The organism is Lactococcus sp. S47 (genome assembly GCF_016517475.1).
Lineage (GTDB): Bacteria > Bacillota > Bacilli > Lactobacillales > Streptococcaceae > Lactococcus > Lactococcus lactis.
In genome coordinates this window covers 1-57671 of the sequence record NZ_JACVUB010000008.1, presented here as the reverse complement: position 1 = coordinate 57671, position 57671 = coordinate 1, and the positions used below count along the sequence as shown (strand labels likewise).

Annotated in this window: 54 protein-coding genes, 2 tRNA genes and 2 pseudogenes (1 of these 58 running past the window's edge); 41 read left to right on the top strand and 17 right to left on the bottom strand. The window is 35.4% G+C overall.

Translation table 11 applies throughout. The features are described from left to right. The 15 genes and pseudogenes from IAE52_RS09125 to IAE52_RS09055 all read left to right on the top strand — a co-directional run. On the top strand, nucleotides 1-62 hold the 3' end of the coding sequence (locus tag IAE52_RS09125; RefSeq protein ID WP_109991030.1) for a hypothetical protein. 232 nt of this gene lie to the left of the window's left edge; only the last 62 of its 294 coding nucleotides appear in the window; its start codon lies beyond the left edge, outside the window; its stop codon occupies nucleotides 60-62. Between the two features lie 338 nt (nucleotides 63-400). Then, nucleotides 401-832 (top strand): annotated as a pseudogene (locus IAE52_RS09120) (DEAD/DEAH box helicase family protein); the annotation flags it as partial. A gap of 105 nt (nucleotides 833-937) precedes the next feature. After that, nucleotides 938-1303 (top strand): helicase-related protein, encoded by a 366-nt coding sequence (locus IAE52_RS09115; RefSeq protein ID WP_162551456.1) that lies wholly within the window; start codon nucleotides 938-940, stop codon nucleotides 1301-1303. A 79-nt stretch (nucleotides 1304-1382) separates the two neighbouring features. Next, nucleotides 1383-2078 carry a hypothetical protein gene (locus IAE52_RS09110; RefSeq protein WP_109991026.1) on the top strand — a complete coding sequence of 232 codons (696 nt, stop codon included), beginning with the start codon at nucleotides 1383-1385 and terminating at the stop codon, nucleotides 2076-2078. Nucleotides 2079-2120: 42 nt separating this feature from the next. Further along, nucleotides 2121-2438, top strand: coding sequence for a hypothetical protein (locus IAE52_RS09105; RefSeq protein WP_109991025.1), 318 nt, complete (start codon nucleotides 2121-2123; stop codon nucleotides 2436-2438). A 1109-nt stretch (nucleotides 2439-3547) separates the two neighbouring features. Next, nucleotides 3548-4132 (top strand): hypothetical protein, encoded by a 585-nt coding sequence (locus IAE52_RS09100; protein ID WP_109991024.1) that lies wholly within the window; start codon nucleotides 3548-3550, stop codon nucleotides 4130-4132. A 247-nt stretch (nucleotides 4133-4379) separates the two neighbouring features. Next, a tRNA-OTHER gene (locus IAE52_RS09095) sits at nucleotides 4380-4440 on the top strand. A gap of 208 nt (nucleotides 4441-4648) precedes the next feature. Next, on the top strand, nucleotides 4649-4807 hold the full coding sequence (locus IAE52_RS09090) for a hypothetical protein (protein ID WP_017864616.1): 159 nt from the start codon (nucleotides 4649-4651) through the stop codon (nucleotides 4805-4807). Nucleotides 4808-4964: 157 nt separating this feature from the next. Further along, nucleotides 4965-5648, top strand: a complete 684-nt coding sequence (locus IAE52_RS09085; protein ID WP_080735972.1) for an acyltransferase family protein — start codon at nucleotides 4965-4967, stop codon at nucleotides 5646-5648. Nucleotides 5649-5757: 109 nt separating this feature from the next. After that, the gene (locus IAE52_RS09080) at nucleotides 5758-6051 is read left to right on the top strand and encodes a hypothetical protein (protein ID WP_143458690.1); all 294 of its coding nucleotides are present in this window, start codon (nucleotides 5758-5760) and stop codon (nucleotides 6049-6051) included. Between the two features lie 139 nt (nucleotides 6052-6190). Next, nucleotides 6191-6280 (top strand) — tRNA-Ser (locus IAE52_RS09075). A 203-nt stretch (nucleotides 6281-6483) separates the two neighbouring features. Next, a complete protein-coding gene (gene arsC, locus IAE52_RS09070) occupies nucleotides 6484-6885 on the top strand; it encodes an arsenate reductase (thioredoxin) (RefSeq protein WP_033901103.1) in 402 nt (133 codons plus the stop codon). A gap of 29 nt (nucleotides 6886-6914) precedes the next feature. Next, complete coding sequence (locus IAE52_RS09065) at nucleotides 6915-7076, top strand: hypothetical protein (protein WP_003130483.1); 162 nt, start codon at nucleotides 6915-6917, stop codon at nucleotides 7074-7076. Nucleotides 7077-7195: 119 nt separating this feature from the next. Next, the gene (locus tag IAE52_RS09060; RefSeq protein WP_003130484.1) at nucleotides 7196-7624 is read left to right on the top strand and encodes a universal stress protein; all 429 of its coding nucleotides are present in this window, start codon (nucleotides 7196-7198) and stop codon (nucleotides 7622-7624) included. Between the two features lie 96 nt (nucleotides 7625-7720). Further along, nucleotides 7721-8074, top strand: a complete 354-nt coding sequence (locus tag IAE52_RS09055; protein WP_058212238.1) for a DUF1304 domain-containing protein — start codon at nucleotides 7721-7723, stop codon at nucleotides 8072-8074. A 66-nt stretch (nucleotides 8075-8140) separates the two neighbouring features. On the opposite strand, the gene IAE52_RS09050 is transcribed toward IAE52_RS09055, so the two are convergent. After that, nucleotides 8141-8899, bottom strand: a complete 759-nt coding sequence (locus tag IAE52_RS09050) for a TraX family protein (RefSeq protein WP_003130487.1) — start codon at nucleotides 8897-8899, stop codon at nucleotides 8141-8143. 182 nt (nucleotides 8900-9081) lie between these two features. Continuing rightward, nucleotides 9082-9636 (bottom strand): TMEM175 family protein, encoded by a 555-nt coding sequence (locus IAE52_RS09045; RefSeq protein WP_012897984.1) that lies wholly within the window; start codon nucleotides 9634-9636, stop codon nucleotides 9082-9084. 532 nt (nucleotides 9637-10168) lie between these two features. Here IAE52_RS09045 and IAE52_RS09040 point away from each other — a divergent pair. The 4 genes from IAE52_RS09040 to yoaB all read left to right on the top strand — a co-directional run bounded on the left by IAE52_RS09040 (nucleotide 10169) and on the right by yoaB (nucleotide 15550). Beyond that, nucleotides 10169-11002: a hypothetical protein gene (locus tag IAE52_RS09040; protein ID WP_109991022.1), complete on the top strand. Its 834-nt coding sequence runs from the start codon at nucleotides 10169-10171 to the stop codon at nucleotides 11000-11002. Nucleotides 11003-11142: 140 nt separating this feature from the next. After that, nucleotides 11143-11712 (top strand): hypothetical protein, encoded by a 570-nt coding sequence (locus IAE52_RS09035; RefSeq protein ID WP_014570628.1) that lies wholly within the window; start codon nucleotides 11143-11145, stop codon nucleotides 11710-11712. Nucleotides 11713-11932: 220 nt separating this feature from the next. Further along, a complete protein-coding gene (locus tag IAE52_RS09030) occupies nucleotides 11933-12655 on the top strand; it encodes an epoxyqueuosine reductase QueH (RefSeq protein WP_023189145.1) in 723 nt (240 codons plus the stop codon). Between the two features lie 258 nt (nucleotides 12656-12913). Beyond that, nucleotides 12914-15550 carry a cation-translocating P-type ATPase gene (gene yoaB, locus IAE52_RS09025; RefSeq protein ID WP_012897982.1) on the top strand — a complete coding sequence of 879 codons (2637 nt, stop codon included), beginning with the start codon at nucleotides 12914-12916 and terminating at the stop codon, nucleotides 15548-15550. A gap of 41 nt (nucleotides 15551-15591) precedes the next feature. On the opposite strand, the gene IAE52_RS09020 is transcribed toward yoaB, so the two are convergent. Continuing rightward, nucleotides 15592-16221 (bottom strand): glycoside hydrolase family 73 protein, encoded by a 630-nt coding sequence (locus IAE52_RS09020; protein ID WP_012897981.1) that lies wholly within the window; start codon nucleotides 16219-16221, stop codon nucleotides 15592-15594. Nucleotides 16222-16403: 182 nt separating this feature from the next. Here IAE52_RS09020 and IAE52_RS09015 point away from each other — a divergent pair, with 182 nt between their 5' ends. The 9 genes and pseudogenes from IAE52_RS09015 (at nucleotide 16404) to IAE52_RS08975 (ending at nucleotide 27457) form a co-directional block, all read left to right on the top strand. Continuing rightward, a complete protein-coding gene (locus tag IAE52_RS09015; RefSeq protein WP_023189147.1) occupies nucleotides 16404-16877 on the top strand; it encodes a glutathione peroxidase in 474 nt (157 codons plus the stop codon). A 311-nt stretch (nucleotides 16878-17188) separates the two neighbouring features. Next, the gene (gene carB, locus IAE52_RS09010; protein WP_033901100.1) at nucleotides 17189-20383 is read left to right on the top strand and encodes a carbamoyl-phosphate synthase large subunit; all 3195 of its coding nucleotides are present in this window, start codon (nucleotides 17189-17191) and stop codon (nucleotides 20381-20383) included. A 196-nt stretch (nucleotides 20384-20579) separates the two neighbouring features. Continuing rightward, nucleotides 20580-21161: a hypothetical protein gene (locus IAE52_RS09005; protein ID WP_023164259.1), complete on the top strand. Its 582-nt coding sequence runs from the start codon at nucleotides 20580-20582 to the stop codon at nucleotides 21159-21161. Nucleotides 21162-21203: 42 nt separating this feature from the next. Beyond that, nucleotides 21204-23147: pseudogene (locus IAE52_RS09000) on the top strand (RTX toxin). A gap of 11 nt (nucleotides 23148-23158) precedes the next feature. Next, entirely contained in the window at nucleotides 23159-24163 is a 1005-nt protein-coding gene (locus IAE52_RS08995; RefSeq protein WP_109991020.1) for a DUF916 domain-containing protein, read from the top strand. A 46-nt stretch (nucleotides 24164-24209) separates the two neighbouring features. Then, complete coding sequence (locus IAE52_RS08990) at nucleotides 24210-24554, top strand: hypothetical protein (protein ID WP_109991019.1); 345 nt, start codon at nucleotides 24210-24212, stop codon at nucleotides 24552-24554. Next, nucleotides 24529-25341, top strand: coding sequence for a WxL domain-containing protein (locus IAE52_RS08985; RefSeq protein WP_109991018.1), 813 nt, complete (start codon nucleotides 24529-24531; stop codon nucleotides 25339-25341). The genes IAE52_RS08990 and IAE52_RS08985 overlap by 26 nt, the downstream gene beginning before the upstream one ends. A gap of 77 nt (nucleotides 25342-25418) precedes the next feature. Continuing rightward, nucleotides 25419-26582, top strand: a complete 1164-nt coding sequence (locus IAE52_RS08980; protein ID WP_109991017.1) for a DUF916 and DUF3324 domain-containing protein — start codon at nucleotides 25419-25421, stop codon at nucleotides 26580-26582. A 338-nt stretch (nucleotides 26583-26920) separates the two neighbouring features. Continuing rightward, nucleotides 26921-27457: an rRNA large subunit pseudouridine synthase E gene (locus IAE52_RS08975; RefSeq protein WP_025017118.1), complete on the top strand. Its 537-nt coding sequence runs from the start codon at nucleotides 26921-26923 to the stop codon at nucleotides 27455-27457. A 29-nt stretch (nucleotides 27458-27486) separates the two neighbouring features. On the opposite strand, the gene IAE52_RS08970 is transcribed toward IAE52_RS08975, so the two are convergent. The 3 genes from IAE52_RS08970 to IAE52_RS08960 all read right to left on the bottom strand — a co-directional run bounded on the left by IAE52_RS08970 (nucleotide 27487) and on the right by IAE52_RS08960 (nucleotide 30779). Continuing rightward, nucleotides 27487-28272 (bottom strand): TPM domain-containing protein, encoded by a 786-nt coding sequence (locus IAE52_RS08970; RefSeq protein WP_017864604.1) that lies wholly within the window; start codon nucleotides 28270-28272, stop codon nucleotides 27487-27489. Further along, nucleotides 28269-29408, bottom strand: coding sequence for an ATP/GTP-binding protein (locus tag IAE52_RS08965; protein WP_023164251.1), 1140 nt, complete (start codon nucleotides 29406-29408; stop codon nucleotides 28269-28271). The genes IAE52_RS08970 and IAE52_RS08965 overlap by 4 nt, the downstream gene beginning before the upstream one ends. Before the next feature lie 159 nt (nucleotides 29409-29567). Beyond that, entirely contained in the window at nucleotides 29568-30779 is a 1212-nt protein-coding gene (locus tag IAE52_RS08960) for an SPFH domain-containing protein (protein ID WP_109991016.1), read from the bottom strand. Between the two features lie 376 nt (nucleotides 30780-31155). On the opposite strand from IAE52_RS08960, the gene IAE52_RS08955 reads away from it, so the two are divergent. The 5 genes from IAE52_RS08955 to IAE52_RS08935 all read left to right on the top strand — a co-directional run bounded on the left by IAE52_RS08955 (nucleotide 31156) and on the right by IAE52_RS08935 (nucleotide 36049). After that, nucleotides 31156-32520 (top strand): MDR family MFS transporter, encoded by a 1365-nt coding sequence (locus IAE52_RS08955; RefSeq protein ID WP_029344009.1) that lies wholly within the window; start codon nucleotides 31156-31158, stop codon nucleotides 32518-32520. A 332-nt stretch (nucleotides 32521-32852) separates the two neighbouring features. Further along, on the top strand, nucleotides 32853-33641 hold the full coding sequence (locus IAE52_RS08950; protein ID WP_058204146.1) for a dihydroorotate dehydrogenase electron transfer subunit: 789 nt from the start codon (nucleotides 32853-32855) through the stop codon (nucleotides 33639-33641). A gap of 72 nt (nucleotides 33642-33713) precedes the next feature. Further along, nucleotides 33714-34649, top strand: coding sequence for a dihydroorotate dehydrogenase (locus IAE52_RS08945; protein WP_103054834.1), 936 nt, complete (start codon nucleotides 33714-33716; stop codon nucleotides 34647-34649). Between the two features lie 220 nt (nucleotides 34650-34869). Continuing rightward, complete coding sequence (gene pyrF / locus IAE52_RS08940; RefSeq protein WP_017864591.1) at nucleotides 34870-35583, top strand: orotidine-5'-phosphate decarboxylase; 714 nt, start codon at nucleotides 34870-34872, stop codon at nucleotides 35581-35583. A 1-nt stretch (nucleotide 35584) separates the two neighbouring features. Next, nucleotides 35585-36049: a hypothetical protein gene (locus IAE52_RS08935; protein WP_012897962.1), complete on the top strand. Its 465-nt coding sequence runs from the start codon at nucleotides 35585-35587 to the stop codon at nucleotides 36047-36049. 15 nt (nucleotides 36050-36064) lie between these two features. Here IAE52_RS08935 and rsmG read toward each other — a convergent pair whose 3' ends face one another. The 6 genes from rsmG to IAE52_RS08905 form a co-directional block, all read right to left on the bottom strand. Further along, nucleotides 36065-36781, bottom strand: coding sequence for a 16S rRNA (guanine(527)-N(7))-methyltransferase RsmG (gene rsmG, locus IAE52_RS08930; RefSeq protein WP_003131091.1), 717 nt, complete (start codon nucleotides 36779-36781; stop codon nucleotides 36065-36067). Beyond that, nucleotides 36778-37737 carry a polyprenyl synthetase family protein gene (locus tag IAE52_RS08925; RefSeq protein WP_003131090.1) on the bottom strand — a complete coding sequence of 320 codons (960 nt, stop codon included), beginning with the start codon at nucleotides 37735-37737 and terminating at the stop codon, nucleotides 36778-36780. Before IAE52_RS08925 ends, rsmG begins: the two co-directional genes overlap by 4 nt. Continuing rightward, on the bottom strand, nucleotides 37728-38258 hold the full coding sequence (locus tag IAE52_RS08920) for a Gx transporter family protein (RefSeq protein WP_003131089.1): 531 nt from the start codon (nucleotides 38256-38258) through the stop codon (nucleotides 37728-37730). Before IAE52_RS08920 ends, IAE52_RS08925 begins: the two co-directional genes overlap by 10 nt. Then, nucleotides 38255-38662, bottom strand: coding sequence for a NusG domain II-containing protein (locus IAE52_RS08915; protein WP_012897960.1), 408 nt, complete (start codon nucleotides 38660-38662; stop codon nucleotides 38255-38257). Before IAE52_RS08915 ends, IAE52_RS08920 begins: the two co-directional genes overlap by 4 nt. Before the next feature lie 70 nt (nucleotides 38663-38732). Beyond that, nucleotides 38733-39674, bottom strand: coding sequence for a UTP--glucose-1-phosphate uridylyltransferase GalU (gene galU / locus IAE52_RS08910; protein WP_015426578.1), 942 nt, complete (start codon nucleotides 39672-39674; stop codon nucleotides 38733-38735). A 42-nt stretch (nucleotides 39675-39716) separates the two neighbouring features. Next, nucleotides 39717-40742 (bottom strand): NAD(P)H-dependent glycerol-3-phosphate dehydrogenase, encoded by a 1026-nt coding sequence (locus IAE52_RS08905; protein ID WP_003131086.1) that lies wholly within the window; start codon nucleotides 40740-40742, stop codon nucleotides 39717-39719. Between the two features lie 191 nt (nucleotides 40743-40933). On the opposite strand from IAE52_RS08905, the gene IAE52_RS08900 reads away from it, so the two are divergent. The 6 genes from IAE52_RS08900 (at nucleotide 40934) to IAE52_RS08875 (ending at nucleotide 48303) form a co-directional block, all read left to right on the top strand. Beyond that, the gene (locus IAE52_RS08900) at nucleotides 40934-41560 is read left to right on the top strand and encodes a 5-bromo-4-chloroindolyl phosphate hydrolysis family protein (protein WP_010905895.1); all 627 of its coding nucleotides are present in this window, start codon (nucleotides 40934-40936) and stop codon (nucleotides 41558-41560) included. Between the two features lie 144 nt (nucleotides 41561-41704). Then, nucleotides 41705-42883 (top strand): toxic anion resistance protein, encoded by a 1179-nt coding sequence (locus IAE52_RS08895; RefSeq protein ID WP_003131084.1) that lies wholly within the window; start codon nucleotides 41705-41707, stop codon nucleotides 42881-42883. Between the two features lie 172 nt (nucleotides 42884-43055). Then, a complete protein-coding gene (gene nagA, locus IAE52_RS08890) occupies nucleotides 43056-44204 on the top strand; it encodes an N-acetylglucosamine-6-phosphate deacetylase (protein WP_010905894.1) in 1149 nt (382 codons plus the stop codon). 385 nt (nucleotides 44205-44589) lie between these two features. Then, on the top strand, nucleotides 44590-45612 hold the full coding sequence (gene pfkA, locus IAE52_RS08885) for a 6-phosphofructokinase (protein WP_003131080.1): 1023 nt from the start codon (nucleotides 44590-44592) through the stop codon (nucleotides 45610-45612). Nucleotides 45613-45699: 87 nt separating this feature from the next. Next, nucleotides 45700-47208, top strand: coding sequence for a pyruvate kinase (gene pyk / locus IAE52_RS08880; RefSeq protein ID WP_003131076.1), 1509 nt, complete (start codon nucleotides 45700-45702; stop codon nucleotides 47206-47208). Between the two features lie 117 nt (nucleotides 47209-47325). Next, the gene (locus tag IAE52_RS08875) at nucleotides 47326-48303 is read left to right on the top strand and encodes an L-lactate dehydrogenase (protein WP_003131075.1); all 978 of its coding nucleotides are present in this window, start codon (nucleotides 47326-47328) and stop codon (nucleotides 48301-48303) included. A gap of 117 nt (nucleotides 48304-48420) precedes the next feature. Here IAE52_RS08875 and IAE52_RS08870 read toward each other — a convergent pair whose 3' ends face one another. The 5 genes from IAE52_RS08870 to IAE52_RS08850 all read right to left on the bottom strand — a co-directional run bounded on the left by IAE52_RS08870 (nucleotide 48421) and on the right by IAE52_RS08850 (nucleotide 54634). Beyond that, entirely contained in the window at nucleotides 48421-49374 is a 954-nt protein-coding gene (locus IAE52_RS08870; RefSeq protein WP_017864585.1) for an ABC transporter permease, read from the bottom strand. Then, nucleotides 49371-50465: an ABC transporter permease gene (locus tag IAE52_RS08865; RefSeq protein WP_012897955.1), complete on the bottom strand. Its 1095-nt coding sequence runs from the start codon at nucleotides 50463-50465 to the stop codon at nucleotides 49371-49373. The genes IAE52_RS08870 and IAE52_RS08865 overlap by 4 nt, the downstream gene beginning before the upstream one ends. After that, on the bottom strand, nucleotides 50458-51978 hold the full coding sequence (locus IAE52_RS08860; RefSeq protein ID WP_033901088.1) for an ABC transporter ATP-binding protein: 1521 nt from the start codon (nucleotides 51976-51978) through the stop codon (nucleotides 50458-50460). The genes IAE52_RS08865 and IAE52_RS08860 overlap by 8 nt, the downstream gene beginning before the upstream one ends. A gap of 178 nt (nucleotides 51979-52156) precedes the next feature. Next, nucleotides 52157-52972: a putative RNA methyltransferase gene (locus IAE52_RS08855; RefSeq protein WP_033901087.1), complete on the bottom strand. Its 816-nt coding sequence runs from the start codon at nucleotides 52970-52972 to the stop codon at nucleotides 52157-52159. Nucleotides 52973-53011: 39 nt separating this feature from the next. Then, entirely contained in the window at nucleotides 53012-54634 is a 1623-nt protein-coding gene (locus IAE52_RS08850; RefSeq protein WP_033901086.1) for an NFACT family protein, read from the bottom strand. Nucleotides 54635-54949: 315 nt separating this feature from the next. Between IAE52_RS08850 and IAE52_RS08845 the strand changes: the two genes are divergently transcribed. Further along, nucleotides 54950-55393 carry a hypothetical protein gene (locus IAE52_RS08845; RefSeq protein WP_017864582.1) on the top strand — a complete coding sequence of 148 codons (444 nt, stop codon included), beginning with the start codon at nucleotides 54950-54952 and terminating at the stop codon, nucleotides 55391-55393. 346 nt (nucleotides 55394-55739) lie between these two features. Continuing rightward, nucleotides 55740-57671, top strand: a 1932-nt coding sequence (locus IAE52_RS08840) for an adhesive domain-containing protein (protein WP_233610979.1), incomplete at its 3' end; no start/stop codon positions are given.

Sequence of the window (57671 nt, the reverse complement as noted above, 5' to 3'; positions counted from 1 at the left end):
AGAATAAAATAAAAAAAGAGCTAGAGAAGATGAAGGCAAAAGATATTTCGAATAAAGAGTAGTAGATGTTATTCAAGACCCGCTTCGGCGGGTGTTTTTTGTATTCTTTAACATAATAGTCAGTATTAGTCAATGAAATAAATGATTAAAATAAAATTAGAGATTGTTTTTAAGGTGTATAGTTGATATTATGAAATATAATTGTATAAAAATATATTATTAAATATGGATGGAATGAAAAGATATTGAAAAGTAATTATTTTATTGAAACTAGAACTAATATTATTGAAAATACAAACCTGAGAGACCCACAGATTGATGCATATGTTGAAGTATATGACCATTTTATTAATAAAAATAAAACTAACCATGCAATAATTGTTTTACCTACGGAAGTGGAAAAACAGGCCTTATTTCGATACTTCCCTTTAATATTTCAAATGGTCGAGTACTGATTATTGCACCTCAGTTAACGATACTTGATACTCTAGAAGAAGGCTTGGATAGTGGGAACTCTCGGAATTTCTGGATAGATACAGGAATTATTTCAAATCCTAAGAATCTTCCTGTTGTTGTAAAATATGACGGGAAGAGTACTATAAAAGAGCATTTAGAGCAGGCTAATATTGTAATAGCAAATATTCAAAAATTACAATCTAGAAACGATAGAGCTTTGCTCAATCAATATGAACCAGATTTTTTTGATATGATCATTATTGATGAAGCTCACCATTCCGAGGCAAAAACTTGGTTAGAAAATTTGAATCACTTTTCAAATGCAAAGGTAATAAAATTAACAGCTACAGCCTACAGAACTGATAAAAATCTCTAGTAGGAGAATTAGTTTATAAGTACAAACTCAGCCAAGCTATGAGTAAAGGTTATGTTAAATCACTTGAAAAGTTTAACTATATTACCTGACAAATTGTACTTTACAATGGATGGAGAATTAGACCGTAAATTCACATATGAAGAAATTATGGATCTGGGGCTTAAAGATGAAGATTGGATTGCTAGATCAGTCGTTTTTTCTGATGAGTGTAAGTTAAGTGTAGTTAAAAATAGTATAGAATTACTAAAAAGCAAACGTAAAAATACAAAAGTGCCTCATAAAATTATAGCAGCTGCTACAAACAGTAATGAAGCAAAGAAAATTTGTGAAATGTACAATGAACAAGGGGTTAAAGCTGTTGCAGTACATAATGAGTTGTCACAAGATGAAAAAGAAAGAGCGTTTAATGATATAGAAAATCATAGGGTTGATGTCGTTGTAAATGTGTCAATGATGGGGGGAAGGCTATGATCACAAATATCTTTCTGTAGCTGCAATATTCAGAGTCTTTAAAAGTCCTTTACCATATGAGCAGTTTATTGGTCGTATATTGAGAGTTATTCCAGACGATGAGATATGTAAACCAGAAGATAATATAGGAGCTGTAGTAGCGCATAAGTTACTTTTCTTAGATCAACTTTGGGAGTACTATAGAGCACAACTACAAGAAAGTGACTTTATTAAGGAAATATCAGAGCATGATATCTCTGATTCGACAATTGAAAAATACCCGGAAAATGGGAAAATAATACAACTGGATGTAGGGAAAGTAAGCGAGAGTGGTAAAGGTAGTTTAGAACACTCGGTTTACATGGAAACAGAATACATTAAGAAAGAGCGAGAAGAGAGCCAGAAACGGCAAGAGAAAGCTCGTGAGCTTTCTAATTTATTAAGTATTACTCAAGAAGAAGCTTTAGATATAATAAGTGAAAGGGAATCTGATTCAAACGAATTAAAGAGACCTGATGTTATATTAAAAATGCGAAAAAAGGTTACAGACAAGAACATCAGAGAAGTCATTGTACCTGAAATTTTGACCATAGCAAGTGTAGAAACTAATGGCAAAGAATTACAAGATATGCCTATTTTTGTTGGTAAATATGCTTGGATCCCAGCAAGATTTAAGTCAAATGCCGCTATGTTGGCTGTTTATTTTAATACTTTCTTGAAAAATTCTATTGGACGAAAAAGAGAAGATTGTAATAACGATGATTATGAAAGAGCTGCTGAAATTCTGAATCAGTAAGCCGATTATATAAAAGATTTTTTTTGAGAGGTGATAACTAATATGTCCGCATATATTGATAAAATCTACGAATTAACAGCTTCCGCTATTTTAACACCAGCTAATTTATTGGGAAATATAAAGTTGGAAAACTATAGCGAAATAAAATATTATAAAAAAAATAATGAACTAATTTGTAAGATGACATCTAATGAAGAAGGGGAGTTGGTTGAGTATTTTTATCAATTCGACTTTTCTGATAAGTTAAAAAGAGCAATAATTTTATTCGAGAATGAAGAAATAGAAATTTTTAATAGAGAAAATGAATTAAATGCATCTCTAGAAGAATATAATAAATTAAAATCAAAGAACGTTATTTAATATATCGCCCTCCGGGACGTTTTTCTTTTAAATAAATTTCTAAAATGATATATTTAAACTACCATAATATCGATTATTTATAACAGGAAAAATCGAATGTGGAGCTTTTATAGATTCCCTCTAGGATGCTCTGTTTTCTTTACAAAAAAACCACTAGCAGCGGGCTAGTAGGTTAATTTAAATATTTAAGTAGAGGTAAAACATTGCAAAGAACTCTAACATAAATAAATGAAGGAGGTGGGGCTTGAACCCACTAAATAATAATATTCTCCCAACCATTTCGGGTTTCCTTCTTATGATGTTTATAGAATACCAACAAAAGAGAGCGTTGTCAAAAGAAATGACTTTATTAGTTATTAATCTAAAATTGAAGTATATCATTTTGAAGGAGAACGTTTACAATGTATAATATGGATATAGATTGTTTTGCATAAGCGCTCCAACCGTCATTGGAGCGTTTTATTATATAAAAGCACCAGCGACGTTAGACTGGTGGTTTTAGCTAAATGAATGTAAGATTCAGGAGCTAGTGTAACATTGGAATAGTACCATATTTTGGTATAGATAGTCAATTAAAGATATGTTATCAGAAATAGTTAGCAAATGCTATCTCTTACAATGATGTAAACGTTTATACTATTAATGTATTTAACCTTTCCAAACCAGGATTTAATATAATAACTAGAAACGCCTCAGCTATGATGGCGTTTTTCCTTTTGAGCGAGGCTACCTATATATATGACTTGAAAATAATCAATAAACTTCATATAATTAGTTTGTATATGCATTGGTTTATGATGTATGGAGTAATCTATTCCATAAGTTTTTTTATTCTATATTATACTCTAGTGTGTAGCTAGACGTCTAAGATTCTTAGATGCCTTTATTATTCATTTAAGATAGAAGTACTATAATATATTTATTCCAAATTTAAAATTTTTCATAAATACTCCTAAGCATCGCTTACTCCGGGTGCTTTTTGTTTTATAAAATAAAAATTAGAAAAAAATGTGCATATGATTTCTTTTTCTTAGGCTATTATAATATAATGGCTTTGTAAGCAGTTACAACAACGCTGGCTATTGAGCCAAACAAGAAAGGAAGAACATATGAAAACACAAGTCGAATCAGAAACTAATTTAAAAGCTGGCGGGTATGAAATTAACCCTACAACGAAAATTCCAAGAGATGCCTTAGTTGCATTCAGAGAAGCAACAAGTGAAATATATGGAGCGGGCTATAAAGCATTAATACTTGTGGGGAGTCAGGTTGTTCAAGGGGTTAACTATAAATTTATCGCTCAATCAACTTCTACTACTCGTACTCCGATAAAGACATTGGTTGAAATGGAAATCTATAAACCTTTAACTGGACGCTCAATAATTAAACGTGGATCTATTAAAGATCTTGTATCAGATGCTACAGGATTAGGAGCATGGAGAATTGTTGCTGCAATTGATTCTTATCCTCAAAAGGTTGCCTCTGCGTTAAACGACCTTTTCTCGTCAATTGATGGGGTAGGATATTCACCTTTGATGTATGCGGCTCAACAACAAGTTTCTGGGGTAAATCACATGGTTTACTGCAAACAAACAAAACTTACTAATCCAGTCAGCTACGGGTTAGCAAGCGTAATTCTGTATGAAAATCTAGAAGGAAAAATAATAATTCAATCTGTTACAACTATTGAATAAATCGATAATTAAAAACGCTGGTGTTTACTGGCGTTTTTTATTTGCTGTTTTATCAAATATGATATAATGAGTGTCTTAAACATGGGTGTCAGCAATTAGCTGGCATTCTTTTATTTTTCATGGAATATTGTATAATTAATTTAGTGGACAATAATAAAAGCACTTAAAGTATGTATGTAGATAATCAATAGCAGTTCACGCCTGCCACTTATAATAACCAATAAAGGCGCTTTTGATTATCATAATCGGTTCTTTAGCTTAGTTGGTAGCTAACCGTTCGGTCGCTGGTTCGAGTCCAGCAAGAACCATAAATTAAATGGAGAGGTGGAAAAAGAGGGGTAAAACTCATCAGCTCTATTATACTGCTGTTATAAAAACTCCCCTCGCCTCCATTGAATGGATTTTATAGAATTCTATAGTATTAGAAATCGCTCAATAGAGCGGTTTTTGTTTTTGGTGTTCCGATATGATACGATATAAGCGGATAACAGTTCGATGCATCACTGACAGAAAGCATTGCAAAGATTCTTAGGAATCGGACAAGATGATCTATTTGGTCAAGCTACAATTAAAGACATGCAAAAACAGCTTGGAACAACACAAGATAGAACTATTAGCCCAGTTTCTGATTCTGTCAGAGAATTACAAATTCGATTGAATATGGATATATTCTAAGAAAAAGCCTGCATTATGCAAGCTTTTTTCATTTAAAGTTATATAAATATTAAATTTATAATATGTTATGATAATATTTGATTAAGGAGATTTTTGTGAAAAATATTTTTGGAGTTTTTTTGATGGAAAAGGATTAAAAAAAGATAATAGTTTAAATATTATTAGGATATTTTTAGCAATATTAGTTGTTTATGAATTAGGTGGATATAAAGTTAATCTTGATCTATTTCGTAAAAGTATTGGAGCATGGGCTGTTTATATATTTTTCGGAATTAGTGGATATTTAATTACAGCTAGTTCTTTTTCAAATAGTGTTCCACAGTACTTAATTAAACGTATTGCACGCATTTTTACAGCTTACCTTGCTATTCAATTCGTAACAGCATTTATATTTGGTCCCCTTGTAACACTTTTAAACGGTGATAGTATCGCTAAATTATGGGAAACTCCAGTTACGCCTATAGGTTATTTTTGGGGTAATTATTTGTTGGCAATAAAAAGTTGGAGAATTGGGAGTACGTTATCTACAAACCCTTATCCTAAAGCTTGGAATGGTTCGACTTGGACGATTTGGAATGAATTTCTTTGTTATATTATTATAGTTATTGTTGTATCTTTAATTATTAAATATAAAAAAATTTATATACCAATCATGGCATTTCTTTGGTTGGGTTTAAGTTTTCTTTCCAGCCGCTTACCCGAATTAATTAAAGCGGGTGGAAATAGTTTGATTGATGTTAAGTTATTTATTCCACTATTTTCTGTTTTTATGGCTGGTTCGCTTTTATATTCTTTAAAAAATACTTGCGGTTTAATTTATTCGGTGGAATCATTTCATTAATTGTAGCCTCCTTGATAATTACAAGTTTTCCTAATTTTGGATATCAATATGCTGCGCCTTTTATATTATTTGTAGTGTTTGTTATTGCAAATAAGATTCCATCTCCTAAATGGATAAAGAAGAACGACTTATCTTAAGGAGTATATTTAGTAGCATTTCCAATTCAACAGCTTATTGCTTTTGCTTTGTTAAAATGGGAATCAGTATTCCATTCATAATATTTGGTGTATTAGCTTCAATATTATCAATAATTGTTGCTTCACTCAGCTGGAAATACATTGAATTACCTAGCCTTAATAAAGTTAAAGGTAACAACCTGACTAAACAAGAAAGAATAGATGAGATTCCGGCTATGCCAACGGAAACAGTAGGAGCGACTTATCGTAGAAGTTCTAGAATCTAGTAACTAATATACGATAATAAATTAACCCTGGCTTCGGTCAGGTTTTTTTGATTTATTAAACAAAAAGTAACGTATGTGCTACATATTGGTTTTTTACTTGTCATATATAAAATTAAATGATATACTAATTTAATAGTTCGGAGGATTACCCAAGCCTGGCTGAAGGGAACGGTCTTGAAAACCGTCAGGCGTGTAAAAGCGTGCGTGGGTTCGAATCCCACATCCTCCTTAGACAGCCAATGTATATTGGTTATCTTATCCATCATCTTCCTATATGAAGATTTCTTTAAATGGCCCGCCAATGGTGGGTTTTTCATGTTATTATTGCCCCTCGCCTTCTCATCGTTGAAAGCTGGAATAGTCAACTGTCAACTAAGAGAAAAAATTTAAATTATTATATAATATGTTAATAAAAATAAGTGGAGTATTATTATGAAAAAAGTATATTTTCTTTGTACAGGTAACTCTTGTCGTTCTCAAATTGCCGAAGGTTATGGGCATAAAATTTTGGAAGGGTGGGAGGTTCGGTCCGCAGGGATAGAAACGCATGGTTTAAATCCCCGTGCAGTTAAAGTAATGGCAGAAGAGGGAATAGATATTTCTTCTCAGAAATCTGAGCTAATTGATTTAGATTATTTTAATGAATGTGATTTGATAATTACTTTATGTGGAGATGCTCTTGATAAATGTCCGATGATTCCTAAAGGAGTTAATCACGAACACTGGGACTTACAAGACCCTGCTTGTGCGACAGGGACAGAAACAGAAATTTTGGCTGAGTTTAGAAAAACAAGAGATTTAATAAAAGAAAAAGTTAAAATGATTGAAAAATGATTTATTTTATCTATTATAAAGGAGTAAAAATGAAGTATAAAATCGGACAATTAGTAAATTTACCAGAAACAAGATATAAAGGAATTATCGGTACAGTAATCGCTGAAAACAAAGCAGGAATCTTAGTTAGGTTTAACGGAAGTCAACAATTGTATTTTAAAGAAGAAGAACTTAAAGCATATAAAAAATAAATAAGTTTTAACTGATTTCGGTCAGCTTTTTATTTTCATTTATTATATAATGTTTATCGCTTTCATTTTGTTAGTGATAGTATTATAATAAAATTATAAGAATAGGTGGAGGTATTATTATGGCGAAACAGTATAAAAAAATATTAGTTCCTGTCGATGGTTCTGACCAAGCTTATAATGCGGTTCGAGAAGGAGTGATGTTAGCGCAATGGTCTGAAGCGGAGTTAATTGTATTGACCGTTAAAGATTTAGTGCGATATTATGGCATTGCTAACTATGGTATTGTTGAGACTCCAGGATTGGATAAGTTGGCAAATGATATTTTACTCAAAGTAGGCTCTATTATTCCAGCAGAATCTAAATTCAAAACGCAAATTTTATCGGGTTCTCCAAAACGAGAAATTGTTCAATATGCTAAGGAAAATGATATTGATTTAATTGTCATGGGGGCAACAGGAGCAGGAGCGTTTGATAGATTACTTGCAGGATCTACGACGAATTATGTTGTCAATCATGCACCTTGTGGTGTAACTATCGTTCAAGGATAAGAATCAGTTTATAATAAAAAGACCTATCATTAGTGATAGTTCTTTTTATTTTTTATATCTAATTTATACTGATATAATCTAGTTGAGGAGAAATTTATGATATCACTTATTTTAATAATTATTGTAGGAATAGAGCATTTATTGTTTGGATTTATTGAGATGTTTGGAGGAACAAAGTTACAAGCTGACGCTTTTGGTTTTGATGAATCTGAATTAAAAAATAAGACATTACAGGTTGCGCTCTCCAACCAAGGGATTTATAACCTTGGTTTTGGTTTGATGATTATAGTACTAGCCATAATGGATGCAGCTACTTCCGTTTTTATTATTGCGATGCTTTTTGTCATCTTAGTTGGAATCTATGGTGCTTTGACAGTGACGAAAAAAATATTATTTGTTCAAGCTTTACCGGCACTTGTAACTTTAATAGTTCTTTTGCTATCGCTTTGAACCTAAAATTAACTTCTTTAAGGATAAAAAAACGCTGCGATTAGCGTTTTTTTATTTCAAATTTATTTAGTGGTTTAGTAAGTGACCAATAATAAATAAAATCCAGATATGAATTGGATAAAAACCATAGAAAAAATATTTTTCAAAGGTTGAAGAGCGACCACCCTTTTTGCCATTGTATAGGTAAATAAAAGGAAGAACGGTGATGATTAGGAATTCTGGGTTAAGAGAAATACTTTGCCAAAGCGACATGGAAGTGTCAAAAGAAAAGGCCTGTAGAAGAAATAAGATTGATAAAAGTAGTGTACCAATATAAAGAATCCAATCTTTTCCACTTTTACGTGATGCGTACATTAAATATGGAAGGATTAGAGCAACTAAACTTGCTTCTGTAAATATTGAAAGAGCTGAAACGAAAATGAGCGGAAAAATCAGCAATATTTTCTTCTTTTCTATAATAGTATCAAGGAGCCATACAGCACCAAAACCACAGGCTAAACTCAGAAAGATATTTGGATTAAGGATGGTAAAAAAGCTTATGGAGACATTCATGAGATAATGTATGACTAAATTTCCGAGAGCCATGACTGCTCCAGCAACTAGAAGGCGTGTTAGATATTTTTTTCGACTTCGGGTATAAAAGAACCCTTCAATCATTAGAAAAAAGAAGAGAGGAGAGACGAATCGGGATGCCATATCTAAGATAGAAAAATCGGGTATCCCAGGAAGTCCTAGAAGAACTTCTAGGTAAATATGGTCAAGTAGCATGAATATGATTGCTATTATTTTAAGTTGATAGCCAGATAAACCAAAACGTTGTTTCAAAAAAGTACCTCACAAAAATATATTTTACTTATCTATTTTAATATGGAAAATAGAAGGTATAACTTACGTTTATGTAAGGTCAGTTTTGAGGAAATACTCATTTATATTTCAGAAATAAATTGTTTGGAGTCAAGAAATCTATAAATCGCAAAACGGTAATAAAAAAAGCGTTGTTTAGACGCTTAATCAAAATTGCTATGTCTTCCCCAATTTATTGCCATTAAAATAGTCACTATTGGCAGAGCGTACAACCAAACAAGTGATATCAGAGCTCCAGGTAGTAAAAAGACTAGAAAGATTTTAATTCTTTCCAGATTTCTCTTTCGAAGAGTAGCACTCCCATTGTATTGTTTATAAATTATTTGACTGAAAACAATCAAACTAATCCAAGGAATTAAATAGGTTGAAACATAGGCTAAACTTGCAGTCAAAGAGTTTGGATGTTCTGCGTGTGCAACAGTTGAAAAGGGAAAGAGACAAACAATAAGTAGAATCCAATGATTAGACCAGAGAATTAACTCATCAACTTTATTTGATTTGATAAATGTCATTACATGGTGCAGTGAGTTCCAAATGGAAGCAAGAGCAACAAAAGTAGTGATATAAATAAGGAGCATAAGTAATACATTTGGTGAAAAAAGGTTTCCGTCTTCTGGAACTTTAAATTCTAAAACTGTTAGGGTCATTACTACGGCAAATATTCCGTCAGTAAGCGCCTCTATTCTGCTTTTATTCATACTTATAATTATAGCAAAAAAAGCTAATAAACTCTGTTATAGAAAGAGCTTATTAGCTTTTTATTGATATCTTATATAGGTGTTGTTAGTTGAATCACGAGTGACTAGATAGAAAGACCCATCTGGCAAAACTTGATAAAATCCCACTGTTCCACTTCCACCATTTGCAAGTATTTTATTGGAAATTACACTAATTATGCAAGTATCTCCATCTTTATCAGGAAGGAAACTATAGTTTTCTGCGTCTGCACCAAAGAAAACTTTAAAATAGGTGAGTACAGATGATTCTGTAAAGTTATTTGGATCTAATTTGGATATAAACGAGATGTGCTATTAGTGTCAATTATATGAATGTCATTAATTTTATTTGCTTCATCATTAAAATTAAAGATAATTTTTCTTGATTGAATTCATAAGTTTGGCTAAATGGAGCAGATTCTGTTTTAGATTGTGAAAAGAATACAAAGAAATATATCTAAATAATAGATTTTTAGATTAATTTAAGCTAGAATGATTTTAGGAGGAGTATCAGATGAAAAAGTTAACAAAAAGGCAATTTGCTGCTATTGGAGCGGTGGCAGTTTTAATTATTGGTGGAGTAAGCTTTGCATTAGTAAAACATAATGAAACTGATGGAGTAAAGACAAATGCTTCTAGTTTAAAAAGTAGTTCAAAAAAAGAAATGACTTCAAAAACTAGTGAAATAAATGAAAGCCAGAAAAGTTCAAGCAGCCAAACATCAAGTAGCAGTCAAGAAGAAACAACTCAAAGTCAGTTGAGTGTGGATACAAAAAATTTAACTGAAAATCAATTTGAGCAATGGGTAGCAATCACGCAGAGCAATCAAATGCAAGATACTCATCCTCTTCGAATTACTGTTTCTAAAAGTGATAATAATTTGTATCAAGCAAAAATAGATTATACTGCGACACGAATTGATTCCGTTAACTCTTATAAAGTTAATAGTTCAGGAGAACTTGAAGCGATTGATTTTGAACATTATCCAGCAATGAAAGTTGTATCACAAAGTTTTCCAGAAATTAAACAGAATCAATTAACAACCAATCAAATAAATATGTGGGTAGTAGCTGTTCAAGATGTTTTATTTGAACAAAAGGGGTTGAAACCTGGGATTGATGTGGTTTATGATTTAGAAACGTTTACTGATGGAAGTATCGCAAATGTGAAGGCTTTTAAAATCGATTATACACCTTCCGCTAATGGGGGTGCCGATAATGCTAACAAAACATTAATTAACGAATTTAGAATTAATTCTGATGGTAATTTAGAGATTAAAGATGTAAATAGTGAGACTGGTTACAGAATTATATCTAAAGTTTATATGGATACTTCCATGGTTCAATAAATGACAGTTTTTAAAATGATCTAAACAATTTTTGATCTTATCAGGAATTTGTTTAAGGTCATTTTTTTATGAAAACCATTCAAAAGTTTGAGAATCATTTTGAATTTTATAATATAATATAGAATGCAGAAGGAGTATTTATGTTAAAAATTGGATCTTATATCCTATTATTTTATTTGGCTTTTAGGTTATCAAAACATTCGTTCGAATTTGAAAAAGTTAGCAGACTTGAATTAATTATTTTGCCTTTGTATTCAACGCTGATGTTTTTTATCACGATGACTTGGAGTGAAGAAAATATAATGGTGGCTATTATATTACTCTTTTTATCATTTTTGGTGGGATGGCTGCAAGCTTCAAAAGTTGAATTTAAAGATGAGGGAAAAGAGGATAAATATCAGCGTCCGATTATTTTGATGAAAAAGAATTGGTCTTATATAATTGGTTGGGGTATTTTGTTTTTATTAATAATTGGTGCTCATTTTTATTCAAATTCACACATGGAAGTGGAAGAAGTAGTGACGGAATTCTGGAAAGAAATAGTTAAAGAAATTTCAATATTTGCTAGATTTAATGCTAAAGATGGTTGGGAAACTTGGTTAATAACCGGGGTTTCAAGTTTAACTTTTACGGCTTTTATAAAAAGTAAAAATAAAAAATTGGAAAAAAGTTTAGCGAGAAGAAGAAAAAATAGTTCTTTTAGTGAGTAGATATTTTTGTGATTAACAAAAGTTACCAATAAATGGTATTGAAAGCGAACTCGAAAATGGGTAGAATTATCTTATCCAATATCTCTTAGATTTTTCAAATTTCCAAGAATTTGATTTAACAGATATAATAACCAATAGTGACCTCTTGAAAGAGGTCATTTTTTATTTCAAAATGTGATATAATAATTGACAGAAATAGAGAGAATTTAAGGATATAATGATGGAAAATAGTTTAAATATCATTGAAAAAATGAATCCTAATCAAAAAATAAATTATGATCGTGTTTTTCAAAAAGTTCGTGAAAGTTGGGAAAGAGATTCTGTTCGTCCCAAAATTTTGCTTCATTCTTGTTGTGCCCCTTGTAGTACTTATTCATTAGAATACCTTACGCAATCAGCCGATGTGACGATTTATTTTGCTAATTCAAATATTCATCCGTCAACTGAATATACAAGAAGAAAAATGGTTCAAGAACAATTTGTAAAAGATTTTAATGAACGGACAGGAAATAATGTTCAATTTATTGCTGCCGAATATGAACCAAATGTCTTTTTACAAATGGTTCGTCAAAAACATTTAGAAAATGAACCTGAGGGTGGGAAACGTTGCACCTCTTGTTTTGAAATGCGATTGGATATAGTTGCTGAGAAGGCTTTAGAACTTGGTTTTGATTATTTTGGTAGTGCTTTGACTTTATCACCAAAGAAGAATAGCCAATTAATTAATGAAATTGGTCTTGACATTCAAAAGATTTACGATGTGAATTATCTTCCAAGTGATTTTAAGAAGAATAATGGTTATAAACGTTCAGTAGAGATGTGTAAAGAATACGATGTTTATCGTCAATGTTATTGCGGATGTATTTTTGCGGCTAAAGCACAAGGGATTGATTTAAAAGAACAGAATCGAGAAGCTATTAAATTTATTAGAAATCAATCATAATCATAGATTTGTATTTAAAAAATAAGAAAATAACTTGACAAAAAAGCCCATTTTTAATAAAATGAGGGTAACTTAAATATTCCAAAGGGGAGTAGCGTCGGTAAGACCGAAACAAAGTCGTCAATTCGTGAGATTCTCACCGGCTTTGTTGACATACTTATGTATGTTTAGCAAGACCTTTGCCAGTTTTGATATCTGGCAGAGGTCTTTTTTTGTAAAACCTCTCATGATATCAGTTAGAAATAAAGGAGAATCATTATGCAGCCTTACAATCAATCCGTCAATGAAGTTTTAGAGGAAACTAAAAGTCAATTCGAAGGTTTGAGCCCAAAAGAAGTTGAAAATCGTCAAGCTAAAGATGGTTTCAATGAATTGAAAGAAAAGAAAAAAACTTCAACTTGGGAACTTTTTATTGATACTTTGAAAGACCCAATGGTTATCATCTTACTTTTAGTTGCTTTTGTCCAACTTTTCTTGGGAGAATTTGTTGAATCACTTGTTATTTTCATTGTTTTGATGATTAATTCAGTGGTTGCGGTCGTGCAAACTAAACGAGCAGAAAGTTCTTTAGATGCTTTGAGACAGATGTCGGCACCCTCAGCTAAAGTTTTACGTAATGGAGAGAAAACATCAATTCCTGCGCGTGAGCTTGTTGTTGGCGATATTGTTTCACTTGAGGCCGGTGATTTTATTCCAGCAGATGGACGTTTAATTAATGTTCAAAACTTACGTGTCGAAGAAGGAATGCTTACAGGTGAGTCTGAACCAGTTGAAAAATTTTCGGATGTCATTGAGGGAGAAGTTGCACTTGGTGACCGCAAGAATATGGTCTTCAGTTCAAGTCTTGTTGTTTATGGACGAGCAGATTTTCTTGTAACAGCAATTGCTGAGCAAACCGAGATTGGTAAAATTGCTCAAATGTTGGAAACTGCGGAAGCTAAACAAACGCCACTTCAACAAAAATTGGAAAAATTTGGGAAACAATTAGGTTGGGCAATTTTAGCGCTCTGTGCTTTAATTTTTGCTGTTCAAATTTTGAGACTCTTTACGACAAATCAAACGGCTGATATGCAAAAGGCTGTTCTTGATTCATTCATGTTTGCAGTTGCGGTTGCGGTTGCTGCAATTCCTGAAGCTCTTTCATCTGTTGTTACAATTGTTTTATCTGTTGGAACAAATAAAATGGCAAAACAGCATGCGATTATGCGTAATTTGCCAGCTGTAGAAACATTGGGTTCAACTTCAGTCATTTGTACTGACAAAACCGGAACTTTGACGCAAAACAAAATGACCGTTGTTGATTCTTTCTTGCCAACGCAAGGCAGTAAAGAACTGACAGATTTAACACAGGCAGACCAAAAATTGTTACTTAATGCAATGGTGCTTTGTAATGATTCATCATTTTCACAAGAAGGTCAGCTACTTGGTGACCCTACTGAAGTGGCTTTAATTGCTTACAGTGATAAAATCGGTTATCCATATCAAGATTTAAGAGAAAAATCACCACGTCTGGCTGAATTTCCATTTGATTCAGAACGTAAATTGATGAGTACAATCAATGATTTTGAAGGTCAGAAAACAATTTTTGTTAAAGGTGGCCCAGATGTACTCTTTAATCGCTGTAATCAAGTTTTCTTGGATGGAAAAGTGCAAGAATTTACTCCTGAATTGAAAGAGAAATTTCAAGCTCAAAATGAAGCTTTCAGTCAAAAAGCGCTTCGTGTATTAGCTTATGCTTACAAACCTGTCAGTGATAATAAGACTGAACTCACACTTACTGACGAAAATGATTTGATTCTGATTGGTCTGTCAGCAATGATTGACCCACCTCGTGAGGCTGTTTATGATTCTATTGCTGAAGCAAAAAAAGCCGGCATTAAAACGATTATGATTACGGGTGACCACAAAACGACAGCACAAGCCATTGCCAAAGATATTGGTTTGATGAACGAAGGAGATATGGCGCTCACTGGTCAAGAACTTGACGCACTGACTGAGGATGAACTTCGTGAAAATTTAGAAAAGATTTCGGTTTATGCTCGTGTGTCTCCTGAAAATAAAATTCGGATTGTTCGTGCTTGGCAAAATGAGCATCAAGTAACCGCGATGACTGGTGATGGTGTAAATGATGCTCCAGCCCTGAAACAAGCTAATATTGGGATTGCAATGGGTTCAGGAACAGATGTAGCAAAAGATGCGTCAAGTATGATTTTGACTGATGATAATTTCGTATCAATTGTTTCTGCTGTATCAATTGGTCGTGTGGTTTATGATAATATCAAAAAATCAATTAGTTACCTTTTCTCTGGAAACTTAGGAGCGATTATTGCGATTGTCTTTGCTTTGGTCGTGGGCTGGGTCAATCCATTCACTGCTTTGCAACTTTTATTTATTAACTTGGTCAATGACTCTGTCCCAGCAATTGCCTTAGGGATGGAAAAAGCAGAACCAGATGTTATGGAAAAAGCTCCTCGTCAGTTAAATGAAGGAATCTTTGCCAATGGGTTAATGCGGGTTATTTTGATTCGGGGTTCATTGATTGGGATTGCGGCGATTATTTCGCAATATGTTGGACAAAAAACATCACCTGAAATGGGTGTGGCTATGGCCTTTACAACTTTGATTTTGGCACGTACTTTGCAAACTTTTGCTGCACGTTCAAATTCACAAAATATTTTAAAACTTGGTTTTACAACGAATAAGTACGTTTTGATGGCTGTGACTTTCTGTCTTGCTTTATACAGCTTGACTACTCTTCCATTCCTCAGAGAAATTTTCTCAATTCCAGCTGCTTTTGGTTGGTCTCAATGGATTGTAGCAGCAGGGCTTGCCGTAATTGCTGTAATCTGTATGGAAATTCTCAAGTCAATTAAAGGCGTTTTTGAAAAACATTAAAATTTTAAAAAAAGTCACTGACAAAAATCTGTCAGTGATTTTTAAATACTTGAACTTTTATCATATTGATTTAAATGATAAGTTTCAATCATATTGATAAGTTTGTCAGCATAAGTGGGGTCTGTTGCATAGCCAGAGTTTTGAACGGCTTTAGCAGCAGTTTTATAATCAGTTGCACTAAGAACCGAAGCATATTGTTTAGAATTCCAAGTTGTTCCGTAAAGGAAAAGCTGGGTGTGTGCCGAAACCGAATCAGCAAAATTAGGATAAACACGGAAAACACCTTGGACAGTGACCCACTGACCATTTTCATATTCTTGCGTAGCAAGCGAAACCTTTGGCACATCACCAGATGCTTTGACACCAAAAAGATTATGATATTTGCTTGCAAGTTCGCTTTTGCCAAAATTAGACTCAAGACAGGCCTGAGCAATGGTGATAGAAGCTAGTACTTGACTTTCTTTTTGTGATTTTTGAGCGAGTGGAGCAATTTCTTTGATGAATTTATGTTCATTAATTTCTTGAAGTTGTGCTTCAGACGGCTTTTGTGCTTGGTTATTAAAAATTTTATTATAGACTAAGATTCCTAAAATAACTAGGAAAATAAAGATGAGCTGTTTTAACAAGGATTGACGTCGATTTGGTTTTCTTCGTCGAGTTTTATATTTCATAAAAATAGTTTAACATAAAATTCAAGTTCTTGGCTTAAAAATCAATATTTGTTATACTAAAATTAGTTAAGAAGTAAGCGATAAAATTTCTGTCAGTAAAATTTTACTGACAGCCATAAATTTTTACTGACAGAATCGGTATTGTCAATAAATAATTAAATAAAAGTCATGGAGGCAATCAAATGAATTTTTATGATTTTAGTGCCGTTAAAATGAACGGCGAAACTGTTTCAATGTCTAATTTTAAAGGCAAAGTTGTAATTGTGGTCAACACTGCAAGTAAATGTGGCTTTACACCGCAATTTGAAGGACTTGAAAAGTTGTATGAAAACTATAAAGACCAAGGATTGGAAATTTTAGGTTTTCCCTGTAATCAATTTGCTAATCAAGACGCTGGCGAAAATTCGGAGATCAATGAATTTTGTCAGTTAAATTATGGAGTCACTTTCCCCATGTTTCAAAAAATTAAAGTCAATGGTAAAGAAGCACATCCCCTTTATCAATTTTTGAAAAAAGAAGCAAAAGGGGCACTTAGCGGGACCATTAAATGGAATTTCACAAAATTTTTAATTGACCGAGAAGGAAATGTTATTGAACGTTTTGCGCCAAAAACGGAACCTAAAGAAATGGAAGAAGAAATCCAAAAATTACTTTAATTAATTTCTTAAGGAAAAGTGTTTTAAAACTTGTAAAAGCTCAATTATTTTGCTAAACTAATAAACAATAAAACTTTTAATCTAGTCCAGAGAGGCTAGCAAGGTTGTGAACAAGAAATATTATCCTTAAAAGTTACTGACAGAACTGTCAGTAGGTTGCTAAGGCATTTTAGGACACATCTGCTAGGTTTCTGGCAGATGTTTTTGCTTTATTTATGACATTTTAATGTTGAAAATAAAGTGCGCAAGGAGCGAAGCGGGTTGTGAATCATTTGCAACGAAGTTATGCTTTACTACAAAGGAGAAAACAAATGCCAAAACGCAATGATATCAAAAAAATCATGATTATCGGTTCTGGACCAATCATTATTGGTCAAGCCGCAGAATTTGATTATGCAGGAACACAAGCCTGTCTTGCACTTAAAGAAGAAGGCTACGAAGTTGTTTTAGTCAATTCAAATCCGGCAACAATCATGACTGACAGAGAAATAGCTGACACTGTCTATATTGAACCAATTACTTTAGAGTTTGTCAGTAAAATTTTGCGTAAGGAACGTCCTGATGCCTTATTGCCAACACTTGGTGGACAAACAGGGCTTAACATGGCAATGGAATTATCCAAAACAGGAATTCTTGAAGAGCTTAATGTTGAACTTCTTGGAACAAAATTAAGCGCCATTGACCAAGCAGAAGACCGTGAGCTCTTTAAAGAATTATGTGAAAGAATTGGTGAGCCACTCTGTGCCAGTGATATTGCAACAACGGTTGATGAAGCAGTTGAAATTGCTGACAAAATTGGTTATCCTATCATCGTCCGTCCAGCATTTACCATGGGTGGAACAGGTGGAGGAATTTGTGATACCGAAGAAGAACTTCGTGAGATTGTGGCAAATGGACTAAAACTTTCTCCAGTAACACAATGCCTAATTGAAGAATCAATTGCTGGTTATAAAGAAATCGAATATGAAGTTATGCGTGATTCTGCTGACAATGCGATTGTTGTCTGCAATATGGAAAATTTTGACCCAGTTGGAGTTCACACAGGTGACTCAATCGTTTTTGCACCAAGTCAAACGCTCTCAGATAACGAATATCAAATGCTTCGTGACGCTTCACTAAATATTATTCGTGCCCTAAAAATTGAAGGGGGATGTAATGTTCAACTTGCCCTTGACCCACATTCTTATGAATATCGAGTAATCGAAGTTAACCCACGGGTAAGTCGTTCATCAGCTTTAGCTTCTAAAGCAACAGGATATCCAATTGCAAAAATGTCTGCTAAAATTGCGATTGGGATGACACTAGATGAAATCATTAATCCAGTCACTAATAAAACTTATGCCATGTTTGAACCAGCACTTGACTACGTTGTAGCAAAAATCGCTCGCTTCCCATTTGATAAATTTGAAAATGGTGACCGTCACCTAGGAACACAAATGAAAGCAACAGGCGAAGTCATGGCAATTGGACGGAACATCGAAGAAAGTCTACTAAAAGCTGTACGCTCACTTGAAATTGGTGTTTTTCATAATGATTTACAAGAAGCACAAGATGCAGATGATGAAATCCTCTATGAAAAAATGGTTAAAACACAAGATGACCGACTTTTCTATGTTTCAGAAGCGATTCGTCGTGGAATTCCGATTGAAGAAATTGCTGATTTAACCAAGATTGATATTTTCTTTCTTGATAAATTACTCCATATCGTCGAAATTGAAGACCAATTAAAAGTAAATATATTTGAACCCGAACTCTTAAAAACGGCTAAGAAAAATGGATTTTCTGACCGTCAGATTGCCAAATTATGGAACGTTAGTCCAGAAGAAGTAAGACGTCGTAGACAAGAAAATCAAATTATTCCAGTTTACAAAATGGTTGATACTTGCGCGGCTGAATTTGAAAGCTCAACACCTTACTTCTATTCAACTTATGAATGGGAAAATGAATCTAAACGTTCAAGCAAAGAGAAAATAATTGTACTCGGCTCAGGTCCCATCCGAATTGGACAAGGAGTTGAATTTGATTATGCGACAGTTCACTGTGTAAAAGCACTTCAAGCCCTTGGAAAAGAAGCAATTGTCATCAACTCTAATCCAGAAACCGTTTCGACAGATTTCTCAATTTCAGATAAGCTCTATTTTGAACCACTAACTTTTGAAGATGTGATGAATATCATTGACTTAGAACAACCAGAAGGTGTGATTGTTCAATTTGGCGGACAAACAGCTATCAATTTAGCGGAACCTCTCTCTAAAGCTGGGGTTAAAATTTTAGGAACGCAAGTTGAAGATTTAGACCGTGCTGAGGACAGAGATTTATTTGAAAAAGCATTACAAGATTTAGTGATTCCACAACCACCAGGAGCAACAGCAACAAATGAAGAAGAAGCCGTTGCTAACGCCAATAAAATTGGTTATCCAGTCCTTATTCGCCCATCTTTTGTTTTGGGCGGTCGAGCAATGGAAATCATTAATAATGAAAAAGACCTGCGTGATTACATGAATCGTGCGGTAAAAGCTTCACCTGAACATCCAGTACTCGTTGATTCTTATTTACAAGGACGTGAATGTGAAGTCGATGCAATCTGTGATGGCACGGAAGTTCTTCTTCCAGGAATTATGGAACATATTGAACGAGCAGGGGTTCACTCAGGTGACTCAATGGCTGTCTATCCACCACAAACTTTTTCACAAGAAATTATTGATACAATTGTTGATTACACTAAACGATTAGCAATTGGTTTGAACTGCATCGGAATGATGAACATTCAATTTGTTATTTTTGAAGAACAAGTTTATGTCATTGAGGTAAATCCACGCGCGTCACGGACTGTTCCCTTTTTATCTAAAGTGACAAACATTCCAATGGCACAATTGGCGACACAAATGATTTTAGGGAAAAACTTGAAGGATTTAGGCTACACAGAGGGCTTAGCAGAAACTCCTGATATGGTTCACGTGAAAGCACCAGTCTTTAGCTTTACAAAACTAGCAAAAGTTGACAGTTTACTTGGTCCAGAAATGAAATCAACAGGTGAAGCAATGGGTTCAGATGTGACCCTTGAAAAAGCACTTTATAAATCATTTGAAGCCGCTAAACTGCACATGGCAGATTATGGTTCGGTCTTATTCACAGTTGCTGATGAAGATAAAGAAGAAACGCTATCACTTGCTAAAGATTTCGCAGAAATAGGTTATTCATTAGTTGCAACTCAAGGAACCGCTGCATTCTTTAAGGAAAATGGACTTTATGTCCGTGAAGTTGAAAAACTAGCTGGTGGAGAAGATGAAGAAGGAACATTAGTTGAAGATATTCGTCATGGACGCGTTCAAGCAGTTGTGAACACAATGGGAAATACTCGTGCCTCATTAACAACGGCTACCGATGGTTTCCGTATTCGTCAAGAAGCAATTAGTCGCGGTATTCCACTTTTCACATCACTAGATACTGTTGCTGCAATTTTAAAAGTAATGCAAAGTCGTAGTTTTACAACTAAAAATATTTAAAAAATAAAGAAGTCCCAAACGGGGCTTTTTTTATTTTTAAATAAAAAAACAAAAATTACTTCAATTATGTATTAATATTCGTACACGTGCATTAAAGAAAGCGTTTTATTAGACTTGAGTTAGAAAAAAGGTTATAAAAGATATATAGACTACTTAGTAATTTATAAACGACAAAATATTGAAAGAGGGTCGGTGAATGACAAGAGAAAATAAAGTAAAAATATTCATTTTAAGTTTCTTTTTTATTAATATTTCCTTCCTTTTATTTGTCGAAAGGCCCATATCAGCAGATACTGCTATAGACAGTCAAAATTCAGTAGCGAATGCCTATATTAATGTGACTGCACCAACAACAAACACTTGGTCTCTTACTGCTCCAAATTTCAATTTTGGCACTCAAACAGCAAGCTCGTCAGTAATCAATAGCAATGCAACGGGAGATGCAGCAATTAAAATTGTCAATTTATCTGGAACATCAACAAGTTTTTCTCTTCAACAATCAATTTCGGACTTTACTTTAGTATCTAACACTGTCGTTTTACCAGCTACTGGCTTTTATGTTTCAGTAGCGAATAGTTCTGACGGAAAACTTATTGGAAGTTCCAATGTCAACATTTTCAAACAGAATGGTGTTGTTTTGCGAAGTGGAACGGGAGCGAATGGAACGATGAATAGTGGTGCTGTGACAGCGCAACTAACAGTAGATGGAACAACTAGAGTAATTGTTACAGGTTCTTATAAAGCAACGATTACCTCAACACTTGTAACAGGACCATAGAAGGGAGAAAAGGTGAAAATAAAAAAAGAAATTATAATTCTCATAAGTCTGGGATTTCTAATTATTCTATTTGGCTTGGCTCCCAAAACTAAGGCGGCGGTTCTTACAGGAACAGTTGATAGCTCAGGGACCGTAACTGGAGTGACCGGAGCAACTTATTATAATACCAACAGCTGGCAGGATATGATTGACACTTATAAATCAGTTACTCCAAACGCAGCATCAATGAGTACAATATTTTTTAATGTGACATCCGATGTTCCCGGAAATAGTATTTTGAACTCTGGCAACACCGTTTCTAGTGGTAAATCTTTATCAATAAATGGAAATAATTATACGCTCTATCTTGATAATGACACGAATTATACAACGGCTCAGAGTATTGGTGGAAGTGATGGAACAGCCAGAGCTTTCGGCTCTAATGGAACGATTTCTACGGATACGACTCTAACAGTTAAGAATGCAACAATTGTAAACAATATCACGAGTGGAATTTTTCAAATGAAAGGTTTAAATGCTTAGGCTACGGCTGTATATGAAAATGTGACAGTAAGCAATGGCGATGCAATCTACGGAGCGCAACCAATTAGAAATGATAATGGAAAAGTATTATTTCGTGGAACAAATACCTTTAATATTTTACAAAATCACAATATTAATGATACAAGTTCAGCTGGGGCAGATAATCAAGGTGAATGGATTCAAGGAGGAGCCTATCTTGAAGTAGTAACTGGTACAACGACGTTGAACCAAAGTTGGGGAAATGACCAACCTTTCTACGTATACTATTCAAGTGGTGGTTCAACTTTACAAGTTGATGCCGGAGCAGCAATGGTTTGGAATCTAAATAAGACTTATACGATGTACTATGATGATGGAAGTCTATTGACAGTTGGAGCTTTGAATTGGAATATTAATGGAAGTTTTGTCATTAATGGAACTGTAAATACCTCATCTACTTATGCTGGAGGCTGGTTTATGGCCTTAAATACATTAAATAGTTGGAACTTAAATGTTGGACAAAATGCAACGCTTAAAGTGACAACAGGCGGGGTAATTAGTTTGGATGCATTTTTGACGGGCGCAGTAAAATGGAATTTTGCACAGGGTTCAAGTGTTCTATTTAATAATTTAAATCCAAATCAAAACGTAGTTTCACTTGCTCCAGGATTAGGAAGTAGCATCACAATGACCGACCCCAAAGTTGTGACTTTTAATACAGCGGGTGGCTCAGTCTTTTCTACTACCGTTCTAACATTTCCGATTACGATTTCGGGAAGTGGCTTGCGAACCCACTCATCATCAACCGGTTATACTTTTGATTCGACTTATGACTTGATAACACCCAACAAAGGAACAATTACCCCAACGAGTTCAGATATTTGGTATCGGATGAATACGGGAACACTCACGACCTTTAACCCTACTTTACAGGTAACAAATTTAAGTCCTAATAGTTATGGAAGTGACGCATCAAGTATTGCAGCTGGGAAATATATTTCATGGTATCAGCCTCTAGGATTTCAATTAAATGCAGCTTTATCAAGTATGAATCGGACATTTAACGTTTCATTAGATCCTACTTTAACTCAAGGGACACCGGTAGATGGGTCATGGTCTTCTCTAATTAATGGTGCAAGTACTGAAACACTTGTTGTCGGTGATGATCGAGCACAAAATCCCAATATACATGTCCTTGTCAAAATGACTCAGAATAATTTTCCTAATGGACTTCAGTATTATTGGGTTGACCCAACAACTAAAACAGCCAGCCAATTAAGCCTTAATTCTGCTTTACAAATTGCAAGTATCACAAGTGATAGTACATTGCCATCTTGGATTAAAATGACTGGTGCAGGAAGTTGGTATACAATGACATTTCCAACTGATTCAGGCCTAAACATTAAAGCGAATAATAGCTTGTTAACACAAACTAATACTAATGCGGGAACTTTTCAGTACACCGTAGCAAATGGGCCGTCATAAAGGAGGAGAAAGTGAAAAAAGTTTATAAATTAATCTTTCTATCCATCCTTAGTATATTATTGATAGTTCAATCTAAAGTTGCTTATTCAGAAAGTCCAACCAGTGATTTTAGCGTAGAAGCTATACTTGAAGGACACCAAAAAGATAAAAGCATTACTTATTGGTGGTTGCAAGTAGAAAAAACGCAGTCACTAAATCTAAAGTTAAAAATTAGTAATGGTAATGAAGAAAATAATTTTGAAATTACATCTAATCAAGCGGTTAATAATAATAATTTTACTCTCGATTATAGCTTATCAGCAGAGGAAGTCAGTCAATATTTACATCATAAAAATTCAAATTTTAATTTCTATCAAGATATCTATTTTGATGGAACGCAAGAAGCAGGTAAATTAAAAATTATTTTGGCTCCTAATGAAGTTAGAGAAATCACGATTAATCTAAAAATTCCTAAAGAAGGAATCAAAGGTCAACTAATTGGCGGGATAAATGTCACAAAAGTGCCAAAAGAGAGCGACCGTCAAGAAGGAATCTTAAATGTTTACAGCAACGTTGTTGCTCTTGTGATGGAAGATAAAGATTACTCAGAATCACATAAACAGAATTTAGAATTTGCTTTGGAAAAATCTAATGAGAAAGAACAAGTCATAAAAATCGAAAATCCCAATTCCTTTCTTCTAAGTAATATGAATATAAAAGCAGTGATAAAAGACCAAAAAGGGGAAGTTGTTTCAGAATTTAGTAATCCAAAGACAGCAGTAGTCCCTAATGCGTCGGTAAGTATTAAACTGAATAATCAAAAAGAACTAGTAAAGGGAGCAAAATATTATTTAACAGTTGACTCCTCTAATCAGACTTTTAAGCGGAATCTAATCGTTTCTGACTCAGGGAACTTAAAGGTTCTAGAGAAGAAAAAAGAAGAGATTCAGCCCCTAAATAAAAAATCAGTAGGCCTATCATTAATTCTAATGGTCGTCATATCTTCTGGCGGAATTTATGCCTATTTCAAAAAATAGTCAATCAGTTTATAAATCAAGATTGATAAAACTAGGAAGGAGATTAATGAAAATCAAATATATTCTTTGGGTTATCTGTGCACTCTTACTTTTAAATACAAGTGTTATTCTTGCTCAAGAAATTGGGGGAACTAACACGACAGGGAAAGTGGGATTTTTAGAAAAAGAACCAATTGAAAAACCACCAGTAACTTCTAGTTCGCAAGCTACTGGTCAAAGTCAAATATTGACTAATCAAAATTTACCAATTGTAGGAACTAACCAGAATGATTCTTTACTGCCTTTCGTGGTAGGATTAGTGACAATTGGAGTTGGAAGTCTAATGATTAAAAAGACCAAACGAATAAGGATAAAGGAGAACTTTTATGAAAAAAACAATACTCAGCCTTAGTGGAGTCGCAGTAATTACAGCAACACTTTTGTCAACAAGTGTTTTAGAAGTCAGTGCCACATCAGTGGGAAGCACGACGAGTGGAGCTAATGTGGCTTTTCAACCTAAGAAAACGCCAACCAATCCGGTATCACCTGGCGATGGTAAAACGCCAATTAGTCCAACTACGCCAGGAGTTCCTAATACTTCAAATCCTGTTGCTTCAGATGATGGATTGACTTTGGATTATGTACCAGCCATTAACTTTGGTACTCACTATGTAGATGCTTCAACAGCTCATACTTGGTCAGCTTGGGCTGCAAATGATGGAAGTGGTAAAGCTATTCCGCAATTCATGCAAGTAACAGATAACCGAGGAACAGCGACTGGTCCAACAGGATGGTCAGTTTCTTTGACGCAAACAGCTCAATTTAAAGGAATGAAAGCTGGTGATTTAGTCAATGCTGTTATGACTTTTAACAATGATAAAACTAATACGGTTGTTAGTACATCAATGAATAAAGCAAGTTCAACCGTAAATACGGCAACGAATGCTCTTGTTCCAGGAACGGCAGTAAATATTTTCCAAGCAGATGCAGGGACAGGGACAGGAACAAACTTGCTTAGTTTTGGTGCGGGAGATGGTTCTACTTTGGTAACCGACCCAGAAACTTTGGATTCTGCAACGAATACAACAGGTAAAGTAGATCCCAATATTACTCTTAATGTGCCAGCAGGATCTGCCAAGGTGGATACCTATACTACAACTTTAAACTGGAATCTTTATAGTGCACCAGGTAATGCATAATAGTTGATTCGAGCAACTGAGTCTCTCAAAAGGGAGACTCAACTTTTATAAAAATTTGGGGATTATGGGGGTTATAAATGAAAAAATTACAATTATTTTTATCAGCGATTTTTCTTACGCTATCATTTGGTTTGGCTCAAACTGGCTATGCTCGGACTGATGATTATACTGTGAAGCCAATTATTCCAGAAAATCAATCGAACAAAGATTTAGGATATTTTGATATTCTTTTGGGGGCCGACAAAGAACAGACTTTACAAGTTGAATTATCTAATAATACTGAGCAAGAAATAAAAATTGATGTTACCTTATCTAGCGCAGTAACAAATATGACGGGTCTTGTTGTTTATGAACCAACGGAAATAGTGGCAGATTCTTCACTGAAATATAATTTAAAAGACTATGTTAATACTCCCAAAGTTGTGACATTGCCACCTCTTACTCGCCAAAAACTGGACCTGAAAGTAAAAATGCCAAATGAAGCGTTTGATGGACAAATTGCTGGTGGAATTACCTTTTCAAAAGAGGGGCAAAATGATAAGGAAGAAGATTCAGAAGGAATTACGGTTAAGAATACCTATTCTTATACTATTGCTCTATTAATGAGGCAAAATGATAATGAGGTCTCGCCAGATTTAAAGCTAAAGACGGTCAGCCCTAGTCAAATTAATGGACGAAATGTGATTAATGTTAATCTGCAAAATCCAACGATGACTTATATCAATACGATGAACGTAAAAGCAACGATAAGTGGTATAAGTAATACAGATATAAAATATACTTATTCAAATTCAATGATGCAAATGGCCCCAAATACAAGTTTTGATTTACCTATACCAACTAGTAATCAAAGTGCGGCTACAAGGGTATCAGAACCTCTAAAACCCGGGAAATATCGCCTTCAACTTGTCGTTAATGCCAGAACGGATGATCAAGGAAAATATGAGGCACAGGTCGATAATAAAACGGCACGATATAAGTATCAATGGACCTTTGATCAAGAGTTTACAATTTCTGATAATCAAGCTCAAAAACTGAATGATAGTGACCCAACCGTTAAAAAAGAAAAAGACTGGACATGGCTATTATTTGTCATCGGTATATTACTACTTGTCTTATTCTTCATTATCTTATTATGGAAACGTAGAAAAAAATCTCAAAAAGAGGAAGAAGAAAAGCAAGCACTTAGAGAAAAAATAGAAGTCCAAGAAAAAATAATTGATGATTTGAATAAAAAGTGATCCCTATTTACTTCAAAATAAAAAACCTTCCATTTTAAACGGAAGGTTTTGTTATTATTATTTGATTAGTGCTGATATCATAAAAGATTAAACATTTCATAGGCTCATAATGAGGTCCTAAAACTGCAATTCAAAAGTAAGATTAGTCAGAAGTACTCTTGTTTTTTTATAAGTAAGTGCGCGTGCCTTATTAGTATAGAAATTAATGCACCAACTAAAGCTCATCAATAATAGCCAAAGTACAAACTAAAACTTTGTTTGTAAGCTAATAATAATTTTTTTTGGTAAAATAATTAATAGAAATAGATTTGAGAAAGATGAACTTTTGCAAAAAAATTATGATTATATTATTTAATAAACCTTATGATGTACTAACAAAATTTACTGACGGAGAGGGGCGGAAAACTTTAAAAGATTATATTAAAATACCAAATGTTTATGCTGCTGGAAGATTGGATAAAGATAGTGAAGGTCTACTTTTACTGACAGATGATGGAAAGCTCAATCATTTACTGACAGACCCAAAATCAAAATCTTACAAGACTTATTTGGTTCAAGTAGAGGGAGAATTTTCGTCAGAAGCAGCGCAAAAGTTGCAAAAAGGTCTTCTATTAAAAGATGGAAAAACATTGCCTGCGAAAGTAAAATTAATTGATGAACCTGATTGGCTTTGGGAACGGACTCCACCAATTCGTGAACGAAAGGCAATTCCGACTAGCTGGGTTGAAATTTCAATCAAAGAAGGAAAAAATCGGCAAATTAGAAGAATGACGGCAGCGGTCGGTTTCCCAACGCTTCGATTAATTCGTTGGTCAATTGGTCAATATTCACTGGGTAATCTAAAATCTGGGGAATATAAAATTATTCAAAAATAAAAAGGAATCATTTTGTGATTCCTTTTTATTTAGAAAGAACGTCCGCCACCAGAACCATCACTGAAATTATTGTTATCAGAAGAAGGACGAGGGATAATTCTTGTAGTTATAAATGTGTTGACTAAAATATCTTCACGTTGATGGAGTTCTAAATTACCATTTCGACCGTAATCATAGCGCCATACGGCATGAGCGTCTTTCATTTGATAACGACGATAGATGGTCCAAACGAAGCCACCAGCTGCAATCAAAGAAATGATAAGAGCAATCAAAATTGATAAGGGTTGAAAGCTGCGATGGAAAGTTACAGCTCCTGTTTCGGAATTGATAGAATACTTTCTTGATGTTGGAATTCCTGCTTGGTAATATTTAGAAACTTGGTCAAAAAATCCACTGACAGCCTGATAATAATTATTGTCAGTCAATTCGGGTTGGACAATGTCTAAGGTTTTTTCAATTCGACTTGAAGGCAAGTAGTATTTAAGATTTCCTGTTGCCCAAATATAAACTTTACGTAAGTTCATATTAATGACCAAAACGACACCGTTGTTTTTAGCGCCTACTTTATCAGCTAGATAAGTTTTTGCCATTTGACTGGCAGGGGTAGAGCTATCTGTCGTGACAACATAGACACCCGCTTTTGTTTCATTAGCCAATTTCTGAGCTTCTTGTTCAAGGAGGGTTACATTTCCACCAAAAAGTTGAAGATTATCTTCAAGACCTGACGAGAAAGTCGCCGCTGATGTTTTTGGTGCAAGGAGTAAAAAGAAGAAGCTTAAGAAAAATAAAGAAAGAATAACTAATTTTTTTCTCATGATAGCAAATACCCCACAATAATTCCAAGAAGAAGCACTAGAATAAAGATTCCAATGGCAACTGTCCAAAGTTTTTTCTTATCAATGGGTAGAAGGCCGGCTACTTTACCAGTTTGACCATTCATCGCGTAATAAAAGAGACGGTCATTGCCAGCTTCTTTATAAGTGACCAGCCAGATTGGGAGTAAAACGTAATCTTCATCGATATTTTTAATCTGCTGATTACTCTGTAAATTACTGACAGAAGTATAACCGACAATTGTTGATTCCATTAATCCGTCAGCATATTGACGAAATTCCCGTTCAACATTTTCTTTCATATCAGGGAATTCAATATCTCGTTTTTCAGTTAAAAAGCCAGAAAGATATTGATTTTTAAAAGGAATAGCAGCAGTCATATCAAAAGGCTGAACGGCGCCAACCATCTTGTCTGACAGATTTTTTTTCAAGGCATTTTTGATTAAATCCTTAAATTTTGTCTCTCCGCCCCGCTGAATCTCATATTGAGAATGCTCAGTGTATTCAGTGTCTCCAACTATCCAAACGCGTAAATTGGTGGCTTGCGCCGAAATACCGCCAGATAATTCAGCATCAACAGCCCAATAGGGGAAATAAACGCCTGACAGATTTTGAATTTGTTTTTTGTCAAAAAAGGCCTTGGGAACAAATTTTTTCTTGCCCACCCAGTCTAAAAATTGTTCTTCAGCCGCTTTTCTCTCAATTTGAAAAGGGAGAATTTTTTCGGGGAGAAATTTACCAGACAATCGCTCGGTCAGAACAACCGGATTATGACAATAATAGCACCAAGTTGAAGCAGTTGTCGCATCAGTGACGATTTCTGCACCACAAGATGGACAGAGAAATAGTCCAATTTCTTCGTCAGTGTTTTCGTCAGCTCTTTTTTGGTCGCTGTCAGTAATTTTTTCCTTTTCGTCAGTCGTTTCAGCGTTACTGACAGAGCTGATAGGACTGTCAGTAACTTTTGCTGCCTCTTGCTTGGCCTCGAAATCAGAAACTTCTTGTTCCGTAAATGTTGAACCACAATATTCACAGTGAAATTTTTGATTTTTGGGTTCAAAAAGCAGTGGACCTCCACAATTGGGACATTTATGTGTAAGAACTTGGCTTTCGCTCATCGTTACTCCTTACTTTTAAGTTATGAAATCTGCTTATTTAGCAGGGGAAATTCAGTTAGAAACTAAAAGAATTTTCATCAGAAATAAATTCTTAAAAATACGCAAAGACAAGCAGCCCTAATTTAGAACTACTTTATCTTAAATCATTATTTACATGTCTTAGAGCGCTTTGGCAACAAAAGGCTTACCACATTCAGGACAGAATTTAGGAACACCATTCGCCAAATTAACGACTGCTCCACACTCGTTACAAGCCATATTTAATTCAGGCATAACAGGAGTTGCTGAGGGTTTCGCTTGCCCACAATTTGAACAGAACTTACCGGTATTTTTAGTATTACACTCAGGACAAGTCCAAGTATCGGCCTTGTTCTCTGCTTGGGCTTGCATTTGAGATTGGTTAGTTTGTGAAAAACCAGCTAGATTTTGTCCACCCATATTCATTCCCATAAAGGCATTTGGCGCACCACCAGTGTTTGAACCAGCAGCCTCAAGACCACGAGCAACAGCTCCTTGGACAAAACCTTCACGGATAGAAGGGTCACCAAGCATTGCGCCTTGATTACGCATGTTAATTAATTTTTGACTGTCATCAGTGTAAGAAATGCTAGCGACAGCAACGGAAACAATTTCCATTCCTCGCAACTGTTTCCAATCTTCATCAAGTACAGAAGCCATGTATTTGCTGAGCTCCATACTTTTTGAAGTTAAGAATGAAACCCGTTCGCCTTGAGCAGAATATTGGTTAATTGACGTATTTAAAGCCGTTAAAAATTCAGCCAAATATTGGTCATTAATTTCTTGAATTTCGACATGGTCAGCATTTTTAGGAATGACGTTTGCGTAAAAAGCAAGAGGGTCAGTGATTTTTATTGAATAAGTTCCATGTGTACGCAAGAAAAGCTCTGCATTATAAAAATTATCAAAGTATTGAAGAGGTGTCGCTGTTCCAAATTTAATGCCTTTAATTTCTTGAAGATTGACATAATAAACTTCTTGTTTTTGAGGAGTTGTTCCACCAAATTTGAAACGGAAGAAGCTTTCTTGAATTGAATCACGCAAATCACCATTAAAAAGACTTGGCGCAGTGTCGTTTTTGACAGTATAATATCCAGGTTCAGCGGTGTAATCAATAATTTTACCACCATCCACAAGAATCATCATCATGTTTTCATAAACGTGAACGATAGAACCGTCAGTAATTACGTCTTCGGTTCCTTTACGATTAGAACCACGTTTTGCATCTTTTCTTACTTTAATTCCCTTAGTGAAAACCGTTTGGTCTGACATTTCATTTGGCTCAATGACCTCAAGCCATTGGTCAGCCAACGCCCCACCGAGTGAACCTGTTGCAGCTTTAATAATTCCCATGTATTCTTTTACAAACAAATTCAATTCAAAACAAAATTTTAGAGAATGAATTTGCCTTCCTTTCCTTTAGTGAATAGCTCAGCTATTTGACTTAATTATATCAAATTTCTCTGACGAAACCTATCAATTATTTGAAAATTTACTAAAATCAAACTAAAGTCGGAATTTATTGATTCTCTCCTGTTTCTTTAAATAAATTCTTGTATCATAGGATTAACAAGTTAAGGCTTGCATTTTATCAGATTTATAGATATAATAGACAAGTTATAACTTTCGTACAGATAACATAAATTATGTTGAATTATACAGAGGCGAAATTATTATTTTAGGATAATAATTTCGTCTCTTTTTGTTTAGTTTTAGGAGATTTTATTGCATGAATAAAAACAACCATTTCCACTTATTGGGGGCAGTGATTGCTACAGGGATTTTGTCATTTTCTGGCGTTTTGATTGAAACGGCGATGAATGTGACTTTCCCAACGCTGATTAATGAGTTTGGACTTTCTACTTCAAAAATACAATGGGTAACGACGATTTATCTGCTTGTGATTGCGATTACGATTCCGCTCTCTTCTTATTTTAATGAGCGATTTTCAGCAAGAAAACTTTTCTTGGTCGCTAATCTTATCTTTTTAGTTGGGGTTTTAACCAACTGTTTCTCACCAAATTTTGCCATGCTATTATTTGGCCGACTTTTACAAGGGGTGGGAACCGGGATTGGTTTACCTCTGATGTTCCACCTGATTTTGACTAAAGCACCACTTCATAAAAGAGGAATGATGATGGGGATTGGGACTTTAACGACTTCCATCGCTCCGGCTATTGGCCCAACTTATGGAGGAATTATTTCTAATTCGCTTGATTGGCGTTATATCTATATTTTCCTTTTACCTTTGGTGGTAATTTCTTTAGTGCTTGGTTTGGCTTGTCTTCCAAGAGAAGGGGCAAAAACGCCCAAGAAATTGGCGCTTCGTCCAGTTATTGCATTATCAATCATGTTCTTTGCTTTCATTTCGGCTCTAAGTGCAGAGCATTTAATGACTTTCGCCTTACTCTTTATTGTAGGATTGGTTGGAGCTTTCTTGTTTGTTCAATTCAACCGCAAAGAAAGTTTAATTGATTTAGGAATTTTGAAAAATCACCGATTTGTGGCGCTAATTTTCAGTCTTTTAGTATATCAAGCTTTGCTATTAGGTCTATCTTTTGTTTTACCAAGTTTTATTCAAGTTTCTGCGGGATTTAGTTCATCAGTGGCGGGACTATTTATGTTTCCTGGAGCTTTGATTGGCGCAGTTTTAGCACCAATTTCTGGGAAAGTTTTGGACCAAATTGGTGCCAGAAAACCAATTACGACTGGTTTGATTTTAGCAGCCCTTGGTCTTGCATTGCTCTTCGTCTTTTTACCAACAAAAAGCCTTGCTTTACTCTTGGTGGCACACATTGTCTTGATGTTAGGTCTTGGGATTTCATATAGTAACTTAATGACTTGTAGCTTGAGCACTTTAGCTACTGACCAACTTTCTGATGGAAATGCTTTGGTCAATACTTTGCAACAATTTATTGGTGCAGTAGCAACAGCAGTTGTCGCAACGACACTTTCAATTTTCCAAGGACTCAATGGCTTCAAAGTTGGAACGAGTCATGGAACTTCAATTATTTTAGCTCTATTTTTCATCTTGATTATCGTGAGTTTAATTGTCAGTTTCCCAAATTTGAAAAAAATTAGGGCCAATCATTAAAAAAATCTTTGACGAATGACACTTTTTTCGTTATAATATTTTAAAACCTTTAACTAAGTCCAGAGAGGCTTGCAAGGATACGGAAAATTTAATTTGGCTTACTGACAGCTTAAAGATGAACTTCTCTTTAGCCCATTTATTCTGTCAGTAAATTACCAGTTTTTTAGTACACTTGTAAGTTCTCTTACAAGTGTTTTTTTGTGTCAATTAAAGAGTTGTCAGTAAATCTGCACTTTCTGTCAGTAAAATGCGATTAACATGAGCATTTTATCGATGAATAAAAGAAGGTTCAGTAAGCTGTAGCTTCTGTCCGAATAAAGAATGGAGAAATAATGCCTAAGTTACAAGAGATGATGACGATTGTCAGCCAACGTGAAGTTGCTTCTAATATTTTCGAGATGGTTCTTAAAGGAGAGCTAGTAGAAGAGATGGATTTGCCGGGACAATTTTTACATCTTGCGGTGCCTAATGCTAGTATGCTTTTACGTCGCCCAATCTCTATTTCCAGTTGGGATAAAGTCGCTAAAACTTGTACGATTCTTTATCGAATTGGGGACGAAACAAGTGGAACTTATGAAATTTCAAAATTACAAACAGGTGCAAAAATTGATGTAATGGGCCCACTGGGAAATGGTTTTCCAGTAGATGAAGTAGTTTCGACTGATAAAATTTTAATTGTCGGCGGAGGAATCGGAGTTCCACCTCTCTATGAATTGGCTAAACAACTTGAAGAAAAAAACTGCCAAATGACCATTTTGCTAGGTTTCGCTTCTGAAAAGGTCAAGATTTTAGAGAAGGAATTTGCTGAACTAAAAAATGTAAGCTTGAAAATTGCAACTGACGATGGCTCTTATGGAACAAAAGGTCATGTTGGGATGTTAATGGAAGAAGTTGATTTTGAAGTTGACGCTCTTTATACTTGTGGTGCGCCAGCCATGCTCAAAGCTGTTGCAAAAAAATATGACCAGTTGGAACGACTTTATATTTCAATGGAAAGCCGGATGGCTTGTGGAATCGGAGCATGTTATGCTTGCGTTGAACATGATAAAGAAGATGAGAATCATGCCCTTAAAGTCTGTGAAGATGGCCCTGTATTTTTAGGAAAACAACTATCACTATAATTGGACTACTCTATCGGCATAAAAAAAATCATCAGTAGAGCTGATGATTGTCACAAAAAATTAGGAGAAAAAATGACCGAAAATAATCGTCTGTCAGTAAAATTACCCGGACTTGATTTAAAAAATCCAATCATTCCAGCTTCAGGTTGTTTTGGCTTTGGTGAAGAATATGCCAAATATTATGATTTGAACAAATTAGGGTCAATCATGGTCAAAGCAACAACCCTTCATCCTCGTTTTGGCAATCCAACACCCCGTGTGGCTGAAACAGCGAGTGGCATGCTTAATGCAATTGGACTGCAAAATCCAGGATTAGAAGTTATAATGGCCGAAAAATTGCCTTGGCTCAATGAAAATTTTCCAGACCTTCCGATTATTGCCAATGTGGCAGGTTCTGAAGAAGATGATTATGTGGCTGTTTGTGCAAAAATTGGTGATGCACCCAATGTGAAAGCCATTGAATTAAATATCTCATGCCCTAATGTTAAACACGGCGGACAAGCTTTTGGGACAGATCCAGATGTTGCAGCTGCGCTAGTCAAAGCTTGTAAAGCGGTCAGTAAGGTGCCTTTGTATGTGAAACTTTCACCCAACGTGACCGACATTGTTCCGATTGCAAAAGCAGTTGAGCATGCTTGCGCAGATGGATTGACAATGATAAATACACTGATGGGTGTACGTTTTGATTTGAAAACACGAAAACCTGTTTTAGCAAATATCACAGGTGGATTGTCGGGTCCTGCAATTAAACCAGTTGCACTCAAACTCATTCATCAAGTGGCTCAAGTGGTTGACATTCCAATCATTGGAATGGGTGGGGTTGAAAGTGCTCAAGACGTTTTAGAAATGTATATGGCAGGAGCTTCAGCCGTTGCCGTTGGCACTGCCAATTTTGCTGACCCATTTGCCTGTCCAAAGATCATTGAAAAATTACCAGAGGTAATGGATCAATATGGAATTGATAGCTTAGAAAACTTGATTCAAGAAGTTAAAAACTCAAAAAAATGATTTTATTATTAGCTAAAATTACTGACAGCCTGTTTAATCATTCTGTCAGTAAAATGCGACCAAAGCGAGCATTTTATCGATAGTTAAAAGAATTGTCAGTGGAACTGATAATTCTCTCGTTCGTTAGCGACCAAAGCGAGCATTTTATCCATAGCTAAAAGAATTGTCATCAAAGCTGATAATTCTGTCATTAAATATTTAGAAAAAGGAAGTAGAAAAAATGCAAGAAAATAGACCTGTCATTGCCCTTGATTTCCCTGAATTCTCAGACGTAAAAGATTTTCTCGAAAAATTTGACCCGTCAGAACAATTGTATATTAAACTAGGAATGGAACTTTTTTACACGGCTGGGCCCCAAGTCGTTTACTATGTAAAATCGCTCGGTCACAGTGTATTCCTTGATTTAAAACTCCATGATATTCCAAACACCGTTGAATCCTCAATGCGTGTTTTAGCACGTTTGGGAGTGGATATGGTTAATGTTCACGCCGCTGGTGGTGTGGAGATGATGGTAGCAGCTAAACGCGGTTTAGTGGCTGGAACGCCAGTTGGACGGCAAAGACCAAAATTAATTGCGGTCACACAATTAACCTCAACTTCTGAGAAAATTATGCAAAATGACCAAAAAATTATGACTAGTCTTGAAGAATCGGTTATTAATTACGCACAAAAAACCGCTCAAGCAGGACTTGACGGTGTCGTTTGTTCGGCACATGAAGTTGAAAAAATTAAAGCAGCGACATCGAAAGAATTCATTTGTCTCACACCAGGAATTCGCCCAGAAGGTGCAAGTAAAGGCGACCAAAAACGAGTAATGACACCTAAAGAAGCAAGAACAATTGGTTCAGATTATATTGTTGTCGGCCGTCCAATTACCCAAGCAAAAGATCCAGTAGCTAGCTATCATGCGATAAAAGCAGAATGGAATCAATAAAATGAAAAAATTACTTCACTTTTTGGTTGTGTTACTTGGAATATTTGTAGCTTTTATACTGGCTCGATTATTCATAGAAATTTATACGATTGTTGGTGATGTTTATTTACAAGTTGATAATAAAACAATCACTCTTTATAAAGTTTTAGCCGAGATTGATTATTTATCAGTTGGGATTACTTTTGCGATGGTTTTTGCTTACATGCTCCTATTAGACTTAATTGTTGTTGTCGTCGTAAGGTCATGGTTTAAAATTCAAAATAAAAGTCAAAAACAAAGTCAAAAAGTGTGGAAGAATAAATTTACTAAATTTTGGTTTCGCTATCGGTCAATACATATTACTTTTATCTTACTCTCAATCTTTACTAGCCTTTCACTGACGGCACCTGCAATGGTCATGAATAGTTTTACTGCGATTGTTTCTATTTCAGTATTGGTGATTAATCTCAGCAAAAAAATCGGCTAAAAATGGCCGATTTTTTTATTTTATTGGATTTTTTGCAGGAGTTCCGGCTTTGCGTGGGTATTTTTTAGGGGTTTCTTTTTTCTTTTCAATCAGAGCAATGTGACGCTCATCACCGTTAGGCAATTCATAAGCGACTTCTTTGATAAATTTTCCGCCAAGTGTAGCAATTGCCTTTTTAGCGTCATTCAATTCTTCTTCAAATTGAGCTGCTTTTAATGACAATAAAATACCATTTTTCTTGAGAAAGGGAATCGTAAATTCAGTCAAAACAGAAAGTCTAGCAACCGCACGGGCAGTAACAAAATCAAAAGTTCCACGATAATTAGCATCCTGACCAAAATCTTCAGCTCGTCCGTGAAGTAAAGTCACATTTTCGAGGCCTAATTCCTCTGTCAGTAAACTTAAAAAATTAATTCGCTTATTGAGAGAATCAATGATAGTCACTTTTAATTCAGGGAAAATAATTTTCATTGGTAAGCTAGGAAAACCAGCTCCAGCACCAATATCTAAAATACTGACAGGCTGGTCAGTAATCAATCCATATAAAATTGGTGCAATAGAATCATAAAAATGTTTTAAATAGACTTCATTTTTTTCAGTAATTGCTGTCAAGTTAATTTTTTCATTCCATTCAACCAAGAGTTCAAAGTAGCGTTCAAACTGTTTGATTTGTTTATCAGAGAGTTGAATATCAAATTCTGTCAGTGCTGACAAAAATTCATCAGGGGTCATAAAGTTCGCTCCAAAAGTTTTCTAGTAATTTCAGCAATCAGCTCACGATTTTTACCTTTTGGTAATTTATCAATTAAATTTAATGCTGAAAGAGTATAAGATTTTGCAAGTGCTTTGGTTTTTTCAAGGGCATCAGAAGTTTTGATAAAATCATAAACTTCATCAAATTTTTCATTTTTAATTAATTCAGAAACAAGAGCATTGTTTTCCTGTAAAGCAAAGAGAACAGGAGCAGAATAAATGCCTTGTTTAATATCTTCAAGTACTGGTTTGCCAAGTGTTTGAGCAGTCGATGCATAGTCTAAATAATCATCCATAATTTGGAAAGAAATCCCAATATTCATTCCAATTTTATAAGCTCGTTTGGTCAATGTATTATTTTTAGAAATTAAAGGAGCAACAGAAGCAGAAAGTGCAAAAAGTTCTCCTGTTTTTCCTGAAATATTTTCAATATAATCATCTAAAGTTTGTTGAAGATTAAAATGATGATTAAGTTGACCAAGCTCACCACCTAATAAACGCTCAATTGAACCAATATTTTTGGTTAAATTTGATAATTCTAATGAGTGTTCAGACATTAGACGAAAGACAGCAATAAATAAATAGTCCCCAGCATAGACGGCAATTTCTGGTCCGTATTTTGCTGACAAAGTAGCTACGCCACGCCGTGTGTCTGCGTGGTCAATGACATCATCGTGAACCAAAGTCGCTGTATGCATCATTTCGACAGAAGCCGCAAGTGCCAATCTTTCACTTTCAGAAAGATCAGTAAATCCTGAAAATAAAAGTAAATAAGCTGGACGCAACATTTTTCCGCCCGCATCAAATATATCAAAAATAGCCGATTTAACATCTGAATTTTTGATGGTAACGTGGCTTTTCATTAATTGTTGAACTTGAACCAATTCTTTTTCAAGCTCTGGATAGTCTTTCCAAAAGTTATTTTTTAAGTCCATTGTTTACTTTCTTTAATAAATAGTTCTTGAATAGGTTTAACACGTGTAATTAATTGATTTCCAGCAATGCCAATTGCAAAACCAGCAAGTATTCCAAAAAAGGCAAGCCAAGGCAAATAAAGCATCACAGAAGTTGTTTTAGCTAAAAGAGAAGCCATTGCTAATTGGCCAAAATTATGAAAAAATCCACCAACTGTCGAAATTCCAATCATTGAAACCAGTTTTGGTCCAAATTGCTTCATCAAATACATGGCTAATAGAGATAAGATTCCGCCTGCAAAAGAGTACAGAAAAACGGAAAAACCAGTAAAAAGTGCTGTAATTAATAGACGAAGAATTTGCATGACCCAAACTTGTCGCCATCTTAAAGTGAAAACTGCAATAATCATCACCAAATTGGCAAGGCCAACTTTAGCTCCAGGTGCAAAAGCAAAAAAAGGAGGTAAAGAGCTTTCAATAATTCCCATAACTACCGCAGCAGCTGTCAATAGAGAAACATAAACGTATTCTTTAATATTCATACTTTATAATCTACCTGTTCATCCTTTTGACCACTCATAACTTCAATCACTAAATTATGAGGTAAACAGACGATAGTTTCCCCAGTCTTAGAAATATAGCCCCTTTGGACGTCAATTTGGTCTTTACAATTGGCTTCGACAACCGCAATTTCACCATTTTTAACTTGTATTTTATTATAATCGCCATCTTTATCACGGTAGGTCCAAGTTTGATTTTTATTTAAATCAAAAGTTTTAATCACCTTACCACTAATTCTTAGTTCGGCCTGAGCTCCCTTGGAACCAGTAGCGAAGAAGAACAAAGTTGAAAAAGAAGCGATGAACAGTAGAAAAATAATAACAAAATCAAGCGGTTTTGTCTTTATGCTTTTAAAAAAATTAACCGTGTTTTTAAAGAAGTTCATTAAGGTTAATTATAGCAAAATTAATGAAAAAATTCACGAAATCAAAAAGAAAAAGCCTTTCGGCTCTTTCTTATTTTTTAGTGATATTTTTTGAGTCATCTTTAGAAAGCTCTTTTGCTTTTTCAATGATGTAGTTTTTCAAATTCGCCCCGATTTGTGGGTGTTCTAAACCATATTCAATTGTTGTTTCAACAAAACCAAGTTTATCACCAACATCATAACGTTTTCCAGTAAATTCATGAGCAAAAACGCGTTGTGTTTTATTCAAACGTTCGATAGCATCAGTCAATTGGATTTCATTTCCAGCACCGGGAACTTGTGTTTCTAAAACATCAAAAATTTCAGGAGTTAAGAGGTAACGACCGATAATTGCAAGGTCAGAAGGAGCTTCATCAACATTTGGTTTTTCGACAAAACGTTCAACATTGTAAAGGCCTTTAGAAACTTCACCGTTAGGGTCAATGACACCATATTTATCAACATCATCATGAGGAACTTTCATAACCGCGATTGTTGAAGCGTGAGTTTTTTCATAATCATTGATTAGGTCTTTAGTTAAAGGAGTTTCATTCCCAGTAATATTCATCAAGTCATCGCCAAGCATGACTACAAAAGGCTCATTTCCAACAAAAGCTTTAGCTTGAAGAACGGCATGTCCCAATCCTTTTGGATGAGATTGACGGATAAAGTGAAGATTAATATCTGTCGTTTCTTCAACAAGTTTGAGTAATTCTGTTTTTCCTTTTTCAAGCAAATTTTGTTCAAGCTCAATGTTTGAGTCAAAATGGTCTTCAATAGGACGTTTTGCTTTACCAGTAACAATCAAAATATCTTCGATTCCTGATTTCAAGGCTTCTTCAACGATAAATTGAATAGTAGGTTTGTCAACGATTGGCAACATTTCTTTGGCAATCGCTTTAGTTGCTGGCAAAAAGCGAGTTCCGAGACCAGCGGCAGGAATAACAGCTTTACGTACTTTTCTGGCTTTAGTTGGAATAGTGTTTTGTTTCATGGATAATAACTCCTTTATAGTTAGATAAATCGTATTTACTTTTTATTTATTATTAATGAATTCATTTTCGGCACGAGTTTCGCGGCGCATGATATCAAGAATTCCAGTTTTTGCATCTAGATTTTCATAGAGAACTTTGTAGATTGTTTCGGTAATTGGCATATCGATACCTAGCTGTTGAGCGAGCTCAAAAGCAGCTTTAGTGGTTGAAACACCTTCAATAACCATTCCCATATTTTTTTCAATATCAGCTAGCTTTTCGCCGCGACCAAGAGCATCACCCGCGCGCCAGTTTCGTGAGTGAATTGAAGTACCTGTTACAATTAAGTCACCAACACCAGACAAACCGCTATAAGTTAAAGGTTCAGCCCCCATAGCCACACCTAAACGAGTAATTTCGGCAAGACCACGTGTAATAATTGCTGCTTTAGCATTATCACCAAAACCAAGACCGTGCAGAGCACCCGCACCTACAGCAATAATATTTTTAAGGGCGCCAGCTGTTTCAACACCAATAACATCAGTATTAGTATAAAGACGGAAGTAGTCGTTGCTAAAGATCGCTTGAGCGTATTTCGCTTCATCATGGTCTTTAGAAGCTGCAGAAATTAAAGTAATATCACGAACAATTGTTTCTTCAGCATGAGAAGGGCCAGAAACTACCACGATTTCTCCCCGCAATTGAGCGGGAATTTCTTCTTCAAGAATAGTAGAAATTCGCTCATGTGTCCCTTGTTCAAGCCCTTTAGAAGCGTGAAGAATGTGGACTTTGTGTTTAAGGACTTCGGCTACTTGTTTTGCGACCAAACGTGTCACTTTAGTTGGTACAACAAATAAAATAGCATCAACGTCTTCTAAAGCTAAATCTAAACGATCAAATGCTTTTATTTTTTCATCCAAAACAACATCTTTAAAATAGCGTGTATTTGTATGCTTTTCATTAATTTCAGCCATCTGTTCTGGGTTATTTCCCCAGATACGAACTTCATGACCATTATCATTAAGAACTTGTGAAAGTGCAGTTCCCCACGAACCTGGGCCTAAAACTGCAATTTTTTGTGGATTCATAGAAATGATCCTTTCTTTCGTTTTGGTTTCCTTTACATTTTAACATAAGCAAGAATAAAAATCAGCCCTAAGTATGATTTAGGGTTCAAATATTATGATAAAATAGAGATATATCCGAAAGGTTATTCTTAAAAATGAAATTTAAAAATTAGAAACTTGTGAGAACAGGACGCAAGCGGGAGGAAAAAAATATGCCAGTCAGTTTATTTATGAATCATCAGGACATGATGTTCGGTTATGGTCATCTAGGAATCGTGAATGTGATTTTTGGATTAGTTCTCTTTTTCTTAATTATAAAAATGATTATCGGAATTAGTTTTATGCGAAAAAACCCCGATGAAAGAGAAGAAGGATATAAGGATAAAGGAATGAGCAAAAAAGAAAATATTGAACGTTACCACGAAGCAGGACTCTCAGATACGGATATTAAAATTTTCCGTGAAAACTTGTCAGAAGCAAAAGAAAATATCAAAACTTGGGAAAAATTACTGAAAAAAGAAGATGATTTACAAGTTGTTGAATCAGTGACAGGTGGTTTAGAAGCCAGCAAACAAACATTTAAATATATTGTTCAAAATCCACAAGAACTCACAAAACAAAATGAGTTTCTATATAAAGACTTGCCAAACATGGTCAAATTGTCAGAGAAATTTATTGAGATGAAGAAACAGTCAGTAAGAACAGAAGAAATCAATCGTGATTTAGATGAAACCTTACTTTTGATAAAAACACTCTCACATTCAATTTCTAAAAACTACCATGAAATTTTGATGGACGATGTCAATGTCATCAAACATCAAGTTGATTTTGACAAATAATTTTACTGACAGACATTTTAAAAATTCTTGTCAGTAAAACTGATGATTCTGTAAGTAAAAAAACAAATATTCCTGTCAATTTTGGCAGGAATCATTTATAATTAAAAGTAAAGAAATATAAGTATAGCAAAGGAAATTAAAGATATGGATAATCCAATTTTAGATGATTTGATGACCAATGATAAAGTCATTAAAGAGGCAGAGCAATTAGATGAACAACAAAAGTCAGAAATTGTAAAAATGCACGAAAAAGCCTCTTTAGCAGCAGTAGAAGTTCTTTCTACGGAAGAATTAGAAAAAGCAAAAGAATTATCAAAACAGTTGGATGAATCAAGTGCTCAATCTGTCATTAACTATGGAGCAAGCGCCCAAGATAAGATTTCGGCTTTTTCTCAAAGTGTCTTAAATAAAGTTCAGGCACAAGATTTGGGTGAAGTTGGTTCTTCACTGACAGATTTGATGTTTAACTTACAACAAGCCAATCCAAACGAATTGGTGGCTGAAAATAAAGGGATTTTTACCAAAATGTTTGGTAAAGTTAAACGTTCAATTTTTGAAGTGACGCAAAAATACCAAAAAATTGGAGCAGGTATTGATAAAATTTCTGCAAAATTGAACAATGAGCAACAAGGACTTTTGCAAGATAATGAAATGCTCGATAAACTTTACGATGAAAACTTGAATTATTTCAAGGCTTTGAATGTTTATATTGCAGGTGCTGAATTAAAAGTCCAAGAATTAGATACAGAAATTATTCCGCAAGCTCGAAAAGAAGCTCAAGATTCGACTGACAATGCCTTGATTGTTCAAAAAGTGAATGATTTAGAATCATATAAAAATCGCTTAGAAAAACGAGCTCATGACTTGCGTCTTGCTCGTCAGTTGACAATTCAACAAGCCCCACAAATTCGTCTCATTCAAAATACCAATCAAGAATTAGCTGAGAAAATCCAAACTTCAATTAACACTGCCATTCCACTATGGAAAAATCAGGTTGCGATTGCTTTGACCCTCTTAAAACAAAAAGATGCTTTGACAAGTCAACGTATTGTTTCAGAAACAACCAACGATTTGTTGCGTAAAAATTCAGAAATGCTTAAAGCATCAACAATTGAGGCTGCAACTGAAAATGAACGTGGTTTAGTAGATATTGAAACATTAAAATTAACTCAACAAAACTTAGTTGATACTATTCAAGAAACCATGAGAATTCAGGCCGAAGGACGTCAAAAACGTCAACAAGGTGAGGTTGAACTTTCTAAAATGGAAGAAGAAATTAAAGAAAAATTGTTACAATTATCAAATAATAAACAATTAAATTAAATTTTAAAATTACTGACAGAAATTGAGCGCTATTTTCATCTGCTAAAGCATGATTTGTATAGGCTCAGGCAAAATCTGTCAGTAATTTTTTATAGTGATAATTGGTATATACTGTTTATTGACAAAAAAGATAAAGGGTGCTAAAATTAAAGAAAAAGAAGAGGAGATATTTATGACTTACTATATTAAAGCAGATCAATTTTTCTACGCTTATGAAACAAAAAAAGGTGGTTTCTTAGAAATTACTGATGGAAAATTTGGAGAGTGGACAGAAGAAGCACCAGCAGGAGCTGACATTTTAGATTATTCAGGTCAATCAATTGCCCCAGGTCTTGTTGAAACACATATCCATGGTTTTGGTGGAGCGGATGCTCAAGATGCTGAAGTTGAAGGAATTATGGGAACAATGTCAGAAGGCTTGTTGTCAGCAGGGGTCACTTCATTTTTACCAAGTCCTTTGACCGATGATCATGAAGGATTGAAAGCAGTTTGTACGGTTGTAGGAGAACATTACCAAGAAGCTCGCGGAGCCAAAGTTCGTGGTATTTTCTTTGAAGGTCCATTCTTTACAGAAGAAAAGAAAGGGGCTCAAAACCCTAAATACATGCGCGATGCCAAAATGTGGGAACTTGAAGATTGGCAAGAAGCTGCACATGGAATGCTCAAAAAAATCGGTCTTGCCCCAGAACGTGATGGTTCAGAAGACTTCATCCGTAAAGCAACTGAATCAGGTGTTGTTATTGCATTGGGACATTCAAATGCGACTTATAAACAAGCAGTTGCTGGGGTACAAGCTGGAGCATCTGTTTGGGTTCACACCTTTAACGGAATGTCTGGAATGACTCACCAAGAACCAGGAATGGTTGGAGCAATTTTAAATACACCAAACACTTATGCTGAGTTAATTTGTGATGGACACCATGTTCGTCCAGAAGCAGCTGAAATTGTAATGAAAATGAAAGGTGCTGACCATGTTGTTTTGATTACAGACTCAATGCGTGCCGCAGGACTTCCTGACGGACCTTATATGCTTGGCGAATACGAAGTAGAAGTTCGTGACGGAGCCGCATGGCTTCCAACAGGACGCCCTGCTGCTTCAATTTTAACACTTAAAACAGCTGTTAAAAATGTCATTGACTGGGGGATTGCCACACCAGCAGAAGCGATTATGATGGCTTCATTGACACCAGCAAAATCTGTAAACATTGATGATGTTTGTGGTCAAATAAAACCAGGTTTGTCAGCTGATTTTATCGTTTTAGACAATGATTTTGATTTAGTTGCAACTTATCTTGATGGTGAAAAACGCTATGAAGCGTAATATAAAAAATGAATTTCGCAAGGAATTCATTTTTTTATGAAAATATTTCATTTTTCAAGTTGAATAATCAGAAAAATAAACAAAAAGGTAAAAGATTATTTACTTTTTTGTTAAAATATAAAAGAATAGAATGGCTATTATTGTGTCATATTATAGAAGAATTAAGAGCAAATGAAGTCTATAAATTTTATTTGAAAATGCTAGAAAACCCTTGCAAAATAAGGCTTAGAAAAAAAGAAACAATGAAAACGTTTCATACAGTTTGTAAAGAGATTTTTTTATAAATACGTGATATAATGAACTAGACAACAAATGAACATGGTAAAAATATTAATAACGTTTACGTATTTTTGCTATGTATCTCAATTTCGGAGGACAGATTTAAATGAAACGCATTGCAGTTTTGACTTCTGGTGGTGATGCCCCAGGAATGAATGCGGCTATTCGTGCAGTTGTTCGCAAAGCAATTTCTGAAGGTATCGAAGTTTACGGTATCAATCACGGATATGCGGGCATGGTTGCGGGAGATATTTTCCCGCTTACGTCAGCTTCAGTTGGTGATAAAATCGGTCGTGGTGGTACATTCTTGTATTCAGCACGCTACCCAGAATTTGCTCAAGTAGAAGGACAACTTGCTGGGATTGAGCAACTTAAAAAATTCGGTATCGAAGGTGTCGTTGTAATCGGTGGTGATGGTTCTTATCATGGAGCTATGCGTCTTACAGAACATGGTTTCCCAGCTGTTGGACTTCCAGGAACAATCGATAACGATATCGTAGGAACTGATTTTACAATTGGATTTGATACAGCTGTTTCAACAGTTGTAGATGCCTTGGATAAAATCCGTGATACTTCATCATCACATAACCGTACTTTCGTTGTAGAAGTAATGGGACGTAATGCTGGAGATATCGCTTTGAATGCTGGTATCGCTGCTGGTGCAGATGATATTTGTATTCCAGAAAAAGAATTTAAGTTTGAAAACGTAGTTAACAACATTAACAAAGGCTACGAAAAAGGTAAAAATCACCACATCATCGTTCTTGCTGAAGGTGTAATGACTGGTGAAGAATTTGCTACAAAACTTAAAGAAGCTGGTTATAAAGGAGACCTTCGCGTTTCTGTCCTTGGACACATCCAACGTGGTGGTTCACCAACAGCTCGTGACCGTGTTCTTGCTTCACGTATGGGTGCTCGTGCCGTTGAATTGCTTCGTGATGGAATCGGGGGCGTAGCCGTTGGTATCCGTAATGAAGAACTTGTAGAAAGTCCAATTCTCGGAACAGCTGAAGAAGGAGCGCTCTTTAGTTTGACTACTGAAGGTGGAATCAAAGTAAATAACCCGCATAAAGCTGGTCTTGAACTTTACCGTCTTAACTCAGCACTCAACAATCTTAACCTTAACTAAGTTACTGCAAATCTGTTTCTAGTTAAGTGTTAAACGCATAATTAGGGCAGAGATATATAATTAATCATTATAGGAGAAAAACACAAAATGAATAAACGTGTAAAAATCGTCTCAACTCTTGGACCTGCTGTCGAAATTCGTGGTGGTAAAAAATTTGGTGAAAGCGGCTATTGGGGAGAATCTCTTGACGTCGAAGCATCAGCAAAAAACATTGCAGCTTTGATTGAAGAAGGCGCAAATGTCTTCCGTTTCAACTTCTCACACGGTGACCATCCTGAACAAGGTGCTCGTATGGCAACAGTTCACCGCGCTGAAGAAATCGCTGGTCATAAAGTAGGTTTCTTGCTTGATACTAAAGGTCCTGAAATGCGTACAGAACTCTTTGCTGACGGTGCTGATGCAATCAGCGTTGTTACTGGAGATAAATTCCGCGTTGCAACTAAACAAGGTCTTAAATCAACTCCTGAATTGATTGCTTTGAACGTAGCTGGTGGTCTTGATATCTTTGATGATGTTGAAATTGGTCAAACTATTTTGATTGACGATGGTAAACTTGGTTTGTCATTGACTGGTAAAGATGCAGCAACTCGTGAGTTTGAAGTTGAAGCACAAAATGATGGCGTTATTGGTAAACAAAAAGGTGTTAACATTCCTAACACTAAAATTCCTTTCCCAGCTCTTGCTGAACGTGATGATGCGGATATCCGTTTCGGACTTTCACAACCTGGTGGAATCAACTTTATCGCTATCTCATTCGTACGTACTGCAAATGACGTTAAAGAAGTACGTCGTATTTGTGAAGAAACTGGAAATCCACACGTACAACTTTTGGCTAAAATTGAAAACCAACAAGGTATCGAAAACCTTGATGAAATCATCGAAGCAGCTGATGGTATCATGATCGCTCGTGGTGACATGGGTATTGAAGTTCCATTTGAAATGGTTCCAGTTTACCAAAAATTGATCATCAGCAAAGTTAACAAAGCCGGTAAAATCGTTGTTACTGCAACAAACATGCTTGAATCAATGACTTACAACCCACGTGCTACTCGTTCAGAAATTTCAGACGTATTCAACGCTGTTATTGACGGAACTGACGCAACAATGCTTTCAGGTGAATCTGCTAATGGTAAATACCCACGCGAATCAGTTCGTACAATGGCTACTGTTAACAAAAATGCTCAAACAATGTTGAAAGAATACGGACGTCTTCACCCAGAACGTTACGACAAATCAACTGTAACAGAAGTAGTTGCTGCATCAGTTAAAAACGCTGCAGAAGCTATGGATATCAAATTGATTGTTGCTTTGACTGAATCAGGTAACACTGCTCGTTTGATTTCTAAACACCGTCCTAATGCTGACATCTTGGCTATTACATTTGACGAAAAAGTTGAACGTGGATTGATGATTAACTGGGGTGTAATCCCAACAATGACTGAAAAACCTTCATCTACAGATGACATGTTTGAAGTTGCTGAAAAAGTTGCTTTGGCTTCAGGTTTAGTTGAATCTGGTGACAATATCATCATCGTTGCTGGTGTTCCAGTTGGTACTGGTCGTACAAATACAATGCGTATCCGCACTGTTAAATAATTTGTCAATTAAGAATCTTAAAACAATAAAGCCTGCCGCTATCGACAGGCCCTATTGTTGAAAAGATTATATTTTATAAAATACTCGTTTATAATTTGAAAGGAATTAAAGAAAATCATGGCTGATAAACAACGTAAAAAAGTTATCCTTGTAGGTGACGGTGCTGTAGGTTCATCATACGCTTTTGCTCTTGTAAACCAAGGGATTGCACAAGAATTAGGAATTGTTGACCTCTTTAAAGAAAAAACTCAAGGAGATGCAGAAGACCTTTCTCATGCCTTGGCATTTACTTCACCTAAAAAGATTTACTCTGCAGACTACTCTGATGCAAGCGACGCTGACCTCGTTGTCTTGACTTCTGGTGCTCCACAAAAACCAGGTGAAACTCGTCTTGACCTTGTTGAAAAAAATCTTCGTATCACTAAAGATGTTGTCACTAAAATTGTTGCTTCAGGTTTCAAAGGAATCTTCCTTGTTGCTGCTAACCCAGTTGATATCTTGACATACGCTACTTGGAAATTCTCAGGTTTCCCTAAAAACCGCGTTGTAGGTTCAGGTACTTCACTTGATACTGCACGTTTCCGTCAAGCATTGGCAGAAAAAGTTGATGTTGACGCTCGTTCAATCCACGCATACATCATGGGTGAACACGGTGACTCAGAATTTGCCGTTTGGTCACACGCTAACGTTGCTGGTGTTAAATTGGAACAATGGTTCCAAGAAAATGACTACCTTAACGAAGCTGAAATCGTTGAATTGTTTGAATCTGTACGTGATGCTGCTTACTCAATCATCGCTAAAAAAGGTGCAACATTCTATGGTGTCGCTGTAGCTCTTGCTCGTATTACTAAAGCAATTCTTGATGATGAACATGCAGTACTTCCTGTATCAGTATTCCAAGATGGACAATATGGCGTAAGCGACTGCTACCTTGGTCAACCAGCTGTAGTTGGTGCTGAAGGTGTTGTTAACCCAATCCACATTCCATTGAATGATGCTGAAATGCAAAAAATGGAAGCTTCTGGTGCTCAATTGAAAGCAATCATTGACGAAGCTTTTGCTAAAGAAGAATTTGCTTCTGCAGTTAAAAACTAAAAATAAAAAGAGTTGGTTGAGATTTCAACTAGCTCTTTTTATTTTAAATTAAATTTGTTAAGCTAAAAGTATAATAAAAAAGTCTGTTCATCAACAGACTTTTTTATTTTTGTAAATTTATTTAGATTTGATGTAGTTAACACCATCAGCCTTAGGCGCAATTGCTTTTCCAAGAAAGAGTGCCAAGACGATAATTGTAAAGACATATGGAGCCATTTGTAGGAATGAAGAAGGGATTTCTTTGATTCCAGGGATTTGACCACCGACAACAGCAAGTGAGGTAAAGAGCCCAAAGAGAAGTGATGATAACATTGCTCCAATAGGATTCCATTTACCAAAAATCATCGCTGCAAGTGAAATGAACCCTTGACCAGCAATTGTTGAAACTGAGAAGTTACCAGAAATTGCTTGAGCATAAATTGCACCACCTACACCACCGAGGACACCTGAGAGAAGCACACCAGCCCAACGGTAGGCATAAACGTTGATTCCAAGGGTATCAGCTGCTTGTGGGTTTTCACCAACTGAGCGAAGGCGAAGACCGAAACGTGTTTTAAATAGAACGTACCAAGCGAGAATGGCTACAACAATTGCAAGAAACCCTGGTAGAGAAGTTTGACTAAAGAAGATTTTACCAATGACAGGAATGTTTGATAGTAGTGGAACGTTCCAATAACCGATTTGTTCACTGATATTAATTTGACCTTGTTGATAGAAAACTTGAAGTAGGAAAACTCCGAGTGCTGGAGCCATCAAGTTGAGTACAGTACCAGATACGATATGGTCTGCTCTTAGATTCACTGTAGCCACCGCATGAAGAGAAGAGAAGAGAGCACCAATTAAAGCTCCAAAAAGGATTGAGAGCCATGGAGTCATACTTCCAAACATTCCGGCAGTAGTTAAGTTGAATACAACGGAACTGAAAGCTCCGATAGTCATTATTCCTTCAAGACCGACATTGACGATACCGCCTCGTTCGGAGAAGACACCACCAATACTTGTAAAGATTAGAGGAGTTGAATAGATGAGCATATTAGCGACAATGATTTGTAAAGTATTTACAAGATTCATGCTTTTTCTCCTTTCTTCTTAGCAGCTTCTGATGCTTTGATTTCTTTAGCTTTTGGTAACATGACTTCGATAATGAATTTCACTGCAATGAAGAAAATAATTGAAGCAGTGACGACTTTAACGATTTCTGGTGGGATACCATCATTTGTCATACCAGGAGCACCTGTTTGAAGAACTGAGAAAAGAAGAGCGGCAAAGAGAATACCTATAGGACTATTACCACCAAGAAGTGCAACGGCCATCCCGTTGAACCCGATGTCGAGGGACGCTGACTGAGAAACAAAGTTTTGCATGTATCCAAATCCGTAAACAACACCACCAAGACCAGCAAGGGCACCAGCGACAACCATAGATAGGATAAGGGTACGTTTTGCTGAAATACCAGCATATTCTGAAGCGTCAGGATTTAAACCAACAGCTTTGATTTCAAATCCTAGAGTTGTTTTAGTAAAGATAATCGCCATAATCACAAGGGCAATCAATGCAATAATTAATCCAATATTTAAGGTTGAATTATCAGTTAATGATGACATCCAATTTGTTCTGAAAGAAGCATTGGCACTAATTAGTTTTGTCTGGTCAGTAGTATTATCCATCAGGATACTTTTTTGGAACATGCTATGAATCATAAATGTTGAGAAGAACAACATGATATAGTTTAGCATGATTGTGGTGATAACTTCTGATGTTCCAAGGAGAGCACGAAGAATACCTGGTATGAATCCCATAAATGCACCGAAGAACATTCCAATGATTACAACTAAAGGAATCATCAATAAACGTGGGATATCTGGGAAACTCAAAGCAAACCACATCGAGCTAATCCAACCAGCAAGTGCTTGACCAGACATCCCGATATTGAAGAGACCTACTTTCATTGCAACTGCAAAAGATAAAGCGGTCAAAATTAGTGGGCCCATTGTTTGTAGGGTTTCACCGATTGCTCTTGCATTTCCTAAAGCAGAAATGAAGAGGTCTTCATAACCCCAAATTGGGTTGTAGCCAAAGGCTAGCATGATAATTGCTCCCAATAAGAAACCAAAAACAATGGCTACCAGAGGAACAAGGACTTTTTTTGTTTTACTATTCATTTATGTTTCCTCCAACCATTAAAATACCGAGTTCTTGCTTTGTGGTTGTTTCAGGGCTTACAATTCCCTGAATTTGACCATCGTGAATAACAGCGATTCGGTCGGAAACATTTAGAATTTCGTCAAGTTCAAAAGAAATAACAAGAACTGCTTTTCCTTCATCACGAGCTTGGATTAAACGTTTATGAATATATTCAATCGCACCAACATCGAGTCCACGAGTGGGTTGTGATACGATTAGGAGGTCAGGATTTCGGTCGATTTCACGGGCGATAATTGCTTTTTGCTGATTACCACCAGAAAGAGAAGCAGCAGAAACCCATTCACCAGCACCACGAACGTCAAATTCTTCCATGAGTTTGCGAGCGTGACTATTTATTTGATTATAATCAAGGAAACCATATTTGCTCATTGGTGGTTTGTAGTAGGTTTGCAAAGCAATATTTTCGGCTACTGTCATTTCCAAAACAAGTCCGTCCCGATGTCTGTCTTCTGGGACATGCCCTACAGATTGTTCTGTGATTTTACGGGGGCGTTGGTTGGTGATATCTTTATTGTGCAGTTTGATAGAACCGGAATCAACCTTTGTCAAACCAGTAATAGCTTTCACTAATTCTGTTTGACCATTTCCATCAATTCCGGCAACCCCTACAATTTCACCGGCACGAACATCAAGTGATAATCCTTTTACTTTTAGAGAACCGCGACTTTCTTTGATATTTAAGTCCTTAATTTCGAGGACAATATCTTTAGATTGAGCGGGAGCTTTCTCGGTGATGAATGAAACTGAGCGTCCGACCATCAATTCTGCAAGTTCTTGATTCGTTTTGTCACCAAGTTCAACAGTATCAATTGATTTACCACGACGAATAACTGTGATACGGTCAGCTACCGCACGGATTTCATCCAATTTATGTGTGATGAGGATGATTGACTTGCCTTCTTTAATTAAATTCTTCATGATTTGCATCAATTCAGAAATTTCAGCTGGAGTCAAAACCGCTGTTGGTTCATCAAAAATTAAGATATCAGCTCCACGATAGAGTGTTTTTAAGATTTCAACCCTTTGTTGCTGACCGACAGAAATATCACGGATGAGCGCATCAGGTTCAACAGAAAGACCATAACGCTCAGAAAGTTCAAGTATTTTTTTCTTAGCAGTCTTTAAATCGAGATTGATTCCTTTAGTAACTTCATTACCAAGGATGATGTTTTCAGTAACTGTGAAGGCGTCAACTAACATGAAGTGTTGGTGAACCATTCCGATACCGAGGTTTGCTGCTTTAGACGGAGAGTCGATATTTTCGAGCTTTCCCTTAACGTGGACTTCACCTTCGCTAGGCTCGAGGAGTCCTGAGAGAATGTTCATCAAGGTTGACTTACCGGCTCCATTTTCGCCGAGCAAAGCATGAATCTCACCTTTCTTCAACTCAAGATTGACTTTGTCATTAGCGACAAAATCACCAAAACGTTTGGTGACATCAATCATTTGAATGACAGTTTCATTTGCCATATTGGCTCCTTCTTATAAAATAATATAATAATGTAAATTGTAAAAATTACAAATTTAATTATATCAAATTTGTCCAATTTATGAAAGCCCCGTCATTCCAATAATGAGAGTGCTTTTCCTAATAATTGGTTTTTAAAAAAGCTTGGTTAAAATACAGTTATTTTTCAGTTAAAAAGATTTATTTTTGTCGCTTTAATAAATCAATTTCAATACTGATTGTTACTTCCAAGGATTCAAATTTCTTTAAATTTTCAATTCCTTCTGGTTTGATTTTCCAATAATGTGGTGTCATCAATAGCAGACTTAATAAATCTTCGGTAGATTGAATGGTAACTTTATATGAAAAATTTTCTTGTTCAACGCAAAAGCCGGGGAAAGTTTTGATAGATGAAGTTTTTACTTTTTCATGAATTTCAGGATAAATAATATTTTTTAATTCGATAAGATGATTGTTTGCGGCTCTGACAATAATAATATTTCCGTCGTCAGTAAGAATTCGGTCGATTTCTGGAACAGAATATTCGGCAAACATTGATAAAACGGTGCTGACAGATTTGTTCTTGAAAGGAAGTTTGGCAAAATTAGCGACTAACCAATGAATCATCGGATTTTTTTTAGCCGCCATGCGAATTCCTAATTTAGAAATATCCATTCCATAGAAATTAGAAGCTTCCGGAGCAATTTCTTTTTGGAAGCGTGAAAGGTAGTAGCCCTCTCCACAACCGATATCAAGGATAGCTTGGTCAGTTGAATGAGATTTTTTAAGTCTTTGATTAACTCTATCTGATAGTTTTTCATAATAGCCTTTGGCGAGAAAGTCGCGTCTGGCTGCCATCATTTCTTTTGAGTCGCCAGAAGTTTTTTTGGCATTTAAAAGAAGGTTGAGATAACCTTCCTTAGCTAAATCAAAAGTATGGTTATTTTCACACTTATAAGTATTTTGTTCCTTTATGAGCAAGTGGCTGCATACAGGGCAGCTGATGATTTCAGACATTTGTTCTCCAATATAAAAATTAAGTTTTGTCAGTAAAATTTACTTACCAATTTTGCGAGATTTAATGACAGATTCGTCAGGAGTCACTCGAATCGTTTTTTCACGGTCATAAGTAACAAACCCTGGAGCTGTTCCTGTTGGCTTGTGTAATTTTTTGACATCCAAAACATCTACTTGAACAAGGTTGGAATAGCGTGCTTTGCTGAAATAAGCTGCTAATTCCCCAGCAAAAGTAATTGTTTGATCAGATGGATTTGCATTTCCTGTAATCAAAACATGGCTTCCCGGAATATCCTTAACGTGAAACCAAAGATCGCCACGGCGTGAAAGTTTGAAACTGACTTGTTCATTTTGTAAGTTATTTTTACCTACTAAAATAATTGTTCCATCTTCAGCTTGATATTTTTCTGGTGGGAGCATTTTTTGCTTTTTATTACGATATTTTTGCTTAATATAGCCTGTTTGAATTAATTCTTCACGAATATCAGCAATTTCAGCAACGTCAGCATTTTCAAGATTTGATTCAACAGATTCTAAATAATGAATCGTTTCCTTGGTCTTAGCAATTTGCTCTCCTAAAAATTTGACGGCTTGTTTCAATTTTTGATAACGATGAAAGTAACGTTGAGCATTTTGAACAGGACTTAAAGCTGGATTTAGAGCAATTTCAATTGGTTCATTAGTATAGTAATTTTCCAAAGTTACACTTGCTTTATCATTAGGAACTTGATTTAAAAATGTATTAAGCAGTTCACCTTTTTGACGGAAAATTTCAGCGTTGTCAGTCGCAAGTAATTCTCGTTCTTGTTTTTTTAATTTATCACGATTTTTCTTCAGTTCATTTTGAATTTTTTTAATGACAGAAGCAGCAACCTGTTTAACACGGTCACGTTCGGCCTTATCCGCATAGTAAGTATCAAGCATTTCAGAGAGGCTGTCAAAACTTACAAATTCGTCAGCAAGTTTGATACTGGAAAAAGTATCGTTAGGATAAATTGATGGAGTGACTGTCAGTAATTTTTCATTGAATTCTTTTACTGACAGACCTGTCAACGCATTTTTAGAATCACGTCCGATTCCTTGTAATTTTTGTTGTAATTGTTCAGTTTGTAAAGCTTCAAAAATTTCTTCGTCAGTAGCTTTGAAAGGGTCAATAGCAGTATTTAAAGGTGGTGCAATATAAGTTGAACCTGGTAGAATTGTGCGATATTGATTCTGTGAAAAGCCAATATGTTTAATGGATTCAATAATTTTTTGCGAGGTTTTTTCTAATAGAATAATATTACTATGTTTACCCATAATTTCTGTAATTAAAGCAATTTTTAAACTGTCACCAATTTCATCTTTGGTTGAAATATGGAAAATAATCTGACGATCATTGCCCACTTGTTCAATTTGTTCAATAAAAGCGCCAGCCAAATATTTGCGTAAAATCATCACAAAATTATTTGGAATTTGTGGATTTTGAAAATCAGTTTTGGTCAGCTGAACACGACCAAAAACAGGATGCGCTGACAGTAAAAGTTTATGAGATTTACCAGCTGACCGAACTGTTAGAACAAGTTCTTGGTCAAAAGGTTGATTAATTTTTTGAATACGTCCACCAACCAACGGTTGAAGTTCAGCCGTCATGTGGTGTAAAAAAATACCATCAAAGGACATTAGGCGCCTCTTTCGTTTTATAATTCTTATAAGCAGTTTTCACTGTTAATTAGGGAGTGATTATATCTTTTCAATTTATTGACAAACCTGTCAGTAAATATGAGAAGTTTTATAATTATTTCTATGCCAATTTTACCAAAAAAAGAGTAATTTTTCTTCTATTATTAAAGAAGGGCTTGTATTTCTTTCAAAAGTTTTGAAAAAACTTTGGATAAGTGAGAAAGTAACTTTTATCAGTAAAAAATGTTAAAATAAAATAGAAATAAGTTCAGGAAAATTAGTAAATTAGTAAATTAGAAAATATAGGATAATTAAATGAATAAAATTGTCGGCATAGTTGAGCGTATTCTACGGATTATCATGTTTGTCGTTGCTGTGGCAATGCTTGGAGGAGCTCTCTTTTTATTAGGCTTGCATCAAACAAATAAAAACTTAGAGAAAATACCTGTTTCAGGAAAAATTGTTTACGGAACAGAGGTTAAAGCAATCCATGAAGTAACATACAGTTTTGAAGGAAAAGAATATCAAAAAAGACCTTTAGATGTATATTTTAGAAAATTAGGAGATGATGGCAAAAAAATTACTGTATATGTGGCTAAAGACCATCCTACTCGTATTTTCATTTCAAAGACTGGGCGACCACTCATCGATTCAGCAGGACTAATTGGAGGTTGGAGCTTGGTTTTATTACTAATTTTATTTGGAGAACATCAACTTTTGCGTAGAATGAAAATGTTAGAAGAAAATTCCGAGAAATAAATAAAATACAAAATAAAATCATATAGAATAAAAATACAAAAATAAAATAAAAACACAAAAATAAAGAAATCGCTATCATTGGCGATTTTTTTTATTTTGAAAATGTCATCTAAAATTGATAGAAGGTCCTGAAAACGGGGGATTTGAGACTTAATTGTTTTCACACAAGCTCTTGTGAAAGTCAGCAATGGTCAAGCAAAAACAAAAGTATTTTTATGTTTTTTTATAAAAAAATGATGTATAAATAGTGTATAGAATAGATTACTTAATACATGTTGCTTAAAAATATTTTATGCCTGATCAACATAAGATATTTTCCCAAACGATTTAGGAGGAATTTGACAAAATGGAAATGCAGAAACAAAAACCACCACGTAAGAAAAATAAAATTATTACTAAACGTAAAGTATTATCAGCAACGATGTCAGGAACTCTATTAATGACATCGGTAGTTATTCCAACAGCTTACAGCCTTCTTTCTAATCAGATCACAGCACAAGCAGCTGCCTTGAATATTGACCTATTGCAAAATATCACTTCAAGTAATAATAGTGGTACAAGTACAACTAATCGATGGACCAGTAATTCAGGGAGTCACAACGTTGATTTTACAATCTCAGGTCATGCTTTAGCTAATGTCTCTTTACTCTCGGGCCCAAGATATGCTGCTTTGGCCATTCCTCAAGAATTGCGTGGATATGTTGTAGCGAATGGAAACACTTCTGTTACAACTAATCTCACAATTGATTTCAATCAAATTGCGCTAATCAATGCGATTGTTAGTGCTGGAGATACTTTTGTTGCAGGAGTTGCTACAATTTTAAGTAACAATCCGGCAGCCAGTATTAACTTGACACAAGTAACGACACAATTGAATTTACTAAAAGGTATTCAAAATATTGGTGGAGGAACCTTTACATCTCCAACTACACTTAATGGGAATTCAATGCTTAGTGCACCTTTAAATGACGGAATAGGAGCGATTTTATCCCAAAACGTCACAGCTATTTTGCAAAATTTACGAACAGCTGTTAATAGCCTAACCGCAACCGGTTTGGCGGCTCCTGCGGCAAATACTGCCTTAGCTTTAATTAAACCTCCACTCATTACAGCAATCGATGCTGTATTAGTGCCATTAGTTAATGGAACTGGCGGAATTTTAGATCTCCTTTTAAACGCTTCAGCATTGGGTGATACAAGTATTACAATTCCGACCAAGATTACAACACCAACTACTATTGCAAGTAACATTGATGCCAAATTTGTAGGATCAGCGGTTCAAACCAATTTATTGGACGTCAATATTCTTAGTGGTGCAGATGGTATTTCCTATGTTTATTTAGCAGGTGATGTCAATTTAACATTGGTAGCGCCTACAGGAAATCTGAACGCAACAACCTCGGCAATTGGAGCGTCAGATGCGACAGCGACCCTTCCAGCGACTTTAAAAAATAATGCTGGTACAGACATTCCGGTAACTTCAGTCATTACCAATAGTTCAGGAACTACTGTGAATAATGGTCAGTTGTCAGCTGGTACTTATACCGTGACATATTCAGCCGCAGGCTATTCTAGCGTTACCCAAACCTTGGTTGTTACAGACCCAGCAGACACCACTGCTCCAGATGCGCCAATTGTCACAAGCGTGACTGGGAATAGTACGAATGGTTATACGGTGACAGGTACAGCCGAGCCAAATTCAACAATTACTATCAAAAATGGAGCCGGAGCAACGGTCGGTACTGCCACTACTCAACCAAACGGAAGTTACAGTGTAAATCTTCCAGGTTCAGTCGGCGCTAACGCCCCGCTTAATGTAACCGCCGCAGACGCCGCAGGGAATGTAAGTAATCCAACTCCAACAACAACACCAGCCGATCCGATTAATCCAGTTCTCGTAGCCCCTACTGGGAACTTGACTGCAACGACCTCAGCGATTGGTGCTACAGACGCAACAGCTACACTTGCAACCACTCTGAAAAATAGTGAAGGTGCCGATGTTCCGGTAGCTTCGGTCATTACCAATAGTTCAGGTGCTACAGTAACTAATGGTCAGCTATCAGCCGGAACTTATACTGTGACATATTCAGCTTCTAGTTATGAAGACGTCACTCAAACCCTAGTTGTTACAGACCCAGCAGATACTACTGCTCCAGATGCACCAACAGTAGGTGATGTGACAGGCAACAGCACGAATGGCTACACGGTCACAGGTACAGCCGAACCAGGCTCAACGGTCACAATTAAAGATAGCGGTGGTGCAACCGTTGGAACAGGA

Bases quoted from the DNA above. Each gene is read 5' to 3' on its own strand.
- IAE52_RS08960 (WP_109991016.1), bottom strand. From the start codon at position 30,779: ATGGGAATTATTAAAGCTGCAACAGGTTCACTCGGTGGGGCGTTGGCT.
- IAE52_RS08945 (WP_103054834.1), top strand. From the start codon at position 33,714: ATGACCGAAAATAATCGTCTGTCAGTAAAATTACCCGGACTTGATTTA.
- IAE52_RS08965 (WP_023164251.1), bottom strand. From the start codon at position 29,408: ATGAGCGAAAGCCAAGTTCTTACACATAAATGTCCCAATTGTGGAGGT.
- IAE52_RS09030 (WP_023189145.1), top strand. From the start codon at position 11,933: ATGGAAAATAGTTTAAATATCATTGAAAAAATGAATCCTAATCAAAAA.
- IAE52_RS09045 (WP_012897984.1), bottom strand. From the start codon at position 9,636: ATGAATAAAAGCAGAATAGAGGCGCTTACTGACGGAATATTTGCCGTA.
- IAE52_RS09100 (WP_109991024.1), top strand. From the start codon at position 3,548: ATGAAAACACAAGTCGAATCAGAAACTAATTTAAAAGCTGGCGGGTAT.
- IAE52_RS08845 (WP_017864582.1), top strand. From the start codon at position 54,950: ATGAATAAAATTGTCGGCATAGTTGAGCGTATTCTACGGATTATCATG.
- IAE52_RS09065 (WP_003130483.1), top strand. From the start codon at position 6,915: ATGAAGTATAAAATCGGACAATTAGTAAATTTACCAGAAACAAGATAT.
- IAE52_RS08895 (WP_003131084.1), top strand. From the start codon at position 41,705: ATGGATAATCCAATTTTAGATGATTTGATGACCAATGATAAAGTCATT.
- IAE52_RS08980 (WP_109991017.1), top strand. From the start codon at position 25,419: ATGAAAAAATTACAATTATTTTTATCAGCGATTTTTCTTACGCTATCA.
- IAE52_RS08935 (WP_012897962.1), top strand. From the start codon at position 35,585: ATGAAAAAATTACTTCACTTTTTGGTTGTGTTACTTGGAATATTTGTA.
- IAE52_RS08860 (WP_033901088.1), bottom strand. From the start codon at position 51,978: ATGGCAAATGAAACTGTCATTCAAATGATTGATGTCACCAAACGTTTT.
- galU (WP_015426578.1), bottom strand. From the start codon at position 39,674: ATGAAACAAAACACTATTCCAACTAAAGCCAGAAAAGTACGTAAAGCT.
- pfkA (WP_003131080.1), top strand. From the start codon at position 44,590: ATGAAACGCATTGCAGTTTTGACTTCTGGTGGTGATGCCCCAGGAATG.
- IAE52_RS08865 (WP_012897955.1), bottom strand. From the start codon at position 50,465: ATGAATAGTAAAACAAAAAAAGTCCTTGTTCCTCTGGTAGCCATTGTT.
- nagA (WP_010905894.1), top strand. From the start codon at position 43,056: ATGACTTACTATATTAAAGCAGATCAATTTTTCTACGCTTATGAAACA.
- IAE52_RS09035 (WP_014570628.1), top strand. From the start codon at position 11,143: ATGTTAAAAATTGGATCTTATATCCTATTATTTTATTTGGCTTTTAGG.
- IAE52_RS09115 (WP_162551456.1), top strand. From the start codon at position 938: ATGGATGGAGAATTAGACCGTAAATTCACATATGAAGAAATTATGGAT.
- IAE52_RS08900 (WP_010905895.1), top strand. From the start codon at position 40,934: ATGCCAGTCAGTTTATTTATGAATCATCAGGACATGATGTTCGGTTAT.
- IAE52_RS09080 (WP_143458690.1), top strand. From the start codon at position 5,758: ATGGATAAAGAAGAACGACTTATCTTAAGGAGTATATTTAGTAGCATT.
- rsmG (WP_003131091.1), bottom strand. From the start codon at position 36,781: ATGACCCCTGATGAATTTTTGTCAGCACTGACAGAATTTGATATTCAA.
- IAE52_RS09020 (WP_012897981.1), bottom strand. From the start codon at position 16,221: ATGAAATATAAAACTCGACGAAGAAAACCAAATCGACGTCAATCCTTG.
- carB (WP_033901100.1), top strand. From the start codon at position 17,189: ATGCCAAAACGCAATGATATCAAAAAAATCATGATTATCGGTTCTGGA.
- IAE52_RS09060 (WP_003130484.1), top strand. From the start codon at position 7,196: ATGGCGAAACAGTATAAAAAAATATTAGTTCCTGTCGATGGTTCTGAC.
- IAE52_RS08990 (WP_109991019.1), top strand. From the start codon at position 24,210: ATGAAAATCAAATATATTCTTTGGGTTATCTGTGCACTCTTACTTTTA.
- IAE52_RS09005 (WP_023164259.1), top strand. From the start codon at position 20,580: ATGACAAGAGAAAATAAAGTAAAAATATTCATTTTAAGTTTCTTTTTT.
- IAE52_RS08875 (WP_003131075.1), top strand. From the start codon at position 47,326: ATGGCTGATAAACAACGTAAAAAAGTTATCCTTGTAGGTGACGGTGCT.
- IAE52_RS08985 (WP_109991018.1), top strand. From the start codon at position 24,529: ATGAAAAAAACAATACTCAGCCTTAGTGGAGTCGCAGTAATTACAGCA.
- IAE52_RS09040 (WP_109991022.1), top strand. From the start codon at position 10,169: ATGAAAAAGTTAACAAAAAGGCAATTTGCTGCTATTGGAGCGGTGGCA.
- IAE52_RS09015 (WP_023189147.1), top strand. From the start codon at position 16,404: ATGAATTTTTATGATTTTAGTGCCGTTAAAATGAACGGCGAAACTGTT.
- IAE52_RS08950 (WP_058204146.1), top strand. From the start codon at position 32,853: ATGCCTAAGTTACAAGAGATGATGACGATTGTCAGCCAACGTGAAGTT.
- IAE52_RS08925 (WP_003131090.1), bottom strand. From the start codon at position 37,737: ATGGACTTAAAAAATAACTTTTGGAAAGACTATCCAGAGCTTGAAAAA.
- IAE52_RS08970 (WP_017864604.1), bottom strand. From the start codon at position 28,272: ATGAGAAAAAAATTAGTTATTCTTTCTTTATTTTTCTTAAGCTTCTTC.
- IAE52_RS08920 (WP_003131089.1), bottom strand. From the start codon at position 38,258: ATGAATATTAAAGAATACGTTTATGTTTCTCTATTGACAGCTGCTGCG.
- IAE52_RS08915 (WP_012897960.1), bottom strand. From the start codon at position 38,662: ATGAACTTCTTTAAAAACACGGTTAATTTTTTTAAAAGCATAAAGACA.
- IAE52_RS08905 (WP_003131086.1), bottom strand. From the start codon at position 40,742: ATGAATCCACAAAAAATTGCAGTTTTAGGCCCAGGTTCGTGGGGAACT.
- IAE52_RS09105 (WP_109991025.1), top strand. From the start codon at position 2,121: ATGTCCGCATATATTGATAAAATCTACGAATTAACAGCTTCCGCTATT.
- pyrF (WP_017864591.1), top strand. From the start codon at position 34,870: ATGCAAGAAAATAGACCTGTCATTGCCCTTGATTTCCCTGAATTCTCA.
- IAE52_RS08850 (WP_033901086.1), bottom strand. From the start codon at position 54,634: ATGTCCTTTGATGGTATTTTTTTACACCACATGACGGCTGAACTTCAA.
- yoaB (WP_012897982.1), top strand. From the start codon at position 12,914: ATGCAGCCTTACAATCAATCCGTCAATGAAGTTTTAGAGGAAACTAAA.
- pyk (WP_003131076.1), top strand. From the start codon at position 45,700: ATGAATAAACGTGTAAAAATCGTCTCAACTCTTGGACCTGCTGTCGAA.
- IAE52_RS08955 (WP_029344009.1), top strand. From the start codon at position 31,156: ATGAATAAAAACAACCATTTCCACTTATTGGGGGCAGTGATTGCTACA.
- IAE52_RS08855 (WP_033901087.1), bottom strand. From the start codon at position 52,972: ATGTCTGAAATCATCAGCTGCCCTGTATGCAGCCACTTGCTCATAAAG.
- IAE52_RS08870 (WP_017864585.1), bottom strand. From the start codon at position 49,374: ATGAATCTTGTAAATACTTTACAAATCATTGTCGCTAATATGCTCATC.
- arsC (WP_033901103.1), top strand. From the start codon at position 6,484: ATGAAAAAAGTATATTTTCTTTGTACAGGTAACTCTTGTCGTTCTCAA.
- IAE52_RS08975 (WP_025017118.1), top strand. From the start codon at position 26,921: ATGATTATATTATTTAATAAACCTTATGATGTACTAACAAAATTTACT.
- IAE52_RS09055 (WP_058212238.1), top strand. From the start codon at position 7,721: ATGATATCACTTATTTTAATAATTATTGTAGGAATAGAGCATTTATTG.